General features: G+C 65.6%; 45 protein-coding genes and 6 pseudogenes (2 of these 51 only partly in view). 14 read left to right on the top strand and 37 right to left on the bottom strand.

Annotation, left to right across the window (positions count from 1 at the left end; all coding sequences use genetic code 11):
* Positions 1-174, bottom strand: the start of a protein-coding gene (gene glgX, locus ACSKB9_RS21370; protein WP_438075523.1) for a glycogen debranching protein GlgX. Its footprint begins 1,950 nt before the window's first position; 174 of the gene's 2,124 nt are visible here — the first part of the coding sequence; the start codon lies at positions 172-174; its stop codon lies beyond the left edge, outside the window.
* Positions 175-538: 364 nt separating this feature from the next.
* The gene (gene radC, locus ACSKB9_RS21365; RefSeq protein WP_438080326.1) at positions 539-1,252 is read right to left on the bottom strand and encodes a RadC family protein; all 714 of its coding nucleotides are present in this window, start codon (positions 1,250-1,252) and stop codon (positions 539-541) included.
* Between the two features lie 137 nt (positions 1,253-1,389).
* Between radC and ACSKB9_RS21360 the strand changes: the two genes are divergently transcribed.
* Positions 1,390-2,109, top strand: coding sequence for a DNA-3-methyladenine glycosylase I (locus ACSKB9_RS21360; protein WP_438075521.1), 720 nt, complete (start codon positions 1,390-1,392; stop codon positions 2,107-2,109).
* Positions 2,110-2,134: 25 nt separating this feature from the next.
* Here the strand turns inward: ACSKB9_RS21360 and map are convergent.
* Together map and ACSKB9_RS21350 are read right to left on the bottom strand one after the other, a co-directional pair.
* A pseudogene (map, locus tag ACSKB9_RS21355) lies at positions 2,135-2,958 on the bottom strand (type I methionyl aminopeptidase).
* Between the two features lie 167 nt (positions 2,959-3,125).
* On the bottom strand, positions 3,126-4,442 hold the full coding sequence (locus ACSKB9_RS21350) for a mechanosensitive ion channel family protein (RefSeq protein ID WP_438075519.1): 1,317 nt from the start codon (positions 4,440-4,442) through the stop codon (positions 3,126-3,128).
* Between the two features lie 222 nt (positions 4,443-4,664).
* Here ACSKB9_RS21350 and ACSKB9_RS21345 point away from each other — a divergent pair, with 222 nt between their 5' ends.
* Complete coding sequence (locus tag ACSKB9_RS21345; protein WP_438075517.1) at positions 4,665-6,458, top strand: potassium/proton antiporter; 1,794 nt, start codon at positions 4,665-4,667, stop codon at positions 6,456-6,458.
* A 9-nt stretch (positions 6,459-6,467) separates the two neighbouring features.
* Here ACSKB9_RS21345 and ACSKB9_RS21340 read toward each other — a convergent pair whose 3' ends face one another.
* From ACSKB9_RS21340 to mepA, 6 genes and pseudogenes are all read right to left on the bottom strand, one after another.
* Positions 6,468-7,772, bottom strand: coding sequence for a hypothetical protein (locus tag ACSKB9_RS21340; RefSeq protein ID WP_438075515.1), 1,305 nt, complete (start codon positions 7,770-7,772; stop codon positions 6,468-6,470).
* Positions 7,773-7,865: 93 nt separating this feature from the next.
* A complete protein-coding gene (gene modC / locus ACSKB9_RS21335) occupies positions 7,866-8,537 on the bottom strand; it encodes a molybdenum ABC transporter ATP-binding protein (protein WP_438075513.1) in 672 nt (223 codons plus the stop codon).
* A 103-nt stretch (positions 8,538-8,640) separates the two neighbouring features.
* A pseudogene (gene modB, locus ACSKB9_RS21330) lies at positions 8,641-9,335 on the bottom strand (molybdate ABC transporter permease subunit).
* Positions 9,336-9,337: 2 nt separating this feature from the next.
* Positions 9,338-10,123, bottom strand: a complete 786-nt coding sequence (gene modA, locus ACSKB9_RS21325) for a molybdate ABC transporter substrate-binding protein (protein ID WP_438080325.1) — start codon at positions 10,121-10,123, stop codon at positions 9,338-9,340.
* A 207-nt stretch (positions 10,124-10,330) separates the two neighbouring features.
* Entirely contained in the window at positions 10,331-10,840 is a 510-nt protein-coding gene (locus ACSKB9_RS21320; protein WP_438075511.1) for a hypothetical protein, read from the bottom strand.
* 131 nt (positions 10,841-10,971) lie between these two features.
* A complete protein-coding gene (gene mepA / locus ACSKB9_RS21315; protein ID WP_176936729.1) occupies positions 10,972-11,934 on the bottom strand; it encodes a penicillin-insensitive murein endopeptidase in 963 nt (320 codons plus the stop codon).
* A 195-nt stretch (positions 11,935-12,129) separates the two neighbouring features.
* Here mepA and ACSKB9_RS21310 point away from each other — a divergent pair, with 195 nt between their 5' ends.
* Both ACSKB9_RS21310 and ACSKB9_RS21305 read left to right on the top strand, forming a co-directional pair.
* Positions 12,130-12,567, top strand: a complete 438-nt coding sequence (locus ACSKB9_RS21310) for a L,D-transpeptidase (protein ID WP_438075509.1) — start codon at positions 12,130-12,132, stop codon at positions 12,565-12,567.
* Positions 12,568-12,923: 356 nt separating this feature from the next.
* Positions 12,924-15,123: pseudogene (locus ACSKB9_RS21305) on the top strand (sensor domain-containing protein).
* Positions 15,124-15,340: 217 nt separating this feature from the next.
* Here the strand turns inward: ACSKB9_RS21305 and ACSKB9_RS21300 are convergent.
* The 3 genes from ACSKB9_RS21300 to ACSKB9_RS21290 are packed head-to-tail and all read right to left on the bottom strand — an operon-like array spanning position 15,341 to position 17,222.
* A complete protein-coding gene (locus tag ACSKB9_RS21300; RefSeq protein WP_438075507.1) occupies positions 15,341-15,787 on the bottom strand; it encodes a DUF1801 domain-containing protein in 447 nt (148 codons plus the stop codon).
* 38 nt (positions 15,788-15,825) lie between these two features.
* Entirely contained in the window at positions 15,826-16,605 is a 780-nt protein-coding gene (locus ACSKB9_RS21295) for a sulfite exporter TauE/SafE family protein (RefSeq protein ID WP_438075505.1), read from the bottom strand.
* An 11-nt stretch (positions 16,606-16,616) separates the two neighbouring features.
* Positions 16,617-17,222 carry a TetR/AcrR family transcriptional regulator gene (locus ACSKB9_RS21290; protein ID WP_438075503.1) on the bottom strand — a complete coding sequence of 202 codons (606 nt, stop codon included), beginning with the start codon at positions 17,220-17,222 and terminating at the stop codon, positions 16,617-16,619.
* Between the two features lie 106 nt (positions 17,223-17,328).
* On the opposite strand from ACSKB9_RS21290, the gene ACSKB9_RS21285 reads away from it, so the two are divergent.
* Entirely contained in the window at positions 17,329-17,718 is a 390-nt protein-coding gene (locus ACSKB9_RS21285) for a sterol desaturase family protein (protein ID WP_438075501.1), read from the top strand.
* 148 nt (positions 17,719-17,866) lie between these two features.
* On the opposite strand, the pseudogene ACSKB9_RS21280 reads toward ACSKB9_RS21285, so the two are convergent.
* From ACSKB9_RS21280 to lepA, 6 genes and pseudogenes are all read right to left on the bottom strand, one after another.
* Positions 17,867-19,835: pseudogene (locus ACSKB9_RS21280) on the bottom strand (cache domain-containing protein).
* A 179-nt stretch (positions 19,836-20,014) separates the two neighbouring features.
* Positions 20,015-20,932: an NADP-dependent oxidoreductase gene (locus ACSKB9_RS21275; protein ID WP_438075499.1), complete on the bottom strand. Its 918-nt coding sequence runs from the start codon at positions 20,930-20,932 to the stop codon at positions 20,015-20,017.
* A 467-nt stretch (positions 20,933-21,399) separates the two neighbouring features.
* The gene (locus ACSKB9_RS21270) at positions 21,400-22,572 is read right to left on the bottom strand and encodes an acyl-CoA dehydrogenase family protein (protein WP_438075497.1); all 1,173 of its coding nucleotides are present in this window, start codon (positions 22,570-22,572) and stop codon (positions 21,400-21,402) included.
* Between the two features lie 161 nt (positions 22,573-22,733).
* Positions 22,734-23,960, bottom strand: a complete 1,227-nt coding sequence (locus ACSKB9_RS21265) for an MFS transporter (RefSeq protein ID WP_438075495.1) — start codon at positions 23,958-23,960, stop codon at positions 22,734-22,736.
* Between the two features lie 151 nt (positions 23,961-24,111).
* Positions 24,112-24,444, bottom strand: coding sequence for a hypothetical protein (locus tag ACSKB9_RS21260; RefSeq protein WP_438075493.1), 333 nt, complete (start codon positions 24,442-24,444; stop codon positions 24,112-24,114).
* A gap of 99 nt (positions 24,445-24,543) precedes the next feature.
* Entirely contained in the window at positions 24,544-26,355 is a 1,812-nt protein-coding gene (gene lepA / locus ACSKB9_RS21255; RefSeq protein ID WP_057019506.1) for a translation elongation factor 4, read from the bottom strand.
* Between the two features lie 277 nt (positions 26,356-26,632).
* Between lepA and ACSKB9_RS21250 the strand changes: the two genes are divergently transcribed.
* Together ACSKB9_RS21250 and ACSKB9_RS21245 are read left to right on the top strand one after the other, a co-directional pair.
* Positions 26,633-26,806 carry a M15 family metallopeptidase gene (locus ACSKB9_RS21250; RefSeq protein ID WP_253606359.1) on the top strand — a complete coding sequence of 58 codons (174 nt, stop codon included), beginning with the start codon at positions 26,633-26,635 and terminating at the stop codon, positions 26,804-26,806.
* Between the two features lie 108 nt (positions 26,807-26,914).
* The gene (locus tag ACSKB9_RS21245) at positions 26,915-28,528 is read left to right on the top strand and encodes a glycosyltransferase family 39 protein (protein WP_411780984.1); all 1,614 of its coding nucleotides are present in this window, start codon (positions 26,915-26,917) and stop codon (positions 28,526-28,528) included.
* A gap of 183 nt (positions 28,529-28,711) precedes the next feature.
* Here ACSKB9_RS21245 and ACSKB9_RS21240 read toward each other — a convergent pair whose 3' ends face one another.
* The 5 genes from ACSKB9_RS21240 to ACSKB9_RS21220 all read right to left on the bottom strand — a co-directional run bounded on the left by ACSKB9_RS21240 (position 28,712) and on the right by ACSKB9_RS21220 (position 32,708).
* The gene (locus ACSKB9_RS21240; RefSeq protein ID WP_157343710.1) at positions 28,712-29,038 is read right to left on the bottom strand and encodes an HPr family phosphocarrier protein; all 327 of its coding nucleotides are present in this window, start codon (positions 29,036-29,038) and stop codon (positions 28,712-28,714) included.
* Entirely contained in the window at positions 29,035-29,436 is a 402-nt protein-coding gene (locus ACSKB9_RS21235; protein ID WP_021076632.1) for a PTS sugar transporter subunit IIA, read from the bottom strand. Before ACSKB9_RS21235 ends, ACSKB9_RS21240 begins: the two co-directional genes overlap by 4 nt.
* A gap of 214 nt (positions 29,437-29,650) precedes the next feature.
* Complete coding sequence (locus ACSKB9_RS21230) at positions 29,651-30,091, bottom strand: HPr kinase/phosphorylase (protein ID WP_438075489.1); 441 nt, start codon at positions 30,089-30,091, stop codon at positions 29,651-29,653.
* Positions 30,088-31,896 carry a stimulus-sensing domain-containing protein gene (locus ACSKB9_RS21225; protein WP_438075487.1) on the bottom strand — a complete coding sequence of 603 codons (1,809 nt, stop codon included), beginning with the start codon at positions 31,894-31,896 and terminating at the stop codon, positions 30,088-30,090. Before ACSKB9_RS21225 ends, ACSKB9_RS21230 begins: the two co-directional genes overlap by 4 nt.
* Before the next feature lie 110 nt (positions 31,897-32,006).
* Positions 32,007-32,708, bottom strand: a complete 702-nt coding sequence (locus tag ACSKB9_RS21220; RefSeq protein ID WP_016843287.1) for a response regulator transcription factor — start codon at positions 32,706-32,708, stop codon at positions 32,007-32,009.
* Between the two features lie 241 nt (positions 32,709-32,949).
* Between ACSKB9_RS21220 and ACSKB9_RS21215 the strand changes: the two genes are divergently transcribed.
* Positions 32,950-33,684, top strand: coding sequence for a HugZ family protein (locus tag ACSKB9_RS21215; protein WP_438075486.1), 735 nt, complete (start codon positions 32,950-32,952; stop codon positions 33,682-33,684).
* Here ACSKB9_RS21215 and ACSKB9_RS21210 read toward each other — a convergent pair.
* Positions 33,674-34,060, bottom strand: a complete 387-nt coding sequence (locus ACSKB9_RS21210) for a hypothetical protein (RefSeq protein WP_438075484.1) — start codon at positions 34,058-34,060, stop codon at positions 33,674-33,676. The genes ACSKB9_RS21215 and ACSKB9_RS21210 overlap by 11 nt on opposite strands.
* A 499-nt stretch (positions 34,061-34,559) precedes the next feature.
* Here ACSKB9_RS21210 and ACSKB9_RS21205 point away from each other — a divergent pair, with 499 nt between their 5' ends.
* Positions 34,560-36,176: a phosphoenolpyruvate carboxykinase gene (locus ACSKB9_RS21205; RefSeq protein WP_438075482.1), complete on the top strand. Its 1,617-nt coding sequence runs from the start codon at positions 34,560-34,562 to the stop codon at positions 36,174-36,176.
* A 262-nt stretch (positions 36,177-36,438) separates the two neighbouring features.
* Here the strand turns inward: ACSKB9_RS21205 and rocF are convergent, their stop codons facing one another.
* The 3 genes and pseudogenes from rocF to ACSKB9_RS21190 all read right to left on the bottom strand — a co-directional run bounded on the left by rocF (position 36,439) and on the right by ACSKB9_RS21190 (position 40,996).
* Positions 36,439-37,416: an arginase gene (gene rocF / locus ACSKB9_RS21200; protein WP_076831116.1), complete on the bottom strand. Its 978-nt coding sequence runs from the start codon at positions 37,414-37,416 to the stop codon at positions 36,439-36,441.
* A 102-nt stretch (positions 37,417-37,518) separates the two neighbouring features.
* Positions 37,519-38,341: pseudogene (locus ACSKB9_RS21195) on the bottom strand (acyl-CoA thioesterase).
* Between the two features lie 135 nt (positions 38,342-38,476).
* Positions 38,477-40,996 carry a glycogen/starch/alpha-glucan phosphorylase gene (locus ACSKB9_RS21190; protein ID WP_438080323.1) on the bottom strand — a complete coding sequence of 840 codons (2,520 nt, stop codon included), beginning with the start codon at positions 40,994-40,996 and terminating at the stop codon, positions 38,477-38,479.
* 303 nt (positions 40,997-41,299) lie between these two features.
* Between ACSKB9_RS21190 and ACSKB9_RS21185 the strand changes: the two genes are divergently transcribed.
* The gene (locus ACSKB9_RS21185; protein WP_438075480.1) at positions 41,300-41,686 is read left to right on the top strand and encodes a hypothetical protein; all 387 of its coding nucleotides are present in this window, start codon (positions 41,300-41,302) and stop codon (positions 41,684-41,686) included.
* A 114-nt stretch (positions 41,687-41,800) separates the two neighbouring features.
* Here the strand turns inward: ACSKB9_RS21185 and ACSKB9_RS21180 are convergent, their stop codons facing one another.
* The gene (locus ACSKB9_RS21180; RefSeq protein WP_028340469.1) at positions 41,801-42,091 is read right to left on the bottom strand and encodes a GIY-YIG nuclease family protein; all 291 of its coding nucleotides are present in this window, start codon (positions 42,089-42,091) and stop codon (positions 41,801-41,803) included.
* Between the two features lie 186 nt (positions 42,092-42,277).
* Here ACSKB9_RS21180 and ACSKB9_RS21175 point away from each other — a divergent pair, with 186 nt between their 5' ends.
* Positions 42,278-42,709, top strand: a complete 432-nt coding sequence (locus tag ACSKB9_RS21175) for a hypothetical protein (protein WP_016843277.1) — start codon at positions 42,278-42,280, stop codon at positions 42,707-42,709.
* Positions 42,710-42,836: 127 nt separating this feature from the next.
* Here ACSKB9_RS21175 and ACSKB9_RS21170 read toward each other — a convergent pair whose 3' ends face one another.
* Positions 42,837-43,634, bottom strand: a complete 798-nt coding sequence (locus ACSKB9_RS21170; RefSeq protein WP_438080321.1) for a DUF2865 domain-containing protein — start codon at positions 43,632-43,634, stop codon at positions 42,837-42,839.
* Between the two features lie 200 nt (positions 43,635-43,834).
* Positions 43,835-44,398, bottom strand: a complete 564-nt coding sequence (pyrE, locus tag ACSKB9_RS21165; protein WP_028333809.1) for an orotate phosphoribosyltransferase — start codon at positions 44,396-44,398, stop codon at positions 43,835-43,837.
* A gap of 213 nt (positions 44,399-44,611) precedes the next feature.
* Between pyrE and ACSKB9_RS21160 the strand changes: the two genes are divergently transcribed.
* Positions 44,612-45,238: a glutathione S-transferase family protein gene (locus ACSKB9_RS21160; RefSeq protein ID WP_229189680.1), complete on the top strand. Its 627-nt coding sequence runs from the start codon at positions 44,612-44,614 to the stop codon at positions 45,236-45,238.
* Between the two features lie 162 nt (positions 45,239-45,400).
* Here ACSKB9_RS21160 and ACSKB9_RS21155 read toward each other — a convergent pair whose 3' ends face one another.
* The 6 genes and pseudogenes from ACSKB9_RS21155 to ACSKB9_RS21130 all read right to left on the bottom strand — a co-directional run bounded on the left by ACSKB9_RS21155 (position 45,401) and on the right by ACSKB9_RS21130 (position 55,087).
* Positions 45,401-46,036, bottom strand: a complete 636-nt coding sequence (locus ACSKB9_RS21155) for a LysE family translocator (protein ID WP_438075477.1) — start codon at positions 46,034-46,036, stop codon at positions 45,401-45,403.
* Between the two features lie 298 nt (positions 46,037-46,334).
* Positions 46,335-49,374 (bottom strand): annotated as a pseudogene (gene polA / locus ACSKB9_RS21150) (DNA polymerase I).
* Positions 49,375-49,577: 203 nt separating this feature from the next.
* Positions 49,578-50,315 (bottom strand): response regulator, encoded by a 738-nt coding sequence (locus ACSKB9_RS21145; RefSeq protein ID WP_028333805.1) that lies wholly within the window; start codon positions 50,313-50,315, stop codon positions 49,578-49,580.
* Positions 50,312-52,060: an ATP-binding response regulator gene (locus tag ACSKB9_RS21140; RefSeq protein WP_057019490.1), complete on the bottom strand. Its 1,749-nt coding sequence runs from the start codon at positions 52,058-52,060 to the stop codon at positions 50,312-50,314. The genes ACSKB9_RS21145 and ACSKB9_RS21140 overlap by 4 nt, the downstream gene beginning before the upstream one ends.
* Positions 52,030-54,096, bottom strand: a complete 2,067-nt coding sequence (locus tag ACSKB9_RS21135; protein ID WP_176936741.1) for a sensor histidine kinase — start codon at positions 54,094-54,096, stop codon at positions 52,030-52,032. The genes ACSKB9_RS21140 and ACSKB9_RS21135 overlap by 31 nt, the downstream gene beginning before the upstream one ends.
* Positions 54,097-54,130: 34 nt before the next feature.
* Entirely contained in the window at positions 54,131-55,087 is a 957-nt protein-coding gene (locus tag ACSKB9_RS21130) for a TRAP transporter substrate-binding protein (RefSeq protein ID WP_438075474.1), read from the bottom strand.
* 216 nt (positions 55,088-55,303) lie between these two features.
* Between ACSKB9_RS21130 and ugpB the strand changes: the two genes are divergently transcribed.
* Positions 55,304-56,623: a sn-glycerol-3-phosphate ABC transporter substrate-binding protein UgpB gene (gene ugpB / locus ACSKB9_RS21125; RefSeq protein ID WP_438075472.1), complete on the top strand. Its 1,320-nt coding sequence runs from the start codon at positions 55,304-55,306 to the stop codon at positions 56,621-56,623.
* A gap of 162 nt (positions 56,624-56,785) precedes the next feature.
* Positions 56,786-57,671 carry the 5' portion of an aminoglycoside phosphotransferase family protein gene (locus tag ACSKB9_RS21120; protein WP_438075470.1) on the top strand. 65 nt of this gene lie beyond the right edge of the window, so only the first 886 of its 951 coding nucleotides appear in the window; its start codon is at positions 56,786-56,788; its stop codon lies off the right edge, out of view.

Raw genomic sequence — 57,671 nt, 5'->3', positions numbered from 1 at the left:
CACCTGGTCGGTATATTCGGGCAGCTCGAAGCGGTGCGTCTCGCGCTCGCCGTCGAACAGGCAGACCTCGACCTTGGTGGCGTTGGCGGAAAACACCGCGAAATTGGTGCCGTGGCCGCTCCAGTGGGCGCCCAGCGGATAGGGCAGCCCTTCCTCAATGACGAAATCGGACATCGGTCCCCCAAGGCCCCTGACAGGCCGTCAGATCAATCTGCAACAAACGCCGCCGCGCGGGAAACGTTGCATGGGCTAGTTTAGCGGCAGTTACGCTTGGTTCGTATGACGCGGGCGGAACGAGATGCAAGGCTCGGCAAGAGATGTCGCGAGAATGCGGTCGTATGACTATCTGCCACAATCTCGATGTCGTCCCGGGCAAGCGCAGCGCGACCCGGGACCCATAACCACGAAAGCAAATTGGCTTGCAAAGCTGGAGCCATAGCGTGCTTCGACAACGCAACCCTGTGGTTATGGTCCCGGCCCCCCGTGCGCAATTGCGCACTAGGCCGGGACGACAGCGGGGGGCTTGTTGAGTGCAATGCTAAATCAGCCGCATGCCCTTGAAGCTGGTATGCCCGTTCTTGCCGACGATGATGTGATCGTGCACGGCGATCCCGAGCGGCTTGGCGATGTCGACGATGGCTTTCGTCATCTGGATGTCGGCCTGCGACGGCGTCGGGTCGCCGGACGGATGATTGTGCACCAGGATCAGCGCGGTGGCGGACAATTCCAGCGCGCGCTTGATCACCTCGCGCGGATAGACCGGGGTGTGATCGACGGTGCCGGTCTGCTGCACCTCGTCGGCGATCAGCTGGTTGCGCTTGTCGAGGAACAACAGGCGGAACTGCTCCTTGTCGGCGAACGCCATGCCGGTGCGGCAATAGTCGATGACGTCGTTCCAGGACGACAGCGCGACGTTGCGCTTGATCTCGCCCTTGGCGATCCGGCCGGCGGCGGCGGCGAGCAGTTTGAGCTGGTTGATCGAGGCATCCTTGACGCCCTCGACCTCGCGCAGCCGCGCCACCGGCGCGTGCACCACCTCGGCGAACGAGCCGAACTTCTTCAACAGCGCCTTGGCCAACGGCTTGGTGTCGCGGCGCGGGATCGCGGCGAACAGCGCCATTTCCAATAGCTCGTAGTCGGTCAGCGCGTCGGGCCCGGCCGCATAGAAGCGCTCGCGCAGCCGTTCGCGATGGCCGTGATAATGCGGCGTCTCGTCGGCTTCGTCGTCGCTGGTATCGGGCTTGGTGGGCATCGGCCACAACCATGCCGTGCCGGCCGCATTTTGCAAGGGGCGATCCTGAAGGGCCGATGCCGCTCCGGTTTGCCACAATGCGACCGGCGAATTACCGTCGGCCGCAACGGTTCGAGAGCAAAGAGGGGGAGGGTCGCGTGACATCATTCAAGGTGATCCGCTCGCGCGCCGAGAAGCGCAAGGGCGGGCCGAAGGCGCTGGAGAAGCTGCTGCGGCCGCCGGCGGGCGCCAACGCGCTGGCCAAGCTCGGTGACGACCGCGTGCTGGCCGAGATGACCAGGCGCGTGTTCTGCGCGGGCTTTGCCTGGAGCGTGATCGACGCCAAATGGCCGGGCTTCGAGGAGGCGTTCCTCGGCTTTCAGCCCGCCAAGCTCGCCTTCAAGCCCGACGAATTCTGGGAGAAGCTCGTCAGCGACGCCAGGATCGTGCGCAACGGCGCCAAAATCATGTCGGTGCGCGACAACGGCCGCTTCGTGCAGGAGATCGCGCGCGAGCATGGCAGCTTCGGCAAATTCCTTAGCGCCTGGCCGTCATCGGATGAGGTTGGACTGCTGGAGCTATTGGCCAAGCGCGGCAGCCGGCTCGGCGGCAACACCGGACAGATGCTGCTGCGCTTCCTCGGTTGGGACGGCTTCGTCACCTCGCGCGACGTCGTCGCCTGCCTGCGCGATGCCGGCCTCGATATCGCCGAGGAGGTCAAGTCGAAGCGCGATCTCGCCAAGGTGCAGGCGCAGTTCAACGCCTGGGCGGAGGAGACCGGACTGTCCTATCTGCATCTGTCGCGGATCTGCGCGATGTCGATCGGAGAGAACCATACGCCCGAGGAGATCATCGAGCGCACGCGGAGCGATTATTGACGAGGACGGTTACAGCTGAACCCGATTAGACCTGAACCCACGGCTTCTCGCCATGGCGTTCGGACAGCGTGAAGATCTCGACGCCGTCGGCGGTGACGCCGACCGAATGCTCGAACTGCGCCGACAGCGAACGGTCGCGGGTCACCGCGGTCCAGCCGTCGGACAGGATCTTCACATGCGGCTTGCCGAGATTGATCATCGGCTCGATGGTGAAGAACATGCCGGGCTTCAGCGGTGCGCCTTCGCCGGGGCGGCCGATATGGATGATGTTCGGCTCGTCGTGGAACAGGCGGCCGAGGCCGTGGCCGCAGAAGTCGCGCACCACGCTCATGCCCTGCGGTTCGACATAGCTCTGGATGGCGTGGCCGATATCGCCGGTGGTAGCGCCGGGCTTCACCGCGGCGATGCCGCGCATCATCGCCTCATAGGTCACCTCGATCAGCCGCTCGGCCTTCCGCGCGATGGCGCCGATCGCATACATGCGGCTGGAATCGCCGTACCAGCCGTCGACGATGAAGGTGACGTCGACATTGACGATGTCGCCTTCCTTCAGCGGCCGGTCCCCGGCATGCCGTGGCAGACCACGTGATTGATCGAGGTGCAGGTCGAGTAGCGATAGCCGCGATACATCAGCGTCGCCGGATAGGCGCCGTGGTCGAAGGCGAACTTGCGAACGAACTCGTCGATGACCGAAGTCGGGATGCCCGGCTTGACGATGTCGGTGAGCGCATCGAGGCATTTCGACACCAGAGCGCCCGCCTTGCGCATGCCGGCAAAGCCGCTCGGTCCGTGCAGCTTGATCTGACCGGTCTTGCGAAGCGAGGTGTCGGTGGCGTCGATATAGCTCATGGGCGGGCTGTTTCTGCGGGCAAGGGGCTGATTTCAGGCCCTAATTTAATGATCGGCGCGCCCGGCGCAAGCCAAGGTTGGGCATGGGGACATGTCCAAACGGCTTGATTTTCAGGCCATATCCGGAACAGCGGCCACCGCTGCGGCGAAAAGACCGCGCTCAAGCGCTAATTGGAGACCTCGACCACGCTCTCGACCGGCAGCGCGCCGCCGCGGATGCGGAGTTCCCGCACCGGGTAGGGCACCCTGATCCCCTCCTGCTTGAAGGCGTCCCACAGCGACAGCATGACGTCGCTCTTCACATTGTCCATGCCGTCGGGGTCGGCGATCCAGAAGGTCAGGGAGAATTTCATCCCGGCCTCGGCGAACTCGGTCAGGATGCAGTTCGGCGTCCGGCCCTTGGTGGCGCGCGGATGGGCCGCCGCGGTCGTGATCGCGAGCTTGCAGACCTGCCGCGGATTGGCGTCGTAGTTGGTGGAGAAGGCGATCTTCACCAGCGTGTTCTTGTCGGTATAGGTCCAGTTGGTGACCTTCTGCGTCACCAGGTCCTCGTTCGGGATCAGGAACTCGCGGCCGTCGCCGGCGGCGACCGAGATGTAGCGGGTCTTCATCGCGCTGATCCGGCCCGAATTGTCGCCGATCGTGACGAGATCGCCGGGCTTCACCGATTTGTCGACCAACAGGATCAGGCCGCTGATGAAATTGGCGACGATCTTCTGCAGGCCGAGACCGATGCCGACGCCGGCCGCGCCAGTGAACACCGCGAGCGCTGAGAGGTTGATGCCGACCGCGCCGAGCGCGATCACGATCGCCGTCACCATCAATCCGATGCGGATGATCTTGACCAGCAGCACCTGGATCGACGGCGTCAGATCGGTGGCGCGGTTGATGCGGCTCTCGGCGAAATTGCCGGCGAGGTTGGTCAGCCACAGCGCCACGATCAGGAGCGCGCCGGCCTTGATCAACAGCAGCGGAGAAAGGCGGAGGCCGCCGACCACGACCGCATACGCATCCAGCGTGTCGGCCGCCCAATCGAGCTGGCCGATGATGCTGAGGGCGGCGACCACCCATGCCGCGATCGAGACTGTTTTCACGATGAAGGCGTTGTCGATCACCGAGGTGACGAGGCGGATCACCAGCCAGGCCAGCGCCAGCTTGGCGGAGACCGCGATCAGATAGCTGCGGCTCGGCCAGGTCGCGTGCCACATCACGATGCGGGAGATGATCATCAGGACCGCGAACACGGCGGTGGAAGCGCTCTTCACCATCACGCGGGCGAAGTGCCGGAGCGGCAGCGGCCAGCGCATCGCCAGCGACGCCATGTCGACCCGCGCATGAATGGCGGTATCGGCGGCGTAGGCGAGGCCCGCGGCGGCGAGGATGATGCCGAATTGCAGATAGAACCAGGGCGAGGCGACCTCGGCGCCGACCGAGCGCGCCGCCATTTGGATCGATTCGAGGACGTCCTTCCAGTTCATGTCCATCGGCAAAATCTCAACTCGAAGCGCGGGTCAGCCAAATGTGATTCGAATGTGCAGGCAGAATCCCACAAAGGCGCGCACGCGACCATCGATACAATACAGTGTCGGGGCGACCTAGGGGCTGATGAGACCGGGCACATTGCCGCTCATCTCAGAAATCGGTTGGCGTCCCAGTGTGGCGACGATAAGGATGCAATTGCAAGTATTTGAGACCTCCGAAGGCGCATGGCATCCCTCGACTCCGTCAGTATAGCGATCCTGCTCGGTGCGGTGCTGGTGATGGCCGGCATCCTGTCGAGCCTGCTGGCCTTGCGGTTCGGCGCTCCCTTGCTGCTGGTGTTCTTGCTGGTCGGCATGCTGGCGGGCGATTCCGGCCCCGGCCGGCTGCAGTTCGACGACGTCCGCACCACCTATCTGGTCGGCTCGGTGGCGCTGGCGCTGATCCTGTTCGACGGCGGATTGAAGACGCGGTTTGCCAGCATCCGCACCGTGCTGGTGCCCTCGATGGTGCTGGCGACCGCCGGCGTGCTGTTGACCGCGCTGATCACAGCGCCGGTCGCCCGTTTCGTGCTCGACCTCAACTGGACCGAGTCATTGCTGGTCGGCGCCGTCGTGGCCTCGACCGACGCGGCTGCCGTGTTCCTGCTGGTGCACACCCAGGGTCTGCGGCTACGCCCACGCGTCGGCGCGACGCTGGAGGCGGAATCCGGCACCAACGATCCGTTCGCGATCTTCCTCACCTTGATGCTGGTCGAGTTCATCTCGATCGGCCAGAGCTCGGCCTCGCACATCGCGCTGGAGTTCATCCAGGAGGCCGTGTTCGGCGCCATCATCGGGGTGATCGGCGGCCGGCTGGTGGTGATCGCGCTGAACTATGTGGCGCTGCCGCAGGGCCTGCATGCGCCGTTCGTCACCACCGCGGCACTGGTGATCTTCGGCGGCTCGCAGATCGTGCATGCCTCGGGATTCCTCGCCGTCTATCTCGCCGGTATCATCATCGGCAACCGGCCGACCCGCGCGCATAATTCGGTGGTGACGTTCCTCGACGCCGCGACCTGGCTGGCGCAGATCGTGATGTTCGTGCTGCTCGGCCTTCTGGTCTCGCCGCATCGCCTGCTCTCCAGCGCCGGCGGCGCGGTGCTGGTGGCGTTCGCGCTGATGCTGGTGGCGCGGCCGCTGGCGGTGTTGATCTGCCTCGCACCGTTCAAGTTCAACTGGCGGGAAAAGGTCTTCATCGCCTGGACCGGCCTGCGCGGCGCGGTCGCGATCTTCCTCGCCTCGATCCCGATGCTGGTCGGCCTGTCGAAGGCCTATCTCTATTTCGACGTTGCCTTCGTCGTCGTCATCATCTCGCTGCTGTTGCAGGGCTGGACGCTGGCGCCGGCGGCGCGGCGGCTGCATGTCGCGCTGCCGCGCGCCGATCGCGGCCCGCGCCGCGTCGAACTGGATCTGCCCGGCCAGCTCGAGCAGCAGCTGGTCGGCTATCCGGTGCGGCCGAAGAGCCTGTACTTCCGCCGCGGGCTGATCCCGTCCTGGTCGAAGCCGACGCTGGTGATCCGCGACGAGCGGATCCTGACGCCGACCGAGGCCGATCCGGTCGCGCCCGGCGACTACATCTATTTGCTGGCGCCGCCGCAGCGCGCCGAGGCGCTCGACCGCTTCTTCGTCGACATGGCGCCGTCGAGCGCGCCCGATCCTCATCTGCTCGGCGACTTCATGGTGTCGGCCGAGCATACGCTCGGCGAGCTCGCCGAGATCTATGGCGTCAAGGTCGACGAGCACCAGGCCAAGCTGACGCTCGCCGACTATTTCGACATCAATCTCGACCGCGCGCCGAAGGAGGGGGCCGAACTGGCGCTCGACGAGATCGTGCTGGTGGCGCGCAGCATCAGCGGCGGCCGCGTCAACGTGGTCGGCCTGCGCCTGCCGGAGGAAGAGGAGAAGGTCGGGCCGCAAACGCGGATGCAGATCGTCAAGCGCAAGCTCGCCGACATCTGGGCGTCGGTGGCGGGGGTCTGAGCCGCGCCGTTACGTCTTGCGCAGGAAGCTCGAATCCGGTGCGAACTTCCTGATCATGTCGGACAGCCCGTCGTCCGCCGGCGGGCCGGACGAGCCCTTGGACGCCGCGTCCGGCTTGGTCTCGCCCTTGATTTTCTGGCCGGAAATCTCGGCCAGCGCCGCGAGCAGCGTCTCGTCGAGATTGTCGGCCGCTGTCTTCGCAGGTGGTGTCGTCGCAGCTGGCGTCGTGGCGGGCGCAGCGGGAGCCGGCGGAGGTGGCGTCGGTGGAGTGGGCGCGACCGCACGGATTTCGGCCTCGCGCCTCGCCGGCGGCGCTGATTCCGGTGCCGGCTCGGACGCATCCTTGGATCCATCCTTGGACGCGTCCTTGGGTGCGTCCGCGCGCCGGGCGGCGGCCTCGCTGACGGCGGCGATCGACGATGCTTCGAGAGCGGCGGGCGTGTCGGCCGGCATGGGCGGCGGTGTAGCCGGCATCGGCGGCGGTGTGACCGGCACCGGCGGCGGCCCGGCGGGCTTCGCGTCCCGGGTGGCGCGACCGAACAGCGGTTCCCGCTGGCTCGCCGCCTGCGGTCGGCTGTCGGTGGCCTTGCCCGGCTCCCTTCCGGGCTCCTTGGCAGGCTTGAAGAGACCGGCGCGTTCGGCGGCCATCTTGGCGGAAGCCTCCTCGACCGTGGCGAGCAGGGACGCTTCGAGCGCGTTTGCGCGATTGCTTGGCGAAGCCGCCGGCTTGGCGGCAGGGATGATCACCGGCTTTGGCTGCGGCGGGGGCGGCAGCGGCGGCGGCCGAGATGCTTCGACTGGTGCGGGCGGCGGCGGGATCGGCTGACCGTCCCCGGCGCGCGCGATGATGCCGTCGACAATCGCCGCGAGGCGGCCCTTGTCGGGGGCGGCCAGATAGCTCGCTGCCAGCTCGTCGACATATTGCGGGCCGTAATCGGCGAGTACATTGGCGATCTGGGCGAGATCAGGATCGCTGTCGACCAGCCGGCGCCAGGCCTCCCGGTCGTAAGTCTCCCGGTCGTAAGCCGCGTCCCCCTTCTTGTCGGGCCAGGCCACCCGGCGCGGCTGACGCTGCCCGGTATCCTGGCCTGCGATCGGGTCTAGGGTCGGCGGCTGCAGCCCGTCGCTGAGGCGCGGCGGGGTAAATCCCGAGGCGCCGGCCGGCACGGCAGCATCGGCCGGACGCCGGCGCCGCTCGTCGACCTGCAGCGCGATCAGGCCGACGCCCATCAGCAGGAAGCCGAGCGCGGCCCACGAAATCGTGGCGCACAGCAGCCCGCCGATCAGCAGCAACACCCAGCCAGTCAGTCGCACAAATTCACCCTTCCCCATGCCGATCGGACGTCCCGACGCGGGCCTAGCAGACAAGATAGGCTATCTTATGCCGACTTTCGGAAAAACGGCCAGCTACGCGCCCGCCGTCAGCACCTTGACACCGCCGAACGCGGTCGCCTGGCCGCGGCGCAGCATCACGATCTGGGTGGCGAGCTGGCGCAGCTCGGCCGCGTCGTGGCTGACATAGACCATCGGGACGCCGGCCTCGTCGCGCAGCCGGACCAGATAGGGCAGGATCTCGAGCTTGCGGCTTTCGTCGAGCGCGCCCAGCGGCTCGTCGAGCAGCAGCAGCCGCGGCTTGGACAGCAGCGCCCGGCCGAGCGCGACGCGCTGGCGCTCGCCGCCGGAGAGCTTTCCGGGACGGCGGTCGAGCAGGGCGCCGATGTCGAGCAGGTCGACGACGCGCCGGTGTTGGGCGGGATCTTCGGTGAGGCCGTTCATGCGGCGGCCGTAGTCGAGGTTCTGGCGGACATCGAGATGCGGAAACAGCCGCGCGTCCTGGAATACGTAACCGATGCGGCGGCGCCAGGTCGGGACGTGGATGCCGGTCGCGGTATCGTCGACGGTCTCGCCGTCGATCACGATGGTGCCGCGGTCGGGACGCAACAGTCCCGCGATGGTGTTGATCAGCGAGGTCTTGCCGGAGCCGGACGCGCCGAACAGGCCGGTGACGCGGCCCTCGCTGGTGAACGAGGCCGCAAGCGAGAACTCGCCGAGCTGCTTGGTGATGTCGACGCGCAGCATGGCTAAAGCGCGATGAGATTGAGTTGAATCGTCATCGCGCTTTAGCTCCTTGTTTGAGCATGACCTCTTCGGAAAACCGCTTCACACTTTTCCGGATCATGCTCTATTGCCCATGCAGGCGCGCGGTGGCGCGACGCGCGAACACTTCAGCCGCGACCAGTGCGCCGACCGCGAGCACGATCGAGATGATCACGAGCCGCGCGGCGGCGGGGTCGCCATCCGGCGTCTGGATCAGCGAATAGATCGCCGACGAAATGGTCTGGGTCTCGCCGGGAATGTTCGAGACGAAGGTGATGGTCGCGCCGAACTCGCCGATCGCCTTGGCAAAACCGAGTACCATGCCGGCCAGCACGCCGGGCAGCGCCAGCGGCAGCGTCACCGTTGCGAACACCCGCCACGGTGCGGCGCCGAGTGTCTCGGCCGCCTGCTCGAGGCGGCGGTCGACGGCTTCGATCGAGAGACGGATCGGGCGCACCAGAAGCGGAAACGACATCACGCCACAGGCGAGCGCCGCGCCGGTCCAGCGGAAAGCGAACACGATGCCGAGATGGTCGGCCAGCCAGCCGCCGACCAGGCCGCGCTTGCCGAAGGTCAGCAGCAGCAAATAACCGGTGACGACGGGCGGCAGCACCAGCGGCAAATGCACGGCGGCATCGAGCAGCGACTTGCCCAGAAATCGCGCCGCGCCAGCAGCCAGGCGAGCGCTACCCCGAACGGGGTCGCCACCAGTGTTGCGATGACGGCGACCCGCAGCGACAGCAGGATCGCCGTCCATTCGGTCGGCGAGATCTCAAACACGCTTAGGTCGTCGGGTTGATCAGGAACTTGAAGCCGTATTTCTCGAGGATCGTCTTCGCCGTGGACGAGCGCAGGAAGGCCAGGTACTCGGCGGTCTCTGGCTTCGCGGTCGTGGTCGCCGCGACCGGATAGATGATCGCCGGATGGGTGTCGGCCGGGAAGGTGCCGACGATCTTGACGCCCGGCTCGACCTTGGCGTCGGTCGAATAGACGATGCCGAGCACGGCTTCGCCGCGCGCCACCAGCGTCAATGCCGCGCGCACGCTCTCGGCCATCGCGAATTTCGGTTCCGCCGCCTGCCAGGCGCCGAGCTTTTCCAGCGCAGCCTTGGCGTATTTGCCGACCGGCACCGCCTTGACGTCGCCGGTCGCGATCCTGCCGTCGCCAGCGAGTTTGGCGAGATCGAAGCCGGGTCCGATGCTGACGTTGTCGATCATGGAATCCTTCGGCGCGATCAGCACGATCGAGTTGCCGAGCAGGTTCACCCGCGTCGCTTCATTGATGTTCTTCTGCTTGATCGCATAGTCCATCCAGTCGGTATCGGCGGAGACGAACACGTCGGCCGGCGCGCCCTGCTCGATCTGCTTGGCAAGCGCCGAGCTCGCGGCATAGCTGGCGGTGATCTTGACGCCGGTCTTGGCGGTATAGGCCGCGTCGATGTCGTCGAGCGCGTTCTTCATCGAGGCGGCGGCAAACACGGTGAGCGTCTTGTCCTCCGCTCTCGCGGGCGAATGCATCGCGCCGAGCAGGAAGGCGAAAGCGGTGAAAAGTCCGGCAAGCCTTGAAATTGAAAGTCGTGACATGGAAAGCGCTCCGTGCGAGTTCGCGGGCGAACGTGCGCGCGCAAATCAGGCGTTGATTGGGGTCTGGCCTGCGACGGACGGAAGCGCTGTTCCGCTGGTCCCCGATGGACTTACGGTCCTCAGGGATATCGCACTGCGAACATAGCAGGCTGGGGCTTACGGTAAAGGCGACCGTTTGTCTAACCGCTCGTCCTATTCATCCGCCGGCTGGATCGCGATCGACAGCGAGTTCTCTTTTGAGCCGCTGACCTGCAGCACGAAGGGGCTGGCGCCGAGGTCATATTTGACGGTCTTGCGGATACCGTCGCAATCGGTCGCGCCGCTGAACGCCTTGGGCTTCAGGAAATGCCCGTCCTGCACCAGGTCAACCCAGGCCCCGGCCGACAGGCTGACGGTATAGAGCCCGGCCTTCGGCGCGGCCTTGAAGCTGGTGAAGCCGGCGAAGGTGCCTTCCTTCGGCGCGCGCTCCGGCGGGGTCGGCAATTTGGCGTCGCCGGGGGCCGCCAGCGCCAGCGTGATCGCGGTCGCCGGCAGTGCCGTCTGCTCGCTTCCCGATACGACCTTGGCGCGATCGGACGCGGTCAGCGCGGCGCGCGCACGGTCGATCGACCATTTGAACTTGTCACAGCCGCTCGGCTCCTCCGCCGCGAAAGCGGAGGTTGAGACGAGCACGAGCGATGCGGCGAGGAGCGATTTGCGCATGTCTGGTCCATTCATGATGACGGATAGAATAGATCAGCCGCCCCGATCCATCGCCCGCACGCGCTTACGGCACGACGGCACGAGATTATATCGCAGTTCGCGCCGGCCGGCATAGCCGCCTGACGAAGATGTTATTGCCCTGGCAGCTGCTGTTTGGCGTCGGGGGCGTTCAGCACCGTCCTGCAGTCAGCCGGCATCTGCGCCAGCGTCATCGGCGGGCGGGGTTTCGGCGGCTTCGGCGGAGGCTTCGGATGCAGCACCGAATCCTTGAACCAGAAGGCGAGATCGGACGGCTTGCAGCCTTCGCCCTCCGCCTGCGCCTTCTGGCTCTCGCAGGTCGGGCTGCCGGACGGACATCGCATGCGAATGTGGAAGTGGTAGTCGTGGCCCCACCACGGCCGGATCTTCGACAGCCAGCCGCGATCGCCCGTGGCCTCGCGGCACAGCGCCTTCTTGATCGCGGGATTGACGAAGATGCGCTGCACCGCCGGCTCCCGCGCCGCGTCGCGGATAACGAGTACGTGGCCCGGCGTGAAGACGCGCGGATCGATGTCGAGCCGGTCGTCGCGCACCATCATCACCGCCGACATCTCCTCGCGGTCCTCGCGCGACAATTTGCGATCGGGCATCGGCGTCAGCCAGATGTCGGCGTCGAGTCCGATCTGGTGGCTGGCATGACCGGAGAGCGCGGGGCCGCCGCGCGGCTGGCCGATATCGCCGACCAGGATGCCCGGCCAGCCGGCATCCTTGTGTGCGTTGGCCGCCAGCCGCTTTAGCAGCGCGATCATGTTCGGGTGACCCCAGTAGCGGTTGCGCGACAGGCGCATCACCTGCCAGGTGTCGCCGTTGAGCGGCATCTGCGCGGCGCCGGCGAGACAACCCTTGGTGTAGCCGCCGATCGACCGGGTCGGCAGCGCCGCCGGCAAAACCTTGCGCGCGAACAGCTGCTTCGCCCCGATCTTTGGATCGTTGGGGTTAGCGAGCGGCGGCAGCGGCTGTGGATTGAGCGAGCCCCTGTCCTGCGCCCGCGCGGAGATGGTGCAGGCGACGAGGGCTAAGATCAGGAGTGGGAACAGACGCAGGCGGGGTGTCATTCGGATCACTCTGTCGGCGCAAGGCTAGCATGGATTCGGGGCAGGCGGACCGCGCTTTCATCCCATTCGCTTGATCGCCCACAGGGTGGATTAAGATTACCCGCGGCTTCCAGGCTCCGACGTGAGCCACGCCACTTTACAAGCGCACGTTGTGGGCGACATCATGTCCGCAATAATTTCAGGGTAGGCGTTATTGTGACGAGCGTAGCGTGCGTACGGCTGGCGTTTGCCGCCGCGATTGCCGCGCCGATTTTGGCGCTCTCGCCGGCGCGGGCCGACGTCGTCGTTCACATCGATAAATCATCGCAGCGCATGGCGGTCAGCGTCGACGGCGCGAGACGCTACAACTGGCCGGTGTCGACCGGCCGCCGCGGCTATGGCACGCCGAGTGGAGTCTTTCGTCCGCAGATGCTGGCGCGCCGCTGGTACTCGAAGAAGTACTATAACTCGCCGATGCCGCACTCGATCTTCTTCCACCGCGGCTTTGCCATCCATGGAACATACGAACTCACGCGCCTTGGCGGGCCGGCCTCGCATGGCTGCGTGCGCCTGCATCCCTCGCACGCCGCAATGCTCTATGGGCTGGTCGAGCGCAACGGCCGAGGCGGCACGCGCATCGAAATCACCAACTAAGGTATGATCCGGCAAAATCCGAAGGCTGAGGCGCACCGCGCTTTAACCGCGCGATAACCCTGCCGCACGCTGACAAACATTGATGCGCTTGAAGCGTCTTCGGCGCATTCATTGTGCAATCGCGCGCCGGTTTACGCTTCCTTCACCAAGCGCCGGCGCTTCCACGCTGCGAATCTGTGCCGTGCGCCGCCGGCGCGCCGGGAGCAAACTCGCGCCCGGCGTGAATTCGCCTGCAAAGCAGGCATGCAAGGGTTTCTCAGGCAGCGCAGCTACTCGCCAAGAGATACCAATTTTTCAGAGACTTATCGCAGATATATCGCCGAACTGGAATGCGCGTGGGGCGTGCGATACCGATGATGCGGCCGAAGAAAAACACCAAGAAACCGAACCAGGCCAAACTGTCCCGTCCTCGGGGCCGTCGGCCCACACCGACGCCGAAAGTGTCGGGCAGATCGCGCCGCCCTGCGGTCGAGATCGGCGAACTGGTGCGCCAGCGCGCGCAGGCCGAGGCCGCGATCGCCGAGGCGCGCAGATCCAACGCGCGGCTGCGTGAGGCGATCGAACATCCTGCCGCAGGGCATCGTGTTCCTGGACCGCGAAGGCCGTTACACGCTCTGGAACAAGAAATACTCGGAAATCTACAAGCGCAGCTCCGACCTGTTCGAGCACGGCGCGCGCCTCGAAGACACCATCCGCATCGGCGTCGCGCGCGGCGATTATCCGGAGGCTGCCGGCCGCGAGGAAGAGTGGATCGCCGAACGTCTCAGGAAGATGTACCAGCCCGGCGAGCGGCACGAGCAGGTGCTGGCCGACGGCCGCGTGGTGTTGATCGAGGAGCGGCTGACCGCAGATGGCGGCATCGTCGGCCTGCGCGTCGACATCACCGAACTGAAGCAGCGCGAGGCGTCGTTCCGCCTGCTGTTCGACGGCAATCCGGTGCCGATGATCCTGTGCGCGCTCGACGGCGAGCGGATCCTCGCCGTCAACGACGCTGCGATCGCGCATTACGGTTACGTCCGCGCCGAATTCGAGCGGATGACGATCAGGAGCCTGCAGGCGTTCGATGCCGAGCTGCCTTGGGCGGCAGGCCGCAGCAGCGACGAGCAGGCGGCGCGGACCTGGAAGCATGTGCGCGCCGACGGCACGCTGATCGACCTTGCGATCTATTCGCGCCAGCTGATGCATGGCGACCAGCCGGCGATGCTGCTCGCGCTGATGGACATCACCGAGCGCAAGCGCGCCGAGGCGCGGCTCGCCTTTATGGCCCAGCACGACAGCCTGACTGGCCTGCCCAACCGCAATCTGCTGCGCCAGCAGATGGACGAGATGCTGCAGCACACCCGCCGCTCGACCGACAAGGTCGCAGTGCTGATGCTGGGCCTCGACAATTTCAAGGCGGTCAACGAGACGCTCGGTCACGGCATCGGCAACAAGCTGCTGCGCGCGGTCGCCAAGCGCCTGCGCTCGACGCTGCGCGAGGAAGATGCGCTGGCCCGTCTCAACTCCGACGAGTTCACCATCGTGCAGGGCGGCGTGATGCGGCCCGAGGACGCGGTGTTGCTGGCGCGGCGGATCTTGGACGCGATCGGCGAGCCCTATCTGCTCGAGGGGCATTCGGTGGTGATCGGCGCCAGCATCGGGATCGCGATGTCGCCCGGCGACGGCGAGGATTCCGAAAAGCTCCTGAAAAGCGCCGACATGGCTTTGTCGCGCGCCAAGAGCGAATTCCGCGGCACCTTCTCCTTCTTCGAGGCGGAGATGGACGCGCGGGCGCAAAGCCGCCGCAAGATCGAGATCGACCTGCGCGATGCGATCCAGAACGAAGGCCTGCGGCCCTATTACCAGCCGCTGGTCGATCTTGCGACCGGGCGCATCACCGGCTTCGAGGCGCTGGTGCGCTGGCCGCATCCAGAGCGCGGCATGATCTCGCCGGGCGAGTTCATCCCGGTGGCCGAGGAGACCGGGCTGATCAATCCGCTGGGCGCGCTGATGCTGCATCGCGCCTGCATGGACGCGGCGCAATGGCCGGATGACGTGCGCGTTGCGGTCAATCTGTCGCCGCTGCAATTCCGTACCGGCAATCTGCTGGCGCTGGTCACCAACGCGCTGCGGCAATCCGGCCTGCCGGCGCGGCGGCTCGAGCTCGAGATCACCGAGACGCTGCTGCTCGAGAAGAGCAGCCAGGTGCTGGCGACGCTGCATGCCTTGCGCGCGCTCGGGGTGCGGATGTCGATGGACGATTTCGGCACCGGCTATTCCAGCCTCAGCTATCTGCGCAGCTTTCCGTTCGACAAGATCAAGATCGACCAGTCCTTCGTGCGCGACCTCGGCGCGAACCCCGACGCGCAGGCGATCGTCCGTTCGATCGTCAGTCTAGGCATCGGGCTCGGCGTCACCATCACCGCCGAGGGCGTCGAGACCGAGGCTGAGTTGAGCCGCCTGCGCGCCGAGGGCTGCCACGAGGGCCAGGGCTTTCTGTTCAGCCGCGCGCGGCCGAACGCCGAGATCATCAGCCTGCTGAAGGCGCAGCGCGTCGCGACGGCGCTGGTGGCGTAGTGGAGCCTAGAGGCAGAGATGTTACCTCGATCGAGCGTCGGGCTCCCCTTACCTCGCCCCGCGTGCGGGGAGAGGTCGGAACGCATCGTTAGATGCGTTCCGGGTGAGGGGATTCTCCGCGAACGCAGCTATTACTGAATGTGCGGAGACGGCCCCTCACCCAACCTTCTCCCCGTAAGAACGGGGAGAGGGAGCGCACCGCCGTCGCCTTCACGCCCTACGATTCTTTCTTGTTGAGATGATAAGTCAGCGCCAGCGCCACGCAGTGGCGCAGTGCGGGCTCCGGCAGCTTGCCCGCGACATCGAGCAGGATCGCGCGGTTGCCGCTGTAGCTGAGCTCGGGATAGAGCTCGCGAAAGGTCTCGACCAGACTGGTCTGGCAGTGGAAGTAGACCGCGACCCGGTCGGCGGCCGGCTTCACCTGATCGATCCGGACCGTGCTGCCGCTGCCGGTCTCCGGCGTGAGGTAGCTCGGCTGGCCCCACTTCAATGTCTCTTCCAGCGCGCCGACGCCTTTGGTTGCCTTCGCGGTCTCGAAGATCAGCCGCCGCAGCGCCAGCAGCTTGGCTCTGACCGGGGCAGGGTAGGCGTCGAACAGCGCAGCTGCCGGTTTCGTCTGCGGGCGCCGTGCCGCCTTGCTGGTCGATGCTGCCGGCTTGCGCATGGTGGGCTCCGCGAGGACGACGTATCCGCGTCTATCTATCACAGCGCCTTGAAGGTCATATAGACCGCCGTCAGCGACACGAAGACGATCATCGCGCTGCGCAACCGCGCGCGGTCGATGCGGTTGGCGGCGCGGGCGCCGAGATCGGTGCCGGCCAGCAGGCCGACGATCACGCCCGCGAGCACCGGCCAGGACGCCAGCGAGCCCTCGCTCCAATAGATCCAGGCCGAGGGGATCGTGGTCGGGATCAGCGACATCACGAGGCTGGCCATCTGCGCCTGATGCTGCGATATGCCGAGCACGGCGCTTAAGCCCACCACGGTCGCCAGTCCGCCGCCGATGCCGAGAAAGCCCGACGACAGGCCCGCCAGCAGCCCGACAATGAGCAGCGCCGGCCAGGGTACGTCGCGCGCGCTGCCTTTGTCGTCGTGCTTCGCCTGGTCACGTGCGCCGCGCAGGATCAGCATCGCGTCGAGCACGACGAGATAGGCCACATAGGTCCAGCGCAGCGCGGACTCAGCAACATGGTTCGCGGCAAGTGCGCCGGCCGCGCCGCCGGCGACGAAGCCGAATGTCAGCAGGGCGATCCAGCGCAATGGCGCGCGGTTGCCGCTTTGCCAATAGCGCCGGATGCCGGTGAGGCTGGTCGGCGGCACTTGCGCGACCAGCGAGATGCCTTGCGCGACATGTTGCCCGGCGCCGAGCAGCAGCACCGAGAACACGACCAGTCCGCCGCCGGGGCTGACGCCGAGCAGCCCGGCGGTCAGACCGCCGGCGAGGCCCGTGCCGATGCCGGCGAGGAGGTCGTGGACGATCATGGCATCTCCCGTCAGCGCTTGGCCGCAAGGCCGGCAAGGAAGATGTCGAAGGCGTGCATCGCCTCCGCGGTCGAGACGGTTTCGCCCCACAGCCGTTGCAGCACGATGCCCTGGAACATCGCCACCATTGCCCGCGCCGCGCCGCGCGGCTGCACGCCGCGGTCGATCGCGCCGCTCTTCTGGCCGCGCCGCAGCAGGTCCACGATCAGGGCGATCGGCTGGCGGATTCCGCGCGTCACCTGGTTGCGGACCACGTCGTCGCGCAGCGCTTCCGCCCACAGTTGCAGCGCGACGCGGCGGGCGCGCAGGCCGTCTTCCTTCTGCAGGTCGCCGAGAAAGCCGCGGGCGATCGCCCGCAGGCTCTGCAGCGGATCGTCGCTGTCGCCCCTGATCGCGAGCAGTGAACTGTCGCGGTCATGGCGGCTTTCTCCGATCGCCTGGATCAGCTCTTCCTTGTTGGTGAAATGCCCGTAGATGCAGCCGGCGCTGAGCCCGGATTGCTTGATCACGTCCTGGATCGTGGTCTGGTGAAATCCCTGGTGGGCAAAGCAGATTTCCGCGGCCTGCAGGATCTCCTCGCGACGGATCGCCAGGGTCTCGGGTTTCACCTTCGGCATTGTCGGGTCCTTATCAGGTCGCGGCCGGCCGATGCGGCGGGCTTGACGATCATTCGTCGTCATTATAAAGAACGAATATTCGTTTTGTAAAGAGGGAGCGGCCAGCATGATCGGCTTTGCAAAGCTTCTACTGTCGGTGCTGAACGCCCAGTTCGAGCACGCCAATATCCGCCTGCCCGAGCGGCTCGACCGCTGGCTGCGGCTCGTCTTCGTGACGCCGAACATGCACAAGATGCATCGTTCGCGTCATCAGCCGAAGACCGACAGCAATTATTCCAACCTGCTCTCGATCTGGGACCGGCTCGGCGGCACCTATAATCGCGGTCCACGCTTCGCGGAGCTGCGCTACGGTCTCGACGGCTTCGATGATCCCGAGAAGCAGTCGCTGCTCAGGCTGCTCAAAATGCCGTTCATGGGCAAATGGGGGCGGTCCGGGGCAGGGCCGGACGACAAGGCGGATCGCTCGGCGCCGCCGCCCGTGCTGCCCTGGCCGTGACTTGAACCCCGACAAGCCGTGAACGTATCCAGCCGTCATCGCGAGCGAAGCGAAGCAATCCATCTGCCCGCATATGCGGCTGGATGGATTGCTTCGTCGCTATCGCTCCTCGCAATGACGACGGAGGCAGAGCCGTAACGCAGTAAGATTAGGCGGCGTTGCGCAGTCCGGCGAGGAAGGTGTCGACGCTGTGCGACAGCGCGGCGGCGTGATCGCCGAGCTGGCCGGACGTATCCAGCACATTGCCGGTGAGGGCCCGCGACTGGCCGGCGGCCTCGCTCGCGCCCGCGATATTGGCGGAGACCTCGACGGTCCCGGTGGACGCCTGCTGCACGCTGCGGGCAATCTCCCGCGTCGCCGAGATCCTGCTGCTCGACGGCGGCCGCGATCGCGGTGGCGATACCCGAGATCTCGCGGATGGTGCCGCTGATGTCGCCGATCGCGCTGACGCAGTTGCCGGTGGCGGACTGGATCGCGCCGACCTGGCCGGCGATCTCCTCGGTTGCCTTCGCGGTCTGGCTCGCGAGGTCCTTCACCTCGGCAGCGACCACGGCAAAGCCGCGGCCGGCCTCGCCGGCGCGTGCGGCCTCGATGGTGGCGTTGAGGGCCAGCAGATTGGTTTGGCTCGCGATCGCGCTGATCAGGCGCAGCACGTCGCCGATCTTCTCTGCCGATGCGGCGAGGCTCGTCACCATCTCGGTGGTCTCCATGGCCTTGGTCACGGCGCTGTCGGCGACGCGGCTGGAATGGGTGACCTGGCGGCCGATCTCGGTGATCGACGACGCCAGCTCCTCGGTTGCGGCTGCGACCGCATTGACGCTGGCCGAAGCTTCCTCGGACGCGGCGGCCGCCGCCGAGGTCCGTTCGGAGGCGCCGTTGACACTGGCGGTGATCTCGCCCGCGACGCGCTGCATGTCGCCCGAGGACCGTGCCACGGCGGCGACCATGCCCTTGACGTCGGCTTCGAAACGATCGGCCATCTGCCGCTGCAGCGCCTGCTTGTCGGCCTCCGCCTTCACCTTATCGGCCTCCTGCGCCTCGCGCAGCGAGGAGGTTTCGACCATGCTGCGGCGGAACACGTCGACCGCCTTCGCCATCGTGCCGAGCTCGTCGCGGCGCTCGCTGCCGGGTATCGTGACGCTGGTGTCGCCGCTGGACAGCCGGTTCATGACACCGGTGATCGCGGTGAGCGGCCGCGACAGGCCGCGGCCGAGCAGGAACGCGAGCAGCACGGCGGCGGCCATGATCGCGACCACGCCGAGGATCAGATTGCGCTGCGCGCTCGCCGCGGCGGCCTCATAGTCGCTGGTGTCCTTGACGATCTCGAGCACGGCGACCGGCTCGCCGGCGTAGTTCTTGATCTGTCCGAGATAGAGCTCCACCGCGTGCCCGTCGAGAACAGCGTCGCGCAGCAGGGCCGCACCGTTCATCACGCGCTTGAGCTCGTCCTGGGTCGCGACCACGGTGTCGCCGAAGGTCGAGGACAGCCGCTTGAAGCTCTGGCCGTCGAAGGAATGCACGGCGAGGTCGATGCCGAAGCGCTTCTTGGCGCGGTCGACGAATTCCTTGCCGAAGGCGGCGCCGACGTCGACATTGGCCAGCGTCTTGCCCTCGTGCATGATCGGGGTCATGCCGAAGATCGACAGCGCTTCGCGGCCGGGCTCGACGCCGACGATCGGCTTGCCGGTCCTGTTCGATTCCACCACCGTGGTGCGCCGCGTCGAGGCGTCGTCGCCGAAAGTCTTCGGCGCATGGACCCGGTAGAAGCTGGTCGCCGGGGGCTGCCAGAACGAGATCAGCGGGATGCCCTGCGCCTTCATCGACGCCCAGGGGGCGCCGAGCAGCTTTCCGAGGCCGTCGCGATCGCCCTTGGCGATGGCGTCCTCGACCGGCGGCAAGGCGGCGATGACCGCCGAAACCGCGAGCGCGGCGCGCCCCTCGTAGTCGATCGCCGCAATCACGCTGTCATACTGCAGCTTGAGCTGCTGATCGAGCGCGAGCCGGGTCAGCGCCCGCTGCTGGCTGATGGAGAAGCCGCCGAGGATGGCGCAGGCGACGGCAACGGTCAGTGAAATCGCCAGGATCAGGCGGGCGGCAATCGATCGAAGCGTGAACATGGGACCAGCGGAACTCCAGGCATTAGCGCCGTCCGCAAAGTCCCAGAAAAAGCTTAACAACCAGATGTTGCGCCGCCGGTATTCGTGCCGCGACCATGGCCGCCGGTGCTACTTTCGTACTGTTCAACGTCTGGCCTGACAGGGCCGGCCAGCTGCGCGCATCAACAGGCATGTGTCACTCAGGGGCGAACGCGGATGATCGTACTCCCTTTGCGTCGACCGGTCGGATTCAAGGCAGCGACGGCCTCGTCGAGAGTCGAGACGTTGCCGATGTTCGTCCGCAGGCGTCCGTCCCGCACCCGCTGGACGATCTCACTCAGTTGGGAACGATCGGACTCGACGACGAAGTCGACCGCCAAGCCGTCGGAGGGGCGCGCCTCGGCCGGCCCAACGACCGTCACCAGCGTTCCTCCGCCTTGAATCAGTTTTACCGACCGCTTCTGGATTTCACCGCCAATGACGTCGAACACCAGATCGACTTTGCCGACGTCCTCAAGGGCGTCGTTGTCGAGATCGACGAACTCCTGCGCGCCGAAGTCGAGCACAGTCTGACGATCGGCGGACCGCCCGGAGCCGATCACATACGCGCCGGCCTCTCGCGCGAGTTGCGTCACCATCGACCCGACTGCGCCGGCCGCGCCGTGTGCGAGGACGCTCTGCCCCGCCTGGAGGCGGCCGTGCTGAAATAGTCCTTGCCATGCCGTCAGGCCCGAGACCGGAAGGCTTGCGCCCATTGTGAAGTCGACGTCGCCCGGTAGCGGCGCGAGGTTGCGCGCCTCGATCGCCACATACTCGGCCAGCGTGCCGTCGCGATACCAGTCCGCTAGACCGAACACCCGCTGTCCCACCGATAGCCCTGTAGTGCCATATCCGAGAGCGGTGACCACTCCGGCCAGCTCGTGCCCCGGGATCGACGGTGTTCGGTCACGATCGAGGCGATCGGTCCAGGTCGAGGGCCACGCCAGCTCAGTCGGGACAAATCTCGACGCATAAACCTGAACGACGACGTCGTTTATCGCTGCCTGCGGCTCGGGCCGGTCCACCAGCTTCATCCCGGCCGTTCCCGCGGCTTGGTCCGTTACAACGATCGCCTTCATGGGATTTACTCCTCTGTCCTTTGGTGGAACTTTTGCAGAGCGCGCGGACGCGCCGACTATCCAAGAACTGCCAAGGCAGTTCGGTCGCTTAGTACGAACGAATAGATGCGCCGCGCCTGCTCATAAAACAGCACCAAGATTGCGAATTTTGGCTGTACCAAGCGCGACGGCTGCCCTCTGCGAGCTCAATGCGTTACCGCACCGCTGAAAAATCCGGGCAGTCGACAGAATCCATTTTGCACAGTCGGGGACAGAATTCAGATTGCGAGGGCCGCCAGTCGTCATGCCCACTGTTGGCCCAAAACCGACATGCCATGATTACCCGGCGATGTCGTGTTTTAGGGAGCAGAGCCGACACAGCGGACTTATGAGTCAACGCCCTGATGCAATCTGACTTGATCGCGCTTCAGTTCCTGTTCAAGTATGATCTTTTCGGAAAACCGCTTCGCACTTTTCCGGATCATGCTTTAGCGCGCGGACGGCGGAGCGCCGAGATTGCCTGCCAAAATCGCCTTGCCGGCGTCCTCGTACTGGGTGTCGCGGGCCTGGATCTGCTGCGCGATCGCGTGCATGTCGCGAAACCGTCGCTCGAACGGATTCCTGGCGAAGACTGCCGTTGCCCCCGACATGTGATAGGCGATGTCGACCACGGCGGCCGACTGGTGGATGGTCCAGGTCGAGGCGATGCGGATCGCGACGCGATGCGCCTCGGTGATCGGATCGCCGCGGACGAGATCGCTCCAGACGTCGCGGGCCGTCGTGTACAGATAGGCGCGCGCGGCACGCAGGCTCGCCTCGGTGCGGCCGATCTGGCCCTGCACGGCGTTGTTGTCGCGCATCGCCTTGAGGCCTTGCGGGGTCTTGCCGCGGGCAAGCTCGGTCGCCGCGTCCAGCATGGCGCGCGCGACGCCGAGCGAGGTGGCGGCAAAGCCCATACTGAACACCATGTTGGTGGAGAGCTTGTAGAGCGGCCCCGGCTCGCGGCACGCGGCGGGATCGTCGCGCAGCGCGGCGAACTGCTCCGGAATGAAGAGGTTGTCGACCGAGTAGGAATCGGTGCCGGTGCCTTTCAGACCGATCACGTCCCAGACGTCATACATTGTCGCTGACGACATCGGGAACAGGATGGTGCGGATCTCCGGCGAACCGTCGGCCTTCTTGCGCGGTGAGCCGTCGGCCTCGACGACGCGGACATGGGCGCCGAGCCAGCTCGCCTGCCGCGAGCCCGAGGCGAAATCCCAGCGCGCGCTGGCGCGATAGCCTCCGGGCTCGGCACGGACCTCATGGGCGATCGCGCCCCAGGCGAGAATGCCGGGCGCGGTGTTGAAGATCTCGTGGGCCGCGTCGGGCTCGAGATAGGCCGCGGTCATGGCGCAGACGCTGCACTGGCCGAGGCACCAGGCCGTGGATGCATCGGCCTTGGCGATCTCCTCCTGCATCTGCATGAAGGCGTCCAGTGTCGCCTCGGCGCCGCCAAAACGCTTCGGCAGCAGCGCGCGATACAGCCCGTTCTCGACCAGTGCCGCGGTGACGGATGCCGTCAGTCGCCGTGTCCGTTCGATCTCGTCGGCTTCACTCGTGATCAGCGGCGCCAGCGCGCGCGCCCGCTCGACAAGGTCTACTCCCTGCGGCTTGTTCATGCGTGTCCTCGGCGCCTTCTGTCATTCTTGTTGGGCAGGCCGGGCGATGGTGGCTCATCCGGCAGGAGAGGGCAAGGGAAGGCAAGGCGGGACGGCGCCGATGCAGATCAGCTATCCATCCGCTGTGCCGGTGCGCGCGAGAGTGACGAATGCATCCGCGCTCAGGCGGCGGCGCGGCCGAGATCGAGCGACGGCTGGCGCTTGGTGGAAAAGCTCAGCGCCACGGCCACCGCTGCAAGGCCGATCGCAAAGGAACCGGCGTGCAGCCACGTATAGCCGTGGAACGTGTCGAACACGTAACCGCCGGCCCACGGCCCGAGCGCCATGCCGAGGCTCGCAAAGGCCGACACCGCGCCGAACACCGTGCCCATGATGCGCGCGCCGAAGAACTCGCGCACCAGCACGGCGTAGAGCGGCATCACGCCGCCATAGGCGAGGCCGAACACGACAGACAGCGCGTAGAACTCGCCGAGCTGCGCCACCGCGAGATAGGTCGCGATCGACAGCGCCTGCACCAGGAGGCCGCCGACCAGCACCGGCTTGGCGCCGAGCCGGTCGGCGAGCACGCCGAGCAGCAGCCGCCCGCCGAGCCCGGAAAAACCGGCGAGGCTGTAGACCGTGACCGCGGTGAGCGGCGCGATGCCGCAGACCATGGCGTAGGACACCATGTGGAAGATCGGCCCGGAATGCGCCGCGCAGCAGGCGAAATGCGCCAGTGCCAGCGTGATGAATTGCGGCGTACGCAGTGCCTGCGCTGCGGTCCATTCGGTTTGTGGCGCGTTCGCGGCCGTCGGGATTGCGACGTCCGTTCCCTGCGGCGCGGGGCGCACCAGGAACGACGCGGGGATCAACAGCGCCCATGCGGCGATGCCGATGACGAGCATCGCGAAGCGCCAGTCATAGGCCGTGATCAGCCAGCTTGCCGACGGCGCGACAGTCAACGGCGACACGCCCATGCCGGCCGACACCAGCGCGACCGCGAGGCTGCGATGCTTGTCGATCCAGGCGCTGGCGAGCGCCATCATCGGCGCATAGAAGCTGCCGGCCGCGATTCCGATCAGCACGCCGAAGCAGAGCTGGAATTGCCACAGGCTTTGCGCCTGACTCGCCGTCACCAGGCCAAGCCCGAGCAGCAGGCTGCCCGCCAGCACCACGATGCGAGTACCGAAGCGGTCGGACAGCGCGCCCCAGGCGAACGCAGCAAAACCCATGCAGAGGAAATCCAGCGTCGCCGCCGCCGAGACGCCGGCACGCGACCAGCCCATCGCATCCGAGATCGGCTGCAGGAACACCGCGAGCGACAGCATGGTGCCGAAGCCGACGCAGGTCATCAGCGCGCCCGCGCCGACCACGACCCAGCCATAATCCAACCGAGCGGCCTTGCTCATGCGTTTCCCCGGCGCTGTTGTTTGTTGTGGTGCGCGCAGGGAGGATGCTGGCCTATCTGAGGTCCAGGGGCAACATGACGGGCAACATGCCTCTCATTCCGGGATCAGCGGATTGTGCGTTGCATGCGCAAGATGTCGCAGCGAGGCGCCGCTAGCCGCACTGCCAGGCCCGCCCGATCGGCGTCCAGGTCCAGCACGGACCAAAGCTGCCGCCATTGTAGCGGCCGCGGTAGAATCCGGGGCGGCCGAAATAGTACCAATCCCCGCCATACCAATATTGCGGCGAATAGTCCGGGTAGCCGCGGGCGGCGCCGCGCGGGCCGAACACCGGAATGGTTTGGTTCGGCGGCTGCCGGTAGCCGGGCAGGAAGCCATAGCCATGCCAGCGCGTGCTGCCGTGCCGCTTCTTCGAGGACGCGGCCGCGCTCAGGTCCGGCTGCAGCAGTGCGAGGATGACGATAAGGAGGGACAGGATGCGCAACATGATCGCAGTCTAGTCGGAGCGCGATGCAGTGGCGATTCAAATCTTCAAATCATGGTGCGTTTTGTTGCTGGGACAAGAATGCGCAACAGTCGCGCCGCCTCAGCTGTCCACCTTGAGCGCGGCGATGAAGGCTTCCTGCGGGATGTCGACCTTGCCGAACTGCCGCATCTTCTTCTTGCCTTCCTTCTGCTTCTCCAGAAGCTTGCGCTTGCGCGTGATGTCGCCGCCGTAGCACTTCGCGGTGACGTCCTTGCGCAGCGCGCGGACGGTTTCGCGCGCGATCACCTTGCCGCCGATCGCCGCCTGGATCGGGATCTGGAACATGTGCGGCGGGATCAGCTCCTTCATCTTCTCGACCATGGCGCGGCCGCGGCCCTCGGCGCGGGTGCGATGCACCAGCATCGACAGCGCGTCGACCGGCTCGGCGTTGACCAGGATCTGCATCTTGACCAGATCGGCCGGCTTGTAGTCGGTCAGATGATAATCGAACGAGGCGTAGCCCTTGGAGACCGACTTCAGACGATCGTAGAAGTCGAACACCACTTCGTTGAGCGGCAGGTCGTATTTCACCATCGCGCGGGAGCCGACATAAGTGAGCTCCTTCTGCGAGCCGCGACGGTCCTGGCACAGCTTCAAGACGCTGCCGAGATATTCGTCGGGCGTGAGGATCGTCGCCTCGATCCACGGCTCCTCGATCTCGGCGATCTTGACCACGTCGGGCATGTCGACCGGGTTGTGGATCTCGAGCTCGGTGCCGTCGGTCAGCTTCATCTTGTAGATCACGCTCGGCGCGGTCGCGATCAGATTGAGGTCGAATTCGCGCGACAGCCGCTCCTGGATGATTTCCAGATGCAGCAGGCCGAGGAAACCGCAGCGGAAGCCGAAGCCGAGCGCGGCGGAGGTTTCCATCTCGTAAGAGAAGCTTGCGTCGTTGAGCCGCAGCTTGCCCATCGCCGCGCGGAGCGTTTCGAAGTCGTTGGCGTCGACCGGGAACAGGCCGCAGAATACGACCGGAATCGCCGGCTTGAAGCCTGGCAGCATCTCGCTGATCGGCTTCTTGTCATCGGTGATGGTGTCGCCGACGCGGGTGTCGGCGACTTCCTTGATCGCCGCGGTGATGAAGCCGATCTCGCCGGGGCCGAGCTCCTCGACCTGCTCCATCTTCGGCGTGAAGAAGCCGACGCGCTCGATGTCGTAGGCCGCGCCGGTACCCATCATGCGGATGCGGCTCCCCTTCTTCATCACGCCGTCGACGACGCGGATCAGGACGACCACGCCGAGATAGACGTCGTACCAGCTGTCGACCAGCAGCGCCTTCAGGGTCGCGTCGCGGTCGCCCTTCGGCGGCGGCAGGCGGGTGACGATCGCTTCCAGCACGTCGGGCACGCCGACGCCGGTCTTGGCCGAGATCATCACGGCGTCGGACGCATCGATGCCGATCACGTCCTCGATCTGCTGCTTGACCTTCTCCGGCTCGGCGGCGGGCAGGTCGACCTTGTTGAGGACCGGCACGATCTCGTGATTGTTGTCGAGCGCCTGATAGACATTGGCGAGCGTCTGCGCCTCGACGCCCTGGCTGGCGTCGACCACGAGCAGGGAACCCTCGCAGGCCGCCAGCGACCGCGAGACCTCGTAGGCGAAGTCGACATGGCCGGGCGTGTCCATCAGGTTGAAGATGTAATCCTTGCCGTCCTTGGCGCGGTAGTTCAGCCGGACGGTCTGCGCCTTGATGGTGATGCCGCGCTCGCGCTCGATATCCATCGAATCGAGCACCTGCTCCTTGCCCGCCATTTCACGATCCGACAGGCCGCCGGTCATCTGGATCAGGCGGTCGGCAAGGGTCGATTTGCCATGGTCGATATGGGCGACGATGGAGAAGTTGCGGATGTTCGAAATCGGGGCAGTTGTCATGGGCGCGGGATAGCATCCGCACCCCCGCGCGGGCAACCAAATTGCGGTATTTTGCAGCGGTGTGACGGCGAATCACGGCGGCGTTTCCGGCAGGGTTGCCGTGACCGATTTCCGGGCATGTTCCTGCCGGGTCCGGCGGCCCGAAAATCGTCTTTCGCGTTGCCGATACCGGGCGGATGAGCATGCACCGCTACGCCGCCGCCATCGACCTCAACCTGAAAGTTCGAGATGACCGGCTGTGGGCCGGCAAGGCAAGACCATCCCTTACGAGAACCGGATGCCGCGCGAGATCGTCGACATCTTCGAGCGTCACGGCTTCATCTGGGGCGGCAAATGGTATCACTGCGATACCATCCATTTCGAGCACCGGCCGGACTTCCCCGAAAGTGAATCCGCTGGCTGGAGGCGTTCTCACGCCAAGCTGATTTCACTGGCCACAAAAACGCGCTAAAGCGCGCTGAAATGCGGATGAGCACTCATCGCGCTTCCGCTTCCATTCGGGCATGATCCTTCCGGGAAACCGCTTTCCACTTTTCCGGGCATGCCTCAGGCACAGGCCATGTCGACCGCCTCCACGCTCCCCGCCGCCCGGCGCACCAACCGCAAGCTGACGATCCGGCGGATCGCCGCCTGGATCGCCTCGCGCGCCACCGATCCGAGGACCAGCCTGTGGTTCGTGATCGGCTTCGCGCTGGTTCATGCGGTGCTGTGGACGCTGATCCTGGTCAAGCTCAAGGCCGCACAGGACATCCATATGGATGTTGCGGAAGCCTATGCCTGGGGCCAGCGCTTCCTGCTCGGCTATGGCAAGCACCCGCCGCTGTCGGGCTGGATCGCCGGGGTCTGGTTCAGGATTTTTCCCGTCACCAACTGGTCGACCTATGCGCTTGCGATGACGACGGTCAGCTTCGCGCTGGTGGTGTGCTGGCTGATCGCGCTGCGCGTCGTCGATCGCCGCCGCGCGTTCTTCATGGTGGTGATGCTCGCGCTCTACCCGATCTTCAATTTCAAGGGCTTCAAATACAACGCCGATCTCGCACAGCTGGTGCCGCTGCCGCTGCTGGTGCTGGCCTATCTGAACGCGTTCGAGAAGCGCAGCTTCAAATCGGGTCTCTGGCTCGGCTTTGCCGGCATGCTGGCGCTGATGACCAAGTACTGGGTGGTGACGATGATCGGCGCCGTCGGGCTGGCCGCGCTGATCCATCCGCAACGGACGCAATTCCTGCGCTCGCCGGCGCCATGGGTTGCGATCGGCACGATGGCGGTGGCGATGATTCCGCATCTGGTGTGGCTGGAGGAGGTGGACTTCGTGCCGTTCACCTATGCCGGTGACGTCTACGCGCTGTCGAGCCGCGCACTCAACGTCCAGCTCGTGATCGGCTATGTCGTGCACAATGTCGGGCTGCTCGCGATTCCCGTCGTGCTGGGCCTGGTGGCGCTGCTGCTGGGCTCGGTGCCGTGGCGGCCGTCGGACGTGCTGGCGCGGATCTGGTCGCGCGGACCCAATCCGGCCGTCAACCTTCCGCAGGCGCTCAACGTCTGGATCATCCAGCTGATCGTCGCGATCGGACCGCCGCTCGGCGCGCTGGCGTTCACCGTCTATATCAAGACCGATTGGGGCATCCCGCTGTTCTTCCTGGTGCCGCTGGCGCTGGTTGCGATTCCCTCGCTTCGCTTCCCGCGCATGGCGCTGTTCTCGATCACCGCGATCTGGTTCGTGGCCACGGTCGTCACGCTGATCGCCGCGCCCAGCATCGCGACGCAGGAGATCGCGTCCAATCATATCGGCGGCTCGACCTATGCCGCGCGCTCCGAGCTCGCGCGCGAACTCACCCAGACCTGGCAGGACAGATTCCATTCGCGCTGGGCCGTGGTCGTCGCGCGCTCCGATATCGGCGAGCCGATGACGTTCTACAGTCCGGATCATCCGGCATCGCTGGTGCCGGGCGAAGCCTGGTCGTCGGGGCTGACGTCGCTCGATGAAGCCAAGCGTCTCGGCTTCATCGGCGTCTGCGACACCACCGATCCGGTGTTCCTGAAGCCCTGCGAGGCGTGGATGGCGGAGCACGCCAAGGATGCCGAGCCGCTGGTGATGACCACCATGCGCTTCTTCAACGGCCATCCCGGTCCGTCGACGGTGTGGAAGGTCTATCTGGTGCCGCCGGCGAAGTAGCTGTCGCTCCCTCGCCCCGCGCTTGCGGGGTCGAGACGAGCGAAGCTCGCTCTTAGAGGGTTGGGGTGAGGGGCTCTCGCCGCGATGGCGATCTATCGATAGACCTGTACCCCCTCACCCGGATCGCATCGTTCGATGCGATCCGACCTCTCCGCAAGCGGGGCGAGGTGAGAGGTGACTGCCTTACGTGCCTTCCTCGTTGAACTTGCTGGCGACGAGTTCGGCGATGGCGTCGAGCGCCTGCTGCGCTTCCTCGCCCTTTGCCGAGACCACGACCGTGGTGCCGGGTCCGGCAGCGAGCATCATCAAGCCCATGATCGAGGTGCCGCCGACGGTCTCGGTGCCGCGGGTGACCCAGATCTCGGCGTTGAAGCGCTCGACCAGCTGGACGAACTTGGCCGATGCCCGCGCATGCAGGCCGCGTTTGTTGACGATCAGGAGCTCACGGGAAATGGCGCCCGCTGGCACGCCCGGGCCGACCTGATTTCCGCCCGGGGCCTCGTCGCTCATTTGCCTGCGAGAACGCGGCTGGCGATGGTGACGTATTTGCGGCCGGCTTCCTGGGCCATCGCGATCGCGTCGGGCAGCGAACGCTCCTCGCGAACCTTGGCAAGCTTGACCAGCATGGGAAGATTGATGCCTGCGAGCACTTCCACCTTCGGGCGGCTCATGCAGGAGATCGCAAGGTTGGACGGCGTGCCGCCAAACATGTCGGTGAGGATCGCAACGCCGTCGCCGCTATCGACGCGGTTCACCGCCTCGATGATGTCGCTTCGACAGAGATCGGAATCGTCCTCGGCCCCGATCGTAATCGCTTCAATTTGTTTCTGCGGACCCATGACGTGTTCGAGCGCCGCTCTGAACTCGTCGGCAAGGCGCCCATGGGTCACCAGCACTAGACCAATCATCGGAAACTCCTCGCGGGCGCCCTTTGGTGCACCGCACGAACGCGCCACTTCGACCATCCAGAGGCCCTGCGCAAGAGGGCATCTTGGCTAGTCTCCCGGTTCCTGGCGGTAGAGAGGGGAGGCTGCGCCGGCAAAATCCGACGCGATAGTGGATGTGATATGGTTACCAATTCCCTTCCCACAATTGGCCGCAAGATTACGGGAACATGAACTTTCAGGTTGTCGTCAGCGCAGCGACAACCAGCGGCAGGGGTTGGAAGCCAACGCCGACGGGAATTCGCGGTAACAAAACACCATTAAGGCGAATCGTGAGCGTCTCCGGTGGCGGCAGCCGCTCGGCGTCGTCAGCGGCGAGGTCGACGATCAAGCCGACCACGGCTTCACTTGCGAACGGACAATGGCGGATTCCGAGGCCTCGGATCTCGATCAGGCCAGCCAATTGCTGGACCGGACGAACCCACAATTGTTCGCCGGCTGTGTCGAGATGGACACGGTCATCCCCCACCAAAATGGCCGGCGGAAGCGCTCCGGTGCGCCCGGCGAGAATCAGGTCGAAGGCCAGACGCGACTTGCCGGCCCCCGACGGGCCGCGGATCAGCACCGCACGCTCGCCGACCAGAACGGCGGATGCGTGCACGCTTGAATTGTCGCTCATAGTGTCGGCAGCCTGACCACGAAGCGTGCGCCGGCGATGGTGGGCTTGCCGTCAGCGTCCGCAGGGCCAGCGCGGTTCTCAGCCCAGATGCGTCCGCCATGTGCTTCGATGATCTGCTTGGAGATCGAAAGCCCAAGGCCGGAGTTCTGGCCAAACCCCTGATGTGGCCGGTCGGTGTAGAAGCGCTCGAAGATCCGCTCCAGCGCGTCCTCGCCGATGCCGGGCCCGTCATCGTCGACCACGATCTCGACCTCGCCGCGGCTGCGGCGGCAGACGATGCGCACCTTGTCGCCCGGCTTGGAGAATGATTGCGCGTTCGACAGCAGGTTCGAGATCACCTGGCCGAGCCGTGAATCATGGCCGGGCACCGACAGCGTATCGGTCGGTCCGCGGCCCTCGAAGCGGGCTTCGACGGCGACGTCGTGGCCGAGCCTGGTCTCGTTGGCGACGCCGGTCAGCGTCGTCAGCAGCCGCCGCAGATCGACCGGCGCCATGTCCTGGCGCTGCAATTCGGCATCGAGCCGGCTGGCGTCGGAGATGTCGGAGATCAGGCGGTCGAGCCGCCTGACGTCATGCTCGATCACGGCGAGCAGCCGCGCGCGGCTGTTGTCGTTGCGCGCCAAAGGCAGCGTCTCGACCGCGGAGCGCAGCGAGGTCAGCGGATTCTTCAGCTCATGGGCGACGTCGGCGGCGAACATCTCGATCGCCTCGATGCGGCTGTACAGCGCGTTGGTCATGTCGCGCAGCGCGCCGGAGAGATGGCCGATCTCGTCGCGGCGCCCGGTGAAGTCGGGAATCTCGACGCGGGTCTGGATGCGGTGGCGGACGCGCTCGGCGCCGTCGGCGAGCCGTCGCACCGGGCCCGCGATCGTGCTCGCGAGCAGCAGCGACAGCATGATCATGACGGCGGAGGCGACCCCGCCGATCTTGAGGATGGCGAGGCGCTCGGACATCACCAGCTGGTCGATGTCGTCGCCTTGCGTCGTCAGCATCAATGCGCCGCGCACGGCGCGGAAATGCTGCACCGGGACCGCAACCGACACGATGATCGCGCCGCGCTCGGTGACGCGCACGGCGCTGCCCTTCATGCCCTCGAGCGATTGCGCGACTTCGGAATAACCCTTGCCGCCTTCGGGACCGAGCTCGCGATAGATCGGCAGGTCTCCGCGGTTGAGCCAGGTCTTGATTGTCGCCTTGGTCTTCTCATAGAGCGACGGCTTCTCCGACGGCGGCGGCAGCTCCATGCGCAGCACGTCGCCGCGTGCGAACAGATTGCGGCTGTCGAGGATCAGGCCGCCGTCGCGGTCGAAGATGCGGGCCCGCGTCTTGGTCGGCGCGATCAGGCGGCGCAGGACCGGCGCGACCCGCTCGGGATTGATCGGGAAGTCAGCCAATTCATCCGGCTGGCCATAACTTTCGCCGGGCTTGAGGTCGAGCAGGCGGTCGGGATCGATCGTGACGGTATTGCCTTCGACGGTGGCCGAGGCCGCGATCGCCTCCGAAATGATCTCGGCATAGACCAGGAGGCTCTGGGTGCGGGCCTCGATCAGGCCGGCACGGAATTGCGACAGATAGAGGATGCTGGCGACCAGCGCGACGAGGCCGGCAAGGTTGAGCGAGACGATGCGCCGCGTCAGGCTCGAGAACGACAGCGCGAAGAAGAACTGACCGGCGCGGCGCAGCCAGCCGAGCGGACGGCGCCAGCCCTTGTCCTGCGCCACGTCTTCGGCAACGGCGTCCTGATCGAGGAGCTGTGACGCGTCCTCGGTATTCAGGCCTTGCTCGAGCTGCGTTCGATCAAGCACTGGCAAAGCTGCCGGTTGGTATGGATGTCGTCCCGCGAAGCAATCGTTCGCCCGAGCTTACCCCAGCCGTGCGGAGCCTGTCAGTTAACAAGCCGCCCGGGAAGCGCAGATCAGGCTTCCTTGAAGCGATAGCCGACGCCGTACAGCGTCTCGATCATCTCGAAGTCGTCGTCGACCACCTTGAACTTCTTGCGCAGCCGCTTGATGTGGCTGTCGATGGTGCGGTCGTCGACATAGACCTGGTCGTCATAGGCCGCGTCCATCAGCGCGTTGCGGCTCTTCACGACGCCGGGGCGGGTGGCGAGCGCCTGCAGGATCAGGAATTCGGTCACGGTGAGCGTCACCGGCTCGTTCTTCCAGGTGCAGGTGTGGCGCTCCGGATCCATCCGCAGCAGGCCGCGGTCCAGCGCGCGGGCGTCCGGCTCCTTCGGCGCGGCGGTCGGATCCTTCGGCTGACCGCGGCGGAGTACGGCCTTGACCCGTTCGACCAGCAGGCGCTGCGAGAACGGCTTGCGGATGAAATCGTCGGCGCCCATTTTCAGGCCGAACAATTCGTCGATCTCCTCATCCTTCGAGGTGAGGAAGATCACCGGCAGGTCGGACTTCTGGCGCAGCCGGCGCAGCGTTTCCATGCCGTCCATGCGCGGCATCTTGATATCGAGGATCGCGAGATCGGGCGGCGACGTGCGAAACCCATCCAGCGCCGACGCACCGTCCGTGTAGGTCATGATGCGATAGCCTTCGGCTTCGAGCGCGATCGAAACCGAAGTGAGAATGTTGCGGTCGTCGTCGACCAGGGCGATTGTGGGCATGTGCTGCTTTCACAATGAGAGTGGCTTAGACGGCGGGCACTCTGGCGACGCGCCGTAGAATTGGGCTTCGAACGCGGTCAACGAGCAATGCAAGCTGGGCTGAAGTGTGACCGAGTTCCGCAAAAATCCGCTTCTGCGACCCACGCGATGGGTCCCCATATAGCACCCTTAGACCACGAGAAAAGGCCCTTTTTTCATAGGGAACCCGCCCGATTCGTCCATAAAATGACCCGATAGGCCCATGCAACCGACCGCCGACTTCGATCCTGCCCACCTTGCCCGCTCGCTGCTCCGCCGCAGCCGCCAGGGCGCCCTCGCTACGTTGATGGCCGGCACCGGCGATCCCTATTGCTCGCTGGTCAATCTGGCCAGCCATCCCGACGGCTCGCCGATCCTGCTGATTTCCCGGCTGGCGCTGCATACCAAGAACATCCTGGCCGACAGCCGGGTGTCGCTGATGCTGGACGAGCGCGCCGAGGGCGATCCGCTGGAGGGCGCCCGGATCATGCTGGCGGGCAAGGCGGAAGCGGTTGGGGAGGCCGGGCGGGAGCTCGTCCGAAGGCGCTATCTCGCTGCCCATCCGTCAGCGGAAGCCTTTGTGGAATTTAAGGATTTCTCGTTCTTCCGGATCAAGCCAAGCGGTGCCCATCTGGTCGCCGGGTTCGGCCGCATCGTGGACCTCAAACCCGCGCAATTCCTGACCGATCTCGGCGGAGCCGAGGCGCTGCTCGAAGCCGAGCCCGGCGCGGTGGCGCACATGAACGAGGATCACCGCGAGGCCATGAATCTTTACGCGACGCGGCTGCTCGGCGCGAAAAGTGCCGACTGGCTGTGCACCGGCTGCGATCCCGACGGCATGGACATGCAGGCCGGCCGCGACACGCTGCGGCTGGATTTCCCCGAGCGCGTCACCACCGGCACCGAGCTGCGCAAGATGCTGGTGCGGCTCGCCGGCGAGGCGCGCGCTAAGGGATAGCAAGGATAGGAGAAGGACCTGTCCGCACGGCGGCGCTGCGGCCGTGGCGAGGCATGGTGTCGCATGGCTGCGGCGGCGCGATTGCGCGGTCCGGATTTGACAGCGCGATCATTTCGCACGGGCGTGTCGTGTCATCGCCCGTTGGCTCGATCTGCATGCAAGAATGTCTGGCGCGGCTGCATCCGAAAATCAGCCGGATCGCGATGTCGACCGCGATGACGCGCGCGTGCGACGCGCTGATTGCGTTATCATCGATCGCGGGGTCAGCGATCGCCTCGCCGCCGAACGCTACGCGTTGCGGAACGTTCACCGCAGTTGAGCGTTGAACCAATTGGGCTTCGACGAAGGTGTGTTGAGCGCAGTCGAAACTGCTCATCAGCAGCTTCTCACTTGCAGCTCAATGCCGATCAGGTGGTGCCGCGTGCAACACGATGGTCATGCTCGGCTCTGCAGCGCTGCGTCAACGCGCGGCGGCTCATCTCAACGATACATCCTCAGCGCGAAACGCATACCCGGCATTCTCGGCACCGTTCGCCTCGACAGGCGACGGCGCTGCCCGCCGGCTGGCACTTTTTGTGCATCGCAAAGCTCCGTGCGCGGCGGGAAAGGCGACGAAACGTCGTCCGACTGCTGCGAAAACAACGCGAAAACGAAAGCAAGGCGAAAGGGTTTCGCGCTGCGGTATTTACGCCAGATGATGGGCCTGCCTTGGAATCAGCCAAAAGCCGTTCGATTGGCTTGGCAAGCCCGGCGATCCCCACTATTAGGTCGCCGGACCGAAGCCGAGAGGCTATATTCTGATCACGGTCACCGCGGCGGGGCGCGACTAGCGATATTCGCGCGAACAAGGATACGCGGGTTCGAGGAGGTTCTTCGTGCAAGAGACGGGCGTGCATAACGGTGCCTTCGGCGCCGACAAATTCGGCTTAAAAAATCTCAAGGGTGTGCATTGGAATTATGGCGCACCCCAGCTTTACGAGCATTCGCTGCGTAATGGCGAAGCGGTGCTGTCGGCCGATGGCGCGCTTTGCGCGGACACCGGTGTGTTCACCGGCCGTAGTCCGAAGGACAAGTTCACGGTCCGCGACGATCTCACCGATAAGAGCATGTGGTGGGCCGGCAACCAGTCGATCACCTCGGAGCAGTTCGCCACGCTCCATGCCGACTTCCTCAAGCATGCCGAAGGCATGACGCTGTTCGCGCAGGACCTCTACGGCGGCGCCGATCCGAAGCATCGCATCAAGACCCGCGTCTTCACCGAGCTTGCCTGGCACTCGCTGTTCATCCGCACGCTGCTCATTCGTCCCGAAACATCTGAGCTCGCAAGCTTCGTGCCCGAACTGACGATCATCGACCTGCCGAGCTTCCGCGCCGATCCGAAGCGCCACGGCTGCAAGTCGGAGAACGTCGTCGCGATCGATTTCGCCCGCAAGATCGTCCTGATCGGCGGCTCGCAATATGCCGGCGAGATGAAGAAGAGCGTGTTCACCACGCTGAACTATTACCTGCCCGAGAAGGGCGTGATGCCGATGCACTGCTCGGCCAATGTCGGCGCCGACGGCGACACCGCGATCTTCTTCGGCCTGTCCGGCACCGGCAAGACCACGCTCTCGGCCGATCCCAAGCGCACGCTGATCGGCGATGACGAGCATGGCTGGAGCGAGGACGGCGTCTTCAATTTCGAAGGCGGCTGCTACGCCAAGTGCATCAAGCTGTCCGGCGAAGCCGAGCCGGAAATCTACGCCGCCAGCAAGCGCTTCGGCGCGGTGCTGGAAAACGTCGTGCTCGGCGCCAATGATCGCGTGCCCGATTTCGACGACGGCTCGAAGACCGAGAACACCCGCTCGGCCTATCCGCTCGATTTCATCCCGAACGCCTCGCGCACCGGCTGCGCGCCGCATCCGAAGAACGTCGTGATGCTCGCGGCCGACGCCTTCGGCGTGATGCCGCCGATCGCCAAGCTGACGCCGGCGCAGGCGATGTATCACTTCCTGTCCGGCTACACCGCGAAGGTCGCCGGCACCGAGCGCGGGCTCGGCAACGAGCCGCAGCCGGAATTCTCCACCTGCTTCGGTTCGCCGTTCCTGCCGCGCGATCCGTCGGTCTACGGCAACATGCTGCGCGAGCTGATCGCCAAGCACAATGTCGATTGCTGGCTGGTCAACACCGGCTGGACCGGCGGCAAGTACGGCACCGGCCGCCGCATGCCGATCAAGGTGACCCGCGCGCTGCTCACCGCGGCGCTGAACGGCTCGCTCCGCAACGCCGACTTCCGCACCGACAAGTATTTCGGCTTCGCGGTGCCGACCTCGCTGCCGGGCGTCGAGCCGCACATCCTCGATCCGATCAAGACCTGGGCCGACAAGGTCGAGTTCGACAAGACCGCGCGTGCGCTGGTCGGCATGTTCCAGAAGAACTTCGCCAAGTTCGAAGCGCAGGTCGACGCCGAAGTCCGCGCCGCCGCGCCGGAAGTGAAGCTGGCGGCGGAGTAAGCCGCGCAAGCGATACACGATCTGAAAAGGCGGCCCTCGTGGCCGCCTTTTTGTTTGCCCGGCCGGCTCGGCGACGTCTCCATCCGTCCAAGCTGAGCAGCGAACGGCGCCACATCCTCCACGTCGTCCCGGCGAAGGCCGGGACCCATACTCCGCAGCGGATGTTGTGGGGGTGCCTCGTCATTCCACCGGTGCGCAACAATGACCATCGGTGGTTATGGGTCCCGGCTTTCGCCGGGACGACATCGCGTGTGTTGCTCCACTACTCCCCCATCTCCGGCAGCACCGCGTTGCTCGGCGTCTGCCGGTCGGTGATCTGCAGGCCGAACAGGCTGCCGATCAATTCGACCGCGACGCGCGCGGTGCGGCCGCGCTCGTCGAGGAAGGGATTGAGCTCGACGATGTCGAGCGAGCGCACCAGCCCGGAATCGTGCAGCAGCTCCATGATGAGATGGGCTTCGCGATAGGTCGCACCGCCGGGCACCGTGGTGCCGACGCCGGGCGCCACCGCCGGATCGAGGAAGTCGACATCGAACGAGACATGCAGCACGCCGTTCTTCGCCCGGACGCGTTCGATGACGCGGCGCGTGAGCACGGCGACGCCGAACTCGTCGATCTGGCGCATGTCCGCGATCGACACATTACGCTGCCGCAGCAGCTTGCGCTCCAGCGGATCGACCGAGCGCGTGCCGATCAGGTCGAGCTGATCGGGCGGGATCGAGGCGCGCGGCAGTCCGCCGAGCAGATCGTCGAGACCGGGCTCGCCGCACAGGAACGCGGCCGACATGCCGTGCATGTTGCCGGTGATGGTGGTGGCCGGCGTGTTGTAGTCAGCATGCGCGTCGACCCACAACGCAAACAGCGGCCGGCCCTTTTCCTGCCAGTAGCGCGCGACGCCGTTGATCGACCCCATCGACAGCGAGTGATCGCCGCCCATGAAGATCGGGATCGCGCCGGAATGCGCCAGCCAATAGGCGCGTTCGGAGAGCGCGCGGGTCCAGGTCTTCACCTCGTCATAGAACCTGGTGTTGGCCGGCACCGGGCCGTCGGCGACGACGGCGGGGATCGCAAGGTTGCCGTGATCATCGACTTGGAAGTCGAGCTGCTCGAGCAGGCGCGCGATGCCCGCGGTGCGCAGCGCATCCGGTCCCATCAGCGGGCCGGCCTGCGATGCACCGATCTCGATGGGAACGCCAAGCAGGGCGATGCGCGAGGGCTTTGAAGTGTCGGCTTCGGACATGCAGCAGTGCTCCCAAAGGTGTGGAACAGAAGCGACGTGCCAATGTTCCCTCAACCCTTGAAATAGGCAATGCAGTCGTAACAGACCAATGTGGATATTTGGCTACGCCTTGAAATAAGCGATCTGCGTCGTGGTCGCGAGCAGCCGGCCGGACGGCGACCACAATTCGCCCTGCTGGTCGCCGTAGCTCTTGTGGAAGCTCTTGGCGTCCGCGGTGGCGAGCACGCGAGTGGTATCCTCCGCGTCCAGGTCGGCCGCGTCGACGTGGAAATAGGTGGTCAGCGACACGGTGCCGAACGGCACCAGCTCGTGCCTTGCGTGGAAGACGCGGCCGAAGAACGCGTCCGACATCGACATCAGCGACAGTGCATCGAGCTTGCGCGGTACACGGTCGGCGATCCAGAGCTTTGAATAGGGGCTCGACGGCTGCTTCGCGCCGCCGCCATCGGCGAACTTCGGCTCGCCCTCGGCGAAGCGGAAATCGTACTGGTTGGCCCAGGTCATCTTGAGTTTCGGAAAGGACCGCAGCTCGTTCGAACGGCACGGCGCCCGGAAACCCGGCCGGCTGGTGCGACCAGGACGGGCGGCGCTCGGCGAACACGGCGGTCGCCAGTGTCGCGACCTCGCCGCCGCCCTGCGTCATGTCGACCGACCAGTGCTGGCTCGAGCGGTTGGCCTTGACCAGGCGGACATCGAGATCGAACGCGCCCTCGGCGACCGGCGCGCAGTAGTTGACCGTCAGCGCCAGCGGATCGCCCGCGCGCTGCGGATGCTGCATCAGCGCGCGCAGGATCGTCGCGGCGGTGCAGCCGCCGAACGGGCCGACGAACGCCCAGTAATCGGGGCTGGTCCGTCCCTGCCAGCGGCTGTCGCCGGCGGTCACGGCGGTTGCTTCATCGAAAAGGTGCGGGGTCTTGGTGAGCATGCGGATCTTTCAATATCGACTGGCGCTTCCGTATCGCCATACGCAATGACGAGCAATGACGCCCATCATGCAATATCGCGGACGATCGCGCTGATTTCAATGACGTCAGGCGTAATCGATTTCCGCGTCCCGGGATTAGCCCTTCGCCTCGCGCTGGTTGCCGAGCTGCGGCGAGGCACCCGGATGCACCGGCACGTGCCAGATGTCCTCGGCATATTCGCGGATGGTGCGGTCGGAGGAGAACCAGGCCATGCGCGCCACATTGAGGATCGAGGCGCGGGTCCAGGCCGGCGCTACCATCCAGCGGGCGTCGATGCCGCGCTGCGCGTCGTAATAGGAATCGAAATCGGCCGAGACCATGTAGTGATCGAGGTAGCGCAGCGCGTGCCCGATCGAGGCGAAGCGCGCGGGATCGCCCGGCGAGAACTCGCCGCTCTCGATGGCGCGGATCGCGCGCTCGAGCCGCGGCGATTTGCGGATCACGTCGCTGGCGTCGAGCCCCTGCTTGCGGCGGACCATGACGTCGCCGGCCTCGAGGCCGAAGATCGCGATGTTTTCCTCGCCGACATTGTCGCGGATCTCGATATTGGCGCCGTCGAGCGTGCCGATCGTCAGCGCGCCGTTCAGCGCAAGCTTCATGTTGCCGGTGCCGGAGGCCTCCATGCCGGCGGTCGAGATCTGCTCGGAGAGATCGGCGGCCGGAATGATCACCTCGGCGAGGCTGACATTGTAGTCGGCGAGGAAGGCGACCTTCAGCCTGCCGCCGAGCGAGGCGTCGTTGTTGACGATGTCGGCGACGTCGTTGATCAGCTTGATGATCAGCTTGGCGTAGCGATAGCTCGCCGCCGCCTTGCCGGCGAAGATTTTCACGCGCGGCACCCAGTCGCGCCGCGGCTCGTCCTTCATCGCGTGATACAGCGCGATCGTCTCCAGGATGTTGAGCAGCTGCCGCTTGTACTCGTGGATGCGCTTGATCTGCACGTCGAACAGCGCCGACGGGTCGACCTTGATGTGGTTGCGCTCGCCGATCAGCCGCGCCAGCGCCAGCTTGTTGTGATGCTTGACGTCGCGGAAGCGCCGCTGGAATTCCAGATCGCTCGAATGGGTCTCGAGCCGCTCGAGCAGCGAGAAGTCGTCGAGCACGGCCTCGCCGCAGGTTTCGCGCAGCAACGCGGTCAGCCGCGGATTGGCCAGCATCAGCCAGCGGCGGAAGGTGATGCCGTTGGTCTTGTTGGTGATGCGCGACGGATAGAGATGATGCAGGTCGTGGAACACGGTCTCCTTCATCAGGTCGGAATGCATCGCGGAGACGCCGTTGATGCGGTGCGAGCCGACGAAGGCGAGCTGGCCCATCCGCACGCGGCGGCCGCTGCGCTCGTCGATCAGCGAGACCGAGGCGCGATATTCGATGTCGCCGGGGAAGCGTTCCTCGGCGAGCGCGAGATGGGCCACATTGATGCGGTAGATGATCTCGAGATGCCGCGGCAGCAGCCGCTCGAACAGTTCGACCGGCCAGGTCTCGAGCGCCTCGGGCAGCAGCGTGTGGTTGGTGTAGGACAGGGTCGCGACCGTAATCTTCCAGGCCTCGTCCCAGCGGAAATTGTGCAGGTCGACCAGGATGCGCATCAGCTCGGTGACCGCAAGGCTCGGATGGGTATCGTTGAGCTGCACGGCCGCCTTCTGCGCAAGATTGCGCAGGCCGCCGTCGGAGGCGAGATGCCGCTTGACGAGATCCTGCAATGAGGCCGAGACGAAGAAGTATTCCTGGCGCAGCCGGAGCTCGCGGCCCGCCGCGCTCTCGTCGTTCGGATAGAGGAATTTGCAGATCGCTTCCGCGCGCGCCTGCTCGGCGCTGGCCGAGACGTAGTCGCCGGTGTTGAAGACGTCGAGCTCGAGCGGATCGGGTGCATGCGCCGACCACAGGCGAAGCGCGTTGACGTGCTGGCCGCGCCAGCCGACGATCGGCGTGTCATAGGCCATGGCCTCGACGGTTTCCGCCGGATGCCAGGTGGCGCGGTCGCGGCCGCGCTCGTCGACATGCTCGACATTGCCGCCGAAGTGAACGTTGTAGACCACCTCCGGCCGCTGGAATTCCCAGGGATTGCCGAAGGCGAGCCACTCGTCGGGATATTCCTGCTGCCAGCCATGGTTCATGATCTGGCGGAACAGACCGAAATCGTAGCGGATGCCGTAGCCGGTCGCGGGGATCGCCAGCGTCGCCATGCTCTCCATGAAGCAGGCCGCAAGCCGGCCGAGGCCGCCATTGCCGAGCGCCGCATCCGGCTCGCATTTGCGCAGGTCCGAGAGATCGACGCCGAGGTCGCCGAGCGCCGCCTCGAACAGCGGCAGCAACCCCATATTGTTGAGCGCGTCGGTGAACAGGCGCCCGATCAGGAACTCGAGCGAGAGATAGTAGACGCGCTTGGCGCCGGCGTCGTAGCTCTGCTTCTCGGCCGTCAGCCAGTGGTGCACGATGCGGTCGCGCAGCGTCAGCGCCGCGGCCTTGTACCAGTCGCGTCTGGTCGCAACGGTGGCGTCCTTGCCGATCGCAAGCCGGAGCTTCGCCAGGATCGCGCTCTTGATCTCGGTCAGCGCCAGCTCGTCGATCGGCTGGTTCAATGCCGGGTAGTTTGTCTGTTCCTGCAACGCGCCCAATCCCTGCCGTTCAAACCGGAACACGACGCGATGACCCGCATCATGACCCCATCTCATTGGTGGAGCATGGTTCCCCCGGAAATCCCGGTTCCGCGGCTTTCCGATCACGCTCCAGCGCAATGATACCCGCCTTGCATGGCAATCGAAACCGTCAGGGACGGTGCCATACACAGCGCTGCCGTGATTTTATGCAAGGACCGGGCCGCTTCGGGAACCTTCCGGACCAGCCGTCTTGGGTGTTACGATGGCGCTGCAGAAGCCGGGATTTCGCGACAATTGACCGGAGGATGCGTGATGAGACTCTTGATCGAGATCGCGGCCGCGGCGTTGCTCGTGGTGTGCATCACGGCGACCAGCGCAGCCGATGCCGCGGGCAGACCGGCCCGCAGCGCCGACGGCCTGAGTTGCGGCTTCAGCGCGGCGCAGAACGCATCGCCCGCCGCGCGCTGCGCCGCCATCAAGCGGCAATGCGGCGGCAAGTTCTTCGCGAATGCCTGCGGCGAACAAGCTGCTCTCGGCAGCGAATTGAGCGGCCGCGCAACGCGCTTTCACGCTCGATCGGGACACCGTGGTGATACGGATTTCCAAGCCTTTACGGAGCCTTTACAAACACAGCTGTCGCCCGTGGGGCGGGCACATTTTTCAGCTCCGACGCATTTCATTCCGAAGCCATTTTCAACGGGCCGCTGACCTAGTCAGCGGCCCGAATTGCTTTTGGGGGCGCTGTGTCAGCTTTTTCATGAGGCGAGGGCAGTCACCGCAATTCGTCGCCCCGGCGAAGGCCGGGGCCCATAACCACAGCCGTCAGAGAAGATGGGACAGGTCGCCCCACTCCGGATTGTCTTTCTCGATCAGGCGAATCTTCCAGTCGCGGCGCCATTCCTTCAGCGCTTTTTCCCGTGCGATCGCTTCCTGCGGTGTGGCGTAGACCTCCACGTAAACCAGTCGCGTGACGCCGTATTTCTTGACGAACTGTGAGCCGTGTCCAGAGCGGTGAAGCGTAAGCCGATTGCAAAGATCGTTGCTGACGCCGACGTAGAGTGTCCCATGGCGGCGGCTCGCGAGAATGTAGACGTAATAGACTGCGGCATTCATTTCGGGGCACCGATCACGTGAGATGTCCGATAGCGGTGGTTATGGGCCCCGGCCTTCGCCGGGGCGACGTCTACTGATAGCATCAGAACGAATTAAGAACACTTTAGCAAGTCTTTGATATATCATTGTGATTCGGCGGCTGCGCCGACACAATATCTATGGTCTTTCAGTCTCTGCGAGGACTACATGTCCACCATCGCCTTCGATCAATTCGCCCTGACCCGGATTGCCGATTTCGCGCGGTCGCTGTCGCGGCTGCACCAGGCCTCGCGCCGCCAGCCGATCGACGACGACCAGCTCGATCGCGAGTTCAACGCGGTCTGCATGTCGATCTGGGGCTACACCACGGATGATTTCAGCGACGAGCTGTTCTCGGACGAGGATCACGCCTGGCTCGACTCGCTCGATGAAGCGCATGCGCGGATCTTCGCCGGCGAGCAGGGTTATGATCTTGTCGACGATCACGGCATGCTGACGGACTGGTGGGGCTATTGCTGGATGATCCTCGCCGAGAAGCGCGGCATCCTCAATCCGGAGAACCGCGCGGCCGCGCGGGCCGCGATCGAGGAGAAATACATGGCCGCGCCGAACGTGATCGGCGTGATCGTGGCGCGCTGATAGTTTGCTATCCCGTCATTCCGGGATGGTGCGTTAGCACCAGACCCGGAATCTCGAGATTCCACAATTCGCAATTACGAATTGGGGTTCGACGCTTCGCATCGCCCTGGAATGACGGCTCGCGCCGTCAGTTCGCTTCGGCCCGCTTGGCGGGCTTTGCGGCGTTGCCCTTCGGCGCAACAGACGACGGCGGCGACGGCGCGACATCGCTTCTGGTTTCCGGCAGCGGCGCGTCGCCCGCGATCTCGGCGCTGACCGGGGCGACCTTCATTTCGCCGAGCCGCGCGCGGACCGCCGAAGTCAGTCCGGGATAGGAGGCAACCGGCGTGAAGTCGAACGACTGCTCGTTGCCGACGCGGATGCCGGTATAGGCGACGAGGCCGTCGGTGGTCGCGATCACGTCGCCGGCGCGCAGCGAGGCATCGAGCGCGAGGTCGACCGGCGCGAGCCCCGCCGGGTCACGGCCGTTGCAGGTGCAGTCGGCGCGCAACGCCTTGCGATATGCGAAGGCGTTCTCGCTGTCGGCGTAGCGTTCGCCGGCGGTCGATGCGGCGCTGTCGATATGGCTGCCGTAATAGACCTTGGTCGCACTCGCCGGACAGAACGCCTGGCAGAGCTGCGCCGGCGTGGCGTTGCCGCGCATCGTCAGCGGAAAATACTTGCCGTCGCAGCTGCGCACGCAATACGCCGGTCCGGAACCGGCCACGCGCGGCGCCGAGATGGGGGCGGACGGTTGCCGCTCAGCCTGCTGGTTGAGGCCGAACGGATCGGCAAAGAAATTGGCCTGCGGCGGCGCCTGCCGGCTCTGCTGCTTCTGGGAACCGCCGAAGAAGAAGTCGAACAGCCCTTCGGCCGAGACAGGCGCGGGCACCACCAGGACGGAACCCGCAAAGGCCGCGGCGGCCAGCATCACGCGGCGCCGCATGCGCCGATCACTCAACTCTGTACGCAACGCCAACTCCACCCGACGCGCCACGCCGCGGCGACGCGCTGCCCCGGCGGATTCACAGTAGTGCGCGATGGTAAACGAGCGATCGATTTGAAGTGACGGCGTCACAGGAAGGCGAGGTCGCGCGAACCGCCCCTTCCACCTCGCCCGCTTGCGGGGAGAGGGAGGGAATAAACTCAGCCCTTCAGGAACTCGCCAGCCTTGTACAGCGCGCGGAACGGCAAGCCGGCTTCGGCGAACGTCTCGGTGGCGCCTTCCTCGCGGTCGACCATGGTGAAGACCAGGGCGATCTCGCCGCCGGCCTCGCGCACGGCTTCCACCGCCTTCAGCGCCGAGCCGCCTGTCGTGGTGACGTCCTCGACGATGACGATCCGCTTGCCCGCCAGGCTCTCGCCCTTGGCCAGTCCTTCGACGGACAGCTTCGCGCCGTGCTCCTTCGGCTTCTTGCGCACGAAGAACGCCGCGATCGGGTGGCCCTTCAGCCACGACAGTTGCGCGATGGCGCCGGCGAGCGGCACCGCGCCCATCTCGAGCCCGCCGACGAAATCGAGCTTGTCGTCCTTCAGCGCTTCATAGGTGAGCTCGGCGAGCAGCGCCGCGCCCTCGGGATCGAGCATCGTCGGCTTCAGGTTGAAATAGAAGTCGCTCTTGCGGCCCGACGCTAGCGTGATCTCGCCGCGGCCGAACGAGCGCTTGCGGATGATCTCGGCGAGGCGGGCGCGGGAGGCTGATTTGGACAAAGACTTTTCCCTTTGAGGGTTTGAGGCGGGCGGCAATCTATCCACGCTTACCGGCACATTCCAGCGTGGAAATCGGGCCGTCAACAGTGCTCAAGCCGCGATTTCCGCGGGCGTGCTTTCCGGAAAGCGCGGTTGTGCGGCCGTTCCGTTCCCCGTAAGCAAGCGCCAAACACTCGGCCAACACTTGCCCAAACACTTGCACGGGAAGCGGAAATGACCATCGAGCTGCACACCTGGAACACCCCCAACGGCCGCAAGATCTCCGTGGCGCTGGAGGAAATGGGGCTGCCCTACAAGGTGATCCCGGTGAACATCAGCAAGGGTGAGCAGATGGCGCCTGCCTTCCTTGCGATCAGCCCGAACAACAAGATCCCGGCGATCGTCGATCCGGATGGGCCCGGCGGCAAACCGGTCAGCATTTTCGAGTCCGGCGCGATCCTGCTCTATCTCGGCGAGAAGACCGGCAAGTTCCTGCCGAAGCCGCTGGCGGAGCGGATCCCGGTCTATGAGTGGCTGATGTGGCAGATGGGCGGCTTCGGCCCGATGCCGGGCCAGGTGCACCATTTCATCGCGCTGGAGAACGAGCAGGACCGCGCCTATGGCCTGAAGCGCTACATGGCCGAGACGCGGCGGCTCTACGGCGTGCTCGACCGCCGGCTTCAGGAGCGCGAATTCGTCGCCGGCGATCTCTCGGTCGCCGATTTCGCCATCCTCGGCTGGGCCTGGCGCCATCCGCGCCACAAGGTCGAGCTGGCCGACTTCCCCAACGTCAAGCGCTGGTACGAGACGCTGATGGCTCGCCCGGCGACGAAGCGGGGAATGGAGGCGAAGCTGGATTGAGGGGCAGTCCGTGCCTCTTCCTTCTCCCCTTGTGGGAGAAGGTGGCGCGAAGCGCCGGATGAGGGGTTGTCTCCGCGAGTGAATTCGTGGAGAGAGACCCCTCACCCGGCTTCGATGCGAAGCACCGAAGCCACCCTCTCCCACAGGGGGAGAGGGTACTCGCTAGGCCCGCCGCGCCTCGAGCGCCATCTTCATCGCCAGCCGTGCGAGCACCGTGCCCATCAGCCAGCGCTGCACCAGGAGCCAGGTCGGGCGAGTGCCGAGAAACACCGCGATCGAACCGGCGGCGAGCGCGATCATCGCGTTGACGCTGACGCTGATCACGATCTGGATCGAGCCGAGCGCGAGCGACTGCGTCAGCACGCTGCCGCCGGCGGGATCGATGAACTGCGGCAGCAGCGCCAGATAAAGCATCGCGATCTTCGGGTTCAGCAGATTGGTGACGAAGCCCATCGCGAACAGCTTGCGCGGGCCGTCGACCTTCAGCGCCTTGACCTGGAACGGCGAGCGGCCGCCGGGCTTCAATGCCTGCCACGCCAGCCAGAGCAGATAGCCCGCGCCGGCAAAGCGCAGCGCGTCATAGGCGTAGGGAATCGCAAACAGCAATGCGGTGATGCCGAATGCCGCGCACAGCATGTAGAACACGAAGCCGAGCGCCACGCCGCCGAGCGAGACGATGCCCGCCGCGGGCCCCTGCGTGATCGAGCGCGAGATCAGGTAGATCATGTTCGGCCCCGGCGTCAGCACCATGCCAAGGCAGATGAGCGCAAAGCCGAGCAAAGCGGAGGTGTGGGGCATGACAGGTCTCGCGAGGGATGCGCACGCTTCTAGCGCGTGGTCAGTCGCGCGGCCATGCTGGAATTGCTCTCGGAGCAATGTCGCGGCGGCGGCGGTGCGCTCCCTCGCCCCGCTCTCTTGTCCGCCGAAGCCCGCCTTCGGGCGAAGGCGGATGCGGGGTCGAGACGAGCGAAGCTCGCTCTGAGGGGGTGAGGGGTTCTCTCAACGTGCAAGGACCGAGGTGAGACCTGTACCCCCTCACCCGGATCGCAAGAGCGATCCGACCTCTCCCCGCAAGCGGGGAGAGGCGAAGGAGCGGCTAATGCGCCTCGTCCCAATTGTTCGCCGCGCGGGCGTCGACCTGCAGCGGCAGCGACAGGATCACCGCCGGGAAGGGTGCGTCCTGCATCACCTTCTGCACCACCGGCAGCGTCGCCGCGACCTCGTCGTCGGGCACCTCGAAGATCAGTTCGTCATGCACCTGCAAGAGCATCTGCGCCGAGAGCTTTTTCTCGGTGAGCGCGTCCTCGACGCGGATCATGGCGCGGCGGATGATGTCGGCCGCGGTGCCCTGCAGGCGCGCATTGATCGCGGCGCGTTCGTTGAAGGCACGCACCGAGGCGTTCGAGGCCTTGATGTCGGGGTAATAGCACTTGCGCCCGAACAGCGTCGTCACATAGCCGTTGCGGCGGCAGGAGTCCTTGGTCTCGTCCATATAGGCGCGGATGCCCGGAAGCGCTCGAAGTATTTCTTGATGTAGGCCGAGGCCTCCTCGCGGGCGATGCCGAGCTGGTTGGCGAGGCCGAACGCCGAGATGCCGTAGATGATGCCGAAATTGATCGCCTTGGCGCGGCGGCGCACCTCGCTCGGCATGTCCTTGATCGGCACGCCGAACATTTCGGATGCGGTCATGGCGTGAATGTCGAGCCCGTCGCGGAAGGCCTGGCGCAGCACCGGCACGTCGGCGATCTCGGCGAGCAGCCGCAACTCGATCTGGGAATAGTCGGCCGACACCAGCTTGTGGCCCGGCGTCGCGATGAAGGCGCGGCGGATCTTGCGGCCGTCCTCGGTACGAACAGGGATGTTCTGCAGGTTCGGCTCGTTCGACGACAGCCGGCCCGTCGTGGTCGCGGCCAGCGCGTAGGTGGTGTGGACACGATGGGTCTGCGGATTGACGTAGGTCGGCAGCGCGTCGGTGTAGGTCGATTTCAGCTTCGAGACCTGGCGCCACTCCAGGATCTTCTTCGGGAATTCGTGGCCTTGCTCGGCGAGCTCGTCGAGCACCTGCGCGGTGGTCGACCACGCGCCGGTCTTGGTCTTGCTGCCGCCGGGCAATCCCATCTTGCCGAAGATGATGTCGCCGATCTGCTTCGGGCTGCCGACATTGACCGGCTCGCCGGCGATCTCCTGGATCTCAGCCTCGACGCGCGCCGCGGTCTGGGCGAAATCGCCCGACAGGCGCGACAGCACCTGGCGGTCGATCGAGATGCCGCGCCGTTCCATCCGCGCCAGCACCGAGACCAGCGGCCGTTCCAGCGTCTCATACACCGTCGCCATCCGCTCGGCGACGAGACGCGGCTTCAGCACCCGCCACAGCCGCAGGATCACGTCGGCGCTTTCGGCCGCATATTCGCCGGCCTTGTCGATCGTGACCTGATCGAAGGTCAGCTTGCCCTTGCCGCTGCCGACGAGGCCGCCGTAATTGACGACGGCGTGGCCGAACCAGCGCTCGGCGAGCGCCTCCAGCGCATGCGAGCCGCGGCCCGCATCGAGCGCGTAGCTCATGAGCTGCGCATCGTCGATGTTGCGCAGGGTGATTCCGTGCTGCGCCAGCATCACCGAGGTGAACTTGACGTCAAAGCCGACCTTCTGGATTCCAACGGACTCCAGCAGCGGCCTCAGCGCCGCCAGCGCCTCGGCGGTCTTGATCTGGCCGGGTGCGAGGCCGGCATCGAACAGGCCCGCGCCACCGCCGGCCTGCCTGTGGCTGAGCGGGACGTAACACGCATCGTTTGGCGCCAGCGCCAGCGCAAGGCCGGAGAGCTCGCCCTGCATCGGGTCGATCGATTCCGACATCGCCTCGATCGCGACATAGCCGGTGTCGGGCACGCGGGCGATGAAGGCGTTGAGCTGATCGAGGCTGCCGATCGCCCGATACGCCTTGCGGTCGAAGCCGGTCTTGCGGATCGCTTCGCCGCGGGCCTCGGCCAGCGTCGCCGGCGTGCCCTTGCGGCTCGAATTCTTGTCGTCACGCGCACCGGTCGGCTTGGCTTTCGGCAGCGGCGCCGCGGCCGATGCCGGAGCGTCTCCGGGCGCCGGCGTCACATCCGACGGCGGCAGCGGCGAGAACACGCTCGCGCCGCTCTTGTTGCCGGGATCGGCATCGACATTGGCCGGGTCGATCTGCGCGTAGTCGGCGACGCGGCGGGTGAGGGTGGTGAACTCCATCGCCTTGAGGAAGGCGATCAGCCGGCGCGAGTCGGGCTCGTTCACGGCGAGGTCGTCGAGCGGCACTTCGAGCTCGACCTTGTCGTCGAGCAGCACCAGCTGGCGCGAGATGCGCGCCTTCTCGGCATTCTCGAGCAGCGCCTCGCGCCGCTTCGGCTGCTTGATCTCGCCGGCGCGGAACAGTAGCTGATCGAGATCGCCATATTCGATGATCAGCTGCGCGGCGGTCTTGATGCCGATGCCGGGCACGCCGGGCACGTTGTCGGTGGAGTTGCCGGCCAGCGCCTGCACCTCGACCACCTTCTCCGGCGGCACGCCGAACTTCTCGATCACCTCGTCGCGGCCGATGCGGCGATCCTTCATCGTGTCGTACATCACGACCTTGTCGTTGACGAAGCTGGCATCAGATCCTTGTCCGATGACACGATCGTCGTGGTCGCGCCGCGCTCGCTGGCGAGCCGCGCATAGGTCGCGATCAGATCGTCGGCCTCGAAGCCGACCTGCTCGAGGCAGGGCAGTTCGAAGGCGCGCACCGCCTCGCGGATCAGCGCGAATTGCGGGATCAAGTCGTCGGGGGCCGGCGGCCGGTGCGCCTTGTAGTCGGGATAGAGCTTGTTGCGGAACGTGATCTCCGACTTGTCGAACACGATCGCCAGATGCGTCGGCCGGTTGTCCTCGGGCATGTCGCGGAGCAGCTTCCACAGCATGTTGCAGAAGCCGAGCACGGCGTTGACCTGCAGCCCGTTGGATTTGCGGTTCAGCGGCGGCAGCGCGTGGTAGGCGCGGAAGATGTAGGACGAGCCGTCGACCAGGAAGACATGGTCGCCCTTCGCCGTGGCCTTGGCGGCAACGGGCTTGGGGGCGGTCTTCGATGCGGGCTTGGCGGGGGCTTTGGAGGCTGTTTTCGGCATGGCCGAAACTTAGGGATTTTTGCGCGGATTGACAGCCTTTGCTGTGTGGATTCTGGGTGTGTCGCACAGCCAAATCGTCGTCCCGGCGAAGGCCGGGACCCATAACCACAAGCGGGAATAGTCAGAAGATCGTCGTGCCGCTTGCCTCTTACGACCGCCGCGGCGTATGGGTCCCGGCCTTCGCCGGGACGACATCGAGAAGACTACGCCTTGTCGCCGGTCGGCGAGAACAGGTAGCCGCCGCCGCGGATGGTGCGGATCACCGACGGCTTGGTCGGGTCGAATTCGATCTTGCGGCGGATGCGCATGATGCGCAGGTCGACGGCGCGGTCGAAGGCTTCCGCGTCGCGCGCATTGGCGAGTTCCAGCAGCCGCTCGCGCGACAGCACCCGCTTCGGGTTGGCCGCGAACACTTTCAGGAGGCCGAATTCGGAAGCCGTCAGCGGATGCTCGTTGCCCTCGTCGTCGCGCAGCGCCTGGGCCTCGAGATCGAGCCATTTGGTGCCGAACCGAACCAGCTGCTCCTTTTCGGCCTTCGCGCTCGCCGGTTCCGGCGCCGCCGCTTTCGCCGGGCCGCTCCGCCGCAGCACCGAGCGGATGCGCGCCATCAGCTCGCGCAATTCGCAGGGCTTGGCCACGTAGTCGTCGGCGCCGAGCTCCAGCCCGACCACCCGGTCGATCGGGCTGGCAGTAGCTGTCAGCATGATGACGGGGACGTTGATCTTGCTCTTGAGGTCGCGAATGATCGACAGCCCGTCTTCCTCGGGCATGTTGAGGTCCAGCACCACGAGATCGGGCGTGCAGCCCTCGATCTCCTTGCGCAGGCTCTTGCCGCCGTCGCACAGCGTCACGCCGAAGCCGTGCATCTTGAGGTAATCGCCGACCATTTCGCGGGCCGGTGCCTCATCGTCCACGATGAAGATATGCGGGTTCTGGCTCATGATGTCTCTGTCGCCGGCAGTGTAACCGTAAAGGTCGACCCCTGTCCGGGGCCCGGGCTCTGCGCGGTCACATGGCCGCCATGCATGTCGATGATGCGCTTGACAATGGAAAGCCCGAGCCCGGTCGAGCTCTCGCCCGCGGTCGGCTTGGCCGACAGCCGCTGGAACCGGCCGAACAGCCGGCCGAGATCCTCCGGGCTGAGGCCGGGGCCCTGGTCGGCGATCCGGATCACGGTGTCGTCGCCCTCATGGCTGACCGTGACCGTGATCTTGCCGCCGATCGGCGAATATTTGATGGCGTTGCTGACGAGGTTGTCGATCGCCTCGCGGATGCGGTCGGCGTCGCACATCGTGACGAATTGCTGCGGCCCCGAGACCGAGATGCTCTGCTGCTTGTTGACGGCCGAAGGCAAATTGGCCTCGGTGACCTCGTTGACCAGGGCCGCGACGTCGACCGGCTCGCGGCGGATGGTGATGTCGAAGGCGTCGGCCATCGCGTCCGAGATCAGATGGTCGACCATCGAGGTCAGCCGCTTGGTGGCATCCCTTATGTGCTCGACCTGCGATGTGACGTTTTCCTTCGGCGAGCCGGCGCCGATCAGCTCGGTCAGCATCTCGGTGCGGCCGAGGATCACGCCGAGCGGGTTCTTCAGATCGTGGGCGACGGTGCCGAGGATCTCGTTCTTGAAGCCGTTGGCGCGCTGCAGCCGCAGCCACTGCGCCGAGAGCCGCCGGTTGGCCTGCATCAGCGCGCGGGTGCGCTGCGCGACGCGGTCCTCGAGCTGGGTGTTGGCCTCGTGCAGCTGCTGGTAGAGGATCACATTGTCGAACGCGATCGACAGCCGGCTCGAGAAGATCTCGACCAGCGCACGGTCGGTGTCGGAGAGCTGGCGCTCGGCCTGCAGCAGCACCACGACCTCGCGGCCGCTGCCGGTGCGCGAATAGAGCACGCTGCGGTGGTCGGCGAACTCGTTCTTGCGGCGCTGGAATGCTTCCTCCACCATGTGCCGCAGATCCGGATCGAGCGCCTTCGACGAGGTGGTGCCGATGAAGCGGCTGTAGCAGCCCGAGCAGGCCAGCACCGAGAAATCGGCCGCCGCCGAATTGCCGTCGTCGCGCAGCACCAGAATGCCGGCGCAGTCGACGTTGAGCAGCGAGGCGAGCTGGGTCAGCACGCCCTCGGCCAGCCGCTGCATCGACTTGAAATCGTACAGCGTCGAGGCCGCGTCGATGATGATCTCGAGCCCGCGCCGCGTCTGCACCATGCGCTCGAGCTGCTGGTAGCTGCGCAGCGCGGCGGTCAGCGACGTGAACAGCTTGTCGGCGGTGAGCTCGGTCTTCGCCTTGTAGTCGTTGATGTCGTATTGCACGATGACGCGCCGCTCCGGCGCTTGGCCGGGCTGGCCGGTGCGCAGGATGATGCGCACGGTCTCGTTCTTGATCTCGTTGCGGATGAACTCGACGAGCTCGAGGCCGGCGACGTCGGTCTCCATGATGACGTCGAGCAGCACGGCCGCGATGTCGGGGTTGTCCCGCATCAGCGTGCGGCCTTCGGCCGCAGAGTAGGCCGAGAGGATCTCCAGCGTCGAACCGTTCAGGTTGTAATCGCTGAGCGCGAAACGGGTGCCTTCATGGACGGCATGATCGTCGTCGATGACGGCGATCTTCCATTTGCGGGCCGACGAGTCCTCCGGCGGGCTCTCGGTATCGTCGATCAGTTGGAGGACATCGTCCTGTTCGGCCATTGACTGGTTCCGTCGGCTGCTGCGTCAGCGATCGTGGGCTCGCCCTTGGCAGCCCCCTTGGCGATCCTGGGCATGATAATGCGAAAAGTGGTGCCTTGTCCTACCCTTGACTCCAGCATCATGCGTCCACCGAGCTGCTGGGTGACGAGGTTATAGACGATGTGGAGGCCAAGGCCCGTACCACCTTCGTTGCGGCGCGTCGTAAAGAACGGGTCGAACGCCTGCCGCTGCACGTCCGGCGTCATCCCAGCCCCGTCGTCTGCGAAGATGATCTCCACATCGTCGGCGCCGCGCCCGCGCGCCGAGATGGTGATGGTGCCGGAGCGGCCATCGGCAAAGGCATGATTGACGGCGTTGAGGAAAAGATTGGTTAAGATCTGCCCATAGGCGCCGGGATAACCGTCGATCAAGAGCCCCTCGGGCACATCGACCGACAGCGCGATCGCGGCCTTCTTCAGCACCGGCCGCAGGCTCGCCACGATCTGGTCGGTGGATTCGCTCAAGGCGAACTGGCGGCGCTCGGCATGCGAGCGGTCGACGGCGACCTGCTTGAACGACTGGATCAGCTCGCCGGCGCGCGTCAGGTTCGAGACCAGTTGTTGCGATGCATCACGCGAGGCGCGGACGAACTCGTCGAGCCTGGAGCGGCGCAGCGGCTCGGTCTTCAAATCGTTCTCGAACATCTCGCTGCGGCGGGCAAAGCTCGACGCGACCGTCAGGCTGATGCCGATCGGGTTGTTGACCTCATGGGCGACGCCGGCAACGAGGCCGCCGAGCGCGGCGAGGCGTTCGGCATCGATCAGGTTCTGCTGCGCGGTATTGAGCTCGAGCAGCGCGCTTTCGGCCTCCTCCTTGGCGGTGCGCAGCTCGTCCTCGGTCTTGCGCTTGGCGATCGCGTTTTCGCGGAACACTTCGACCGCGCGCGCCATGGCGCCGACCTCGTCCTTGGCCGACGTGCCCTGCACCGGCCGGTCGAGGTCACCCGAGGTGATGGTGCGCATCGCGGCCATGATCTGCGCCAGCGGCAGCCGGATCGACAGCGCGATCATGACGCCGGCCGACATGATGACGCCGAGGAAGATCACGGCAATCGACAGCACCCGGCGCGAGATCGAGGTCAGCGTCTTGTCGAACGTCTCCTGCGCCTTCTGCTCGCGCTGGCGCATCTTCACCGAGAGATCGTCGATCGCGCCGATCGCATCGGCCTGGCTGGCGTCGATCGAGTTGCGCAGCAGATCGGTGCGGTTGGTGAGCTGCTCGCTGAGCTTGCCGAGCCCGTCGCGCAGCTCGGCGGTCTTGACCTTGAGCCGCGCCAGCGCCATGCGCTGCAGATCGTTCTCGGCCAGATCGGTCATGACGGGAATCGTCCGCTCGATCGTATCGATGTTGCGGCGGGCTTCCTCGGCCGACGAGGAGGCAAGCGAGAGGTAGTAGGCGTTGGCGGCGACCAGCAGCGAGGTGAACGCTTCGCGCGACTTGCCGAGCGCGGGCCAGATCAGCGCATCGCGATGGCCGGTGGCGCCCTCGATGATCGAATAGAGCCCGGCCATGTCCTTGGTCGGCGACAGCACCTGCTCGTCATAGGTCTTGGCGATCCTGGTCTGCACGGTGCGCAGTTCGCCGAAGCCGTCGAGGAAACGGCTGGTGACGCGCTCCAGCTGCTCGACCGAGCCTGACAGCATCGGGTCGGTCGAGGCCCGGTTGGTCAGCGTGCCGAGCACGGCCTCGCGGAGCAGCAGGATTTCCGCGAACAGGTCCGGGCTCGGCTGATTGATGTAGCGATGGATCAGGTTCTGCAGACGGCTGGTCTCGCTTTCGAGCTTGGCCAGGATCTTGTCGGATTCCCGCACCTGGCGGACATCCTCCCAGGCCGAGCCGAGCACCTTCGAGCCGTTCCAGATCAGCACCGCCAGCACGATCACGACCGCGGAGTTGAGCAGGGCGATCGAAAGGATGCGCCAGCGGATCGGGACCGCACGCAGCAACTGGACGATGCGGAAACGGCCCTGCGGCCCGAAGGCCGCCCGCCGTCTCACAGTCCCGTCCTGCTCTGGTGCGTCCAAGATCCGGTTACTCCATGTTGCGGATGCGTTCGATCAGCGCTGATACCGCAGGATCGCGCTCGGCCTTGGCGTAGATGCCGGCCATTGCAGCTTCGAACGGCTTGCGGTCGATGTCGGTCACGATCTTGACGCCGGCGAACTCCGCCTGCTGGCGCGAGCGCTCCTCGAGCTCGCGCCACCTCTCGCGCATGTAGGCGCTGGAGCGTTGCGCGGCCTCGCGGAAGATCGTTTGCTCCTCCGGCGAGAGGCTGGCCCAGGCCTTTTGCGACATCAGCAGCACGTCCGGACTGAAAGTGTGCCGGGTCAGCGTGTAGTAGCCGGCATATTTGTAGTGGCCGGTGGTGACGAAGGACGCCCAGTTGTTCTCGGCGCCGTCGATCAGCCCGGTGGCGAATCCGGTCAGCACCTGGCCGTAGGGCATCTGGACCGGCTGGGCGCCGAGCGCGCGCACCATGTCCGACATCCGTTCGGACTGCTGCACGCGCACCCGCAGTCCCTTGAGGTCGTCGAGCGAACGCACCGGGCGCAGGCTGTTATAGATCGAGCGGGCGCCGGAATCGTAGAAGGCCAGCCCGACGAAGCCGTGATCCCCGAGACTGTTCAGGATCTCGCTGCCGATCGGTCCATCCAGCACGGTTTGCAGGTGTTCGGGCGATCGAAACAGGAACGGCATTGCCAGCACGTTGACCGACGGCACCATTGTCCCGATCAGCGCGACATTGGTCCGGTTCAAGTCGATGGCGCCGGCCCGGGTCTGCTCCAGCGTCTCCTTCTCCTCACCGAGCTGGCGGGAATGGAAGACCACGATGCGGTGCCGGCCGGCGGTGCGTTCGGCGATCAGGCGGTCCATGTAATTCAGCGCCTGGACGGTCGGATAGTCCTCGTTCTGGGTATCGGCGGTCCGGAATTCGCGCGCAAAAGCGCTCGCCGGGACCGCTGCCCATGACAGCGCGACGGCAAGCATCGTTATCCGCGAAAGGCCGGCGCGGCGGTACACAGGCTACTATTCCCCTTGTGAATTGTGTCCAGGGCGGGAAGAAAAGGTTCAACGCATTTTTAGCAGAATGGCGCTGGTTCGCCATCGGCCAAACGTTAAATCCGCGGTGCAACCTGCGGTGTCGGTTGAATCTGCGGTTGTAGCGCCTTATGAGGGCGTGTTGGCATCCGGGAACGGCTCGTCGTGAAGTTCGCCTTTAAGCTCCTGCACCTCGTCGTCGCGGCTCTTCTGCTTGTGTCGCCGGCGCGAGCGGCCACCGAGATCATGTGGTGGCACGCGATGTCGGGCGAGCTCGGCAAGCAGCTCGAGAAGCTTGCCGCCGATTTCAACGCCTCGCAATCCGACTACCGGATCGTGCCCGCCTACAAGGGCAACTATACCGAGACCGTCACCGCGGCGATCTTCGCCTTCCGATCGCACAGCCAGCCGGCGATCGTTCAGGTCAACGAGATCGCGACCGCAACCATGATGGCGGCCCGCGGCGCGATCTATCCGGTGTTCGAGCTGATGCGCGATCAGTCCGAGGCATTCGCGCCGTCGGCCTATCTGCCCGCGGTGGCCGGCTATTATGCCGATGTCGACGGCAACATGCTGTCGTTCCCCTTCAATGCCTCGACGCCGATTCTCTACTACAACAAGGATATGTTCCGCTCCGCCGGGCTCGATCCGAGCGTGCCGCCGAGGACCTGGCCGGAGCTCGGCCTCGCGGCCAAGCGGCTGCGCGCGGCGGGCGCGATGTGCGGCGTGACCACGTCATGGCCGTCCTGGATCAATGTCGAGAACTTCTCCGCCTTCCACAACCTGCCGATCGCAACCAAGGCCAACGGGTTTTCCGGGCTCGACGCCCAGCTGATCTTCAACAATCCGCTGGTGGTGCGCCACATCGCGCAGCTCGCGCAGTGGCAGGCCGACAAGACCTTCGACTACAGCGGCCGCGGCCAGGCGGCCGAGCCGCGCTTCCAAAAAGGGGAGTGCGGCATCTTCATCGGCTCGTCGGCCACGCGCGCCGACATCAGGGCGAATTCCAAATTCGAGGTCGGCTACGGCATGATGCCGTACGAACCCGACGTGCAGGGCGCACCGCAGAACTCGATCATCGGCGGCGCGACGCTGTGGGTGCTGCGCGACCGGCCGCGCGCCGAATATGCCGGCGTGGCGAAGTTCTTCGCCTATCTGTCGCGACCGGAGGTGCAGGCCACCTGGCACCAGAACACGGGCTACCTGCCGATCACCCGCGCCGCATTCGATCTGACCCGCGCGCAGGGTTTCTATGATCGCAATCCCGGCGCCTCGATCTCGATCGAGGAGGTGACGCTGAAGCCGCCGACCGATAACTCCAAGGGCATCCGCCTCGGCTCGTTCGTCCTGATCCGCGACGTGATCGAGGAGGAGCTCGAGCAGGTGTTCGCCGGCAAGCGATCGGCGCAAGCCGCGATGGACAACGCCGTCGAGCGCGGCAACCGCCTCTTGCGCCAGTTCGAGCGCGCCAACCCGGACCGGTGAGGGGCATCCAGACTGCTCAACTGTTTCTCCGTCATCCTGAGGAGCCGCGAAGCGGCGTCTCGAAGGATCGACGGCCACCAGTCGGGCCGATTCATCCTTCGAGGCTCGCTCCGCTCGCACCTCAGGATGACGGGGATAGATTGGGCTACGAGATTCCTTGAAATGCTATCCCTTCCACTCCTCACCGACTACGACACTTACCGTGCCTGGCGCAGCGACACGTCGCGCTGGTTGCCGGTCGTGCGCGATATTGCCGATGGCCACGGGCTGTCGTGCCTCGCGCCGCATGTGTTCTCGACCGGCACCAACCTCGTCGTCGCGTTGGACGATGGCCTGATCCTCAAACTCTTCCCGCCGTTTCTGCGCCGGCAATTCGTGTCCGAGCGCGGCGCGCTTGCCGGGTTGCGCGGACGGCTCGGCATTCCGATTCCCGACCTGGTCGCGGAGGGCGAGCGCGACGGCTGGCCGTATCTCGTCATCACGCACCTCGCCGGCACCGTCGGTTCGGAGGTGTGGCCATCGCTGCCGGAAGCCGAGCGGGAGCGGGTGCTCGCCCAGATCGGGGCCGTGATTGCCGAGGTGCAGCGCGTGCCGCCCGGCAGCCTGCTCGCGCTCGAGCCGCGCTGGGAGGCCTTCATGCGCGGGCAGATCGGGCAGTGCCGGGCGCGGCATGAGCGGCTCGGCCTGCCGGCGAAATTCCTCACCTCGCTCGACGATCTGCTGCGTGACGCCGCCGAGTTGATCCCGATGAACGCGCCGCCGGTGATCCTGACCGGCGAGTACATCCCGGAGAACTTCCTGCTCGGGCGCCGGGCCGACGGCTGGCACGTCGCCGGCCTGTTCGACTTCGGCGACGTCCGCACGGGGTGGGGCGAGTACGACCTGCTCGGTCCCAGCGCCTTCATGGCCGCCGGGCATCCGCGGCTTGTGCGCAGCCTGTTCGACGGCTTCGGCATCCCGCGCAGCGAGGTGACGTTCACCCTGAAGCGGCGGCTGATGGCGCTCATGATGCTGCACTCTGCCAGCGATCCGCTCCGGCACATCTGCA

The sequence above is a fragment of the Bradyrhizobium sp. BR 1433 genome (genome assembly GCF_051547665.1).
Lineage (GTDB): Bacteria > Pseudomonadota > Alphaproteobacteria > Rhizobiales > Xanthobacteraceae > Bradyrhizobium > Bradyrhizobium australafricanum.
This window is presented reverse-complemented; position numbering and strand designations above follow the sequence as displayed.

Coding starts and splice junctions, on each gene's coding strand:
- radC (WP_438080326.1), bottom strand. CDS start 1,252: ATGCCCACCAAGCCCGATACCAGCGACGACGAAGCCGACGAGACGCCG.
- ACSKB9_RS21350 (WP_438075519.1), bottom strand. CDS start 4,442: ATGGACATGAACTGGAAGGACGTCCTCGAATCGATCCAAATGGCGGCG.
- ACSKB9_RS21345 (WP_438075517.1), top strand. CDS start 4,665: ATGGCATCCCTCGACTCCGTCAGTATAGCGATCCTGCTCGGTGCGGTG.
- modC (WP_438075513.1), bottom strand. CDS start 8,537: ATGCTGCGCGTCGACATCACCAAGCAGCTCGGCGAGTTCTCGCTTGCG.
- ACSKB9_RS21320 (WP_438075511.1), bottom strand. CDS start 10,840: ATGCGCAAATCGCTCCTCGCCGCATCGCTCGTGCTCGTCTCAACCTCC.
- mepA (WP_176936729.1), bottom strand. CDS start 11,934: ATGACACCCCGCCTGCGTCTGTTCCCACTCCTGATCTTAGCCCTCGTC.
- ACSKB9_RS21300 (WP_438075507.1), bottom strand. CDS start 15,787: ATGCGCAAGCCGGCAGCATCGACCAGCAAGGCGGCACGGCGCCCGCAG.
- ACSKB9_RS21295 (WP_438075505.1), bottom strand. CDS start 16,605: ATGATCGTCCACGACCTCCTCGCCGGCATCGGCACGGGCCTCGCCGGC.
- ACSKB9_RS21290 (WP_438075503.1), bottom strand. CDS start 17,222: ATGCCGAAGGTGAAACCCGAGACCCTGGCGATCCGTCGCGAGGAGATC.
- ACSKB9_RS21285 (WP_438075501.1), top strand. CDS start 17,329: ATGATCGGCTTTGCAAAGCTTCTACTGTCGGTGCTGAACGCCCAGTTC.
- ACSKB9_RS21275 (WP_438075499.1), bottom strand. CDS start 20,932: ATGAAGGCGATCGTTGTAACGGACCAAGCCGCGGGAACGGCCGGGATG.
- ACSKB9_RS21270 (WP_438075497.1), bottom strand. CDS start 22,572: ATGAACAAGCCGCAGGGAGTAGACCTTGTCGAGCGGGCGCGCGCGCTG.
- ACSKB9_RS21265 (WP_438075495.1), bottom strand. CDS start 23,960: ATGAGCAAGGCCGCTCGGTTGGATTATGGCTGGGTCGTGGTCGGCGCG.
- ACSKB9_RS21260 (WP_438075493.1), bottom strand. CDS start 24,444: ATGTTGCGCATCCTGTCCCTCCTTATCGTCATCCTCGCACTGCTGCAG.
- lepA (WP_057019506.1), bottom strand. CDS start 26,355: ATGACAACTGCCCCGATTTCGAACATCCGCAACTTCTCCATCGTCGCC.
- ACSKB9_RS21250 (WP_253606359.1), top strand. CDS start 26,633: ATGCCGCGCGAGATCGTCGACATCTTCGAGCGTCACGGCTTCATCTGG.
- ACSKB9_RS21245 (WP_411780984.1), top strand. CDS start 26,915: ATGTCGACCGCCTCCACGCTCCCCGCCGCCCGGCGCACCAACCGCAAG.
- ACSKB9_RS21240 (WP_157343710.1), bottom strand. CDS start 29,038: ATGAGCGACGAGGCCCCGGGCGGAAATCAGGTCGGCCCGGGCGTGCCA.
- ACSKB9_RS21235 (WP_021076632.1), bottom strand. CDS start 29,436: ATGATTGGTCTAGTGCTGGTGACCCATGGGCGCCTTGCCGACGAGTTC.
- ACSKB9_RS21230 (WP_438075489.1), bottom strand. CDS start 30,091: ATGAGCGACAATTCAAGCGTGCACGCATCCGCCGTTCTGGTCGGCGAG.
- ACSKB9_RS21220 (WP_016843287.1), bottom strand. CDS start 32,708: ATGCCCACAATCGCCCTGGTCGACGACGACCGCAACATTCTCACTTCG.
- ACSKB9_RS21215 (WP_438075486.1), top strand. CDS start 32,950: ATGCAACCGACCGCCGACTTCGATCCTGCCCACCTTGCCCGCTCGCTG.
- ACSKB9_RS21210 (WP_438075484.1), bottom strand. CDS start 34,060: ATGAGCAGTTTCGACTGCGCTCAACACACCTTCGTCGAAGCCCAATTG.
- rocF (WP_076831116.1), bottom strand. CDS start 37,416: ATGTCCGAAGCCGACACTTCAAAGCCCTCGCGCATCGCCCTGCTTGGC.
- ACSKB9_RS21180 (WP_028340469.1), bottom strand. CDS start 42,091: ATGAATGCCGCAGTCTATTACGTCTACATTCTCGCGAGCCGCCGCCAT.
- ACSKB9_RS21175 (WP_016843277.1), top strand. CDS start 42,278: ATGTCCACCATCGCCTTCGATCAATTCGCCCTGACCCGGATTGCCGAT.
- ACSKB9_RS21170 (WP_438080321.1), bottom strand. CDS start 43,634: ATGCGGCGCCGCGTGATGCTGGCCGCCGCGGCCTTTGCGGGTTCCGTC.
- ACSKB9_RS21160 (WP_229189680.1), top strand. CDS start 44,612: ATGACCATCGAGCTGCACACCTGGAACACCCCCAACGGCCGCAAGATC.
- ACSKB9_RS21155 (WP_438075477.1), bottom strand. CDS start 46,036: ATGCCCCACACCTCCGCTTTGCTCGGCTTTGCGCTCATCTGCCTTGGC.
- ACSKB9_RS21145 (WP_028333805.1), bottom strand. CDS start 50,315: ATGAGCCAGAACCCGCATATCTTCATCGTGGACGATGAGGCACCGGCC.
- ACSKB9_RS21140 (WP_057019490.1), bottom strand. CDS start 52,060: ATGGCCGAACAGGACGATGTCCTCCAACTGATCGACGATACCGAGAGC.
- ACSKB9_RS21130 (WP_438075474.1), bottom strand. CDS start 55,087: ATGCTTGCCGTCGCGCTGTCATGGGCAGCGGTCCCGGCGAGCGCTTTT.